Origin of the sequence: Aromatoleum sp. (genome assembly GCF_036675785.1) — a bacterium.
Taxonomy (GTDB): Bacteria; Pseudomonadota; Gammaproteobacteria; order Burkholderiales; family Rhodocyclaceae; genus Aromatoleum.
Map to the genome: position 1 here is coordinate 1 of NZ_JAKFEF010000043.1, position 44,099 is coordinate 44,099.

Genomic DNA, 44,099 nt, shown 5'->3' on the forward strand with positions numbered 1-44,099 from the left:
CGTCGCCACCCCCGCTTCCTTCAGCCGCACCGCCTCTTCCACGGCGATCTCGTCGAACGGGTTCATCGACATCTTCACATTGGCGATATCCACGCCGCTGCCGTCACTCCTGACGCGCACCTTTACGTTGTAATCGACCACGCGTTTCACGGGTACGAGGATCTTCAAAGTTCTTTCTCCCTGGAATGTGGTTGCACGATGAATGAAGGGATCGTTGCGCGCGGGCGCGAGATGACAAGGATTACGCGACGGACCGGCAGTCCGGATGCAATCTTCCGCCCATGCCGCAGATCGTTCATTTTCAGATTACGCCGTCGGCGCGAAGCAGCCCGAGTGCGCCGGCGTCGAGGCCGAGCGTCTGCGTCAGCACCTCTACGGTATGCTCGCCGAGCAGCGGAGGCGGCCGGCGATATTCGGTCGGCGTCGCCGACAGCCGCATCGGATTCGCGACCAGCGACACCGTCCCGGCGAGCGGATGCGCCATCTCCACTTTCAGGCCTCGCGCCTGCACCTGCGGGTCGGCGAAGACGTCGGCGATCGTGTTGATCGGCCCGCAGGGGACGGCCCGGGCTTCGAGGGCGGCGATCCAGTCGGCGGTCGTGCGGTCGACGGTGAGCTTCTTCAAGAGTGGGATCAGCACCGTCCGGTTCTCCACGCGGGCCGCGTTCGTGGCGAAGCGCGGATCGGCTGCAAGCGCCGGTTGCCCGGCTTCGGCGCAGAAACGCGTGAACTGTGCGTCGTTACCGATTGCCAGGATCATGTACCCGTCGGCGGTCGGAAAATCCTGATAGGGCACGATGTTCGGATGCGCGTTGCCGAGCCGGGAAGGGTTGCGGCCGGTCGCGAGATAGTTCATCGCCTGGTTGGCGAGACAGGCGACCTGCACGTCGAGCAAGGCGAGATCGATGAACTGCCCTTTGCCACTGCGTTCCCGCCACGCGAGCGCGGCGAGCACGGCATTGGTCGCGTAAAGACCGGTGAGAATGTCGGTCAGCGCAACCCCGGCCTTCATCGGCCCGCCGCCGTCCTCGCTGTCCGGACGTCCGGTGATGCTCATCAGCCCGCCGAGCCCCTGGATCAGGAAATCGTATCCGGCGCGCGGCGCATACGGTCCGTCCTGCCCGAAGCCGGTGATCGAGCAATAGACCAGCGCGGGATTGATCGTCTTGAGCGACTCGTAGTCGAGGCCGTACTGCGCCAAGCCACCGAGCTTGAAGTTCTCCAGCACGACGTCGGACTGCGCGGCCAGCTCGCGCACCAGCCGCTGCCCTTGCGGGCGCGTGATGTCGATCGTGACCGAGCGCTTGTTGCGGTTCGCGCAGAGGAAATAGGCCGCTACGGCCGTCTCCTCGCCGTGCTCGTCCTTCAGCCACGGCGGTCCCCAGCCGCGAGTGTCGTCACCGCTCCCCGGGCGTTCGACCTTGATCACATCCGCGCCGAGGTCGGCGAGCATCTGCCCGGCCCACGGTCCGGCGAGGATGCGCGATAGATCGAGGACCCGGATGTGCGACAAGGCTCCCGCCATGCCACGACCCCCAATGGTTATGTGTGCAGGAACCGCATCCTAAAGGCCCGCGCCGCTGGATTCAAACGAGATTTGCGAAGCCATCCATGCGAAATTCGCACTTCGTATGAAAATCGCGTCGAATCGAGCGCGCCCGCGGGTTCTCGTAGGGGGAACCCGCTCGCCCTAAGCCGAGGATCGCGGTCCTTCGCATCCCCCGCCACCATCCGTCCGCGGCCGAGCGAACAGTTTTCCCAGGTAGTGGGCACAGAGGACGAAGGACAGCGTCCACGCGAGGCTCGCGGCCGTCATCCACGCGAGGGCATGCCCGCCGCCCCAGCCTCCGACCGCCCGAAGCAGCGCGGCACCGACGAGAAGCGCGGCGGCGACCGGGATCCACGGACGCTCGTCCAGCGGATAGCCAGCGTGGTTGCGCCCGGCGATGCAGATCACGGTAAAGATACCGAGTCCGAGCGCGCCGACGGTGAGCAGGTGCCGGCCGGCGCTGAACGCCACGCCATCCGTGAGCAGCGCGAGACCCATCAGACCGTAGCCCGTCGCCATCAGGACATACACTGCATAGAGCATCAGCGGCCAGCGCCGGAAGAGCGGGCGGCCGACGTGCCAATCGTTGAGCAGGTTGAAGAGCGCGGCGGCGGCGGCAAGCGCGAGCCAGCCCCCGATCGGGGCGCCCGGCGCGAAGAACTCGACCCCGGTGTACAGCGCGATGCAGACGATGGCGAGATTGCGCCGCGGCGGGCGTGCGCGATATTCGACGCCTGCACCGCCCCCCTTCTCGCGAAATGCGTCGATTGCGGCATTGACGATGCGCATCGAGATCCGGCTCATCGCAATGACGATGAGGATCATGAACACCCCCAGCGTCGCGGACAGCCAGCGGCCGGGATGCCCTTCCGTCAGCGCGTCGCGGTAGAAGCCGGCGACCAGGATGGTCAGCACAATCAGCGCCCACAGAAACGACAGGTGGCGGCGCTCCGGATGGCGCCAGATGCGCGAGGCAAGCATGAAGATCAGCCCGCCGAGCAGCGCGAGATGCGCAACCGCCGACACGACCACCGCGGCCGCGCCGACGGCCCCTGAGAGCCAGAACGCGACGCGTCCGGCCAGCCAGCAGGACGCCAGCAGGCGCACCGCATGCGGCCGGATCCGAGGGCTCGACGTGAATTCGGGGATCGCGGTGAGGACGAAGCCCGCGACCGCGGCCAGCCCGAATCCGAACAGCAGTTCGTGGGCATGCCAGATGAACGGTCCCCCTGCCACATCAGGCAGCGGGATGCCCCAGTTGAGGAAGGCGGCCCAGAGGAGGACGATCAGCGGCGCCCACAGGATCGTAAACAGGAAAAAGGAGCGGAAGCCGCACATCCACAAGGGATGGCCGAGGGACCACGGGCGCGGACGGGTCAGCATGAAAATGCCTTTTTTGCCTTCCAAGGCTTCAGCGTTTTGCCTCCGGGAAGATCCGCCGCAGCCGAAATCAGACGCAACGGGGCGGCATCGGAGAGTCCGGCCGGCGCAGACGGCAGCGCTTCCATCCCGAAGCTCTCCCGCACGGCCGGCACTTTCAGAAGTTCGGCCGTCGTGTGATACGTGTGCGCTTCATCGCGGTCGCACGCCGGCGTGGGCAGGACGAAGCGGTGCACGATGCGGCCCGGCTCGGGCGCCATGACAAGGATCGTGTCGGCAAGCCGGACCGCCTCCATGAGATCGTGGGTAATCATCAGCACGGCGAGTCCGTGTTCGCGCTGGTGATCGAGAAGCAGGCGATGGAGTTGCCCCTTCAACCCGATGTCGAGCGCCGCGAAGGGTTCGTCCATGAGCAGCAGGTCGGGCGCGAGCACCAGCGCGCGGGCGAGCGCCGCTCGGCTCTGCATGCCGCCGGAAAGCGCGTGCGGAAACTGGTCGAGCGCGAGTTCGTCAAGTCCGACCGCCTGCGCGATGGCCTCGCTGCGACGGTTACGCTCGGCCAGGGCCATGCCGGCTGCCTTCAGGCCGAGCGCGATGTTGTCGCGAGCGGTTTTCCACGGCAGCAGGCGGGGTTGCTGGAACATCACCGCCGGACGCGCGAAGCCGTTGTCGAGCCGGCCGCGCTGCACAGGCAGCAGCCCCGCGCACAGATGCAGCAGCGTCGTCTTGCCGCACCCCGAGGGGCCGACCAGTGCCATCACCCTCCCCGCGTCGAGCGTGAGATCGATGTCGTCGAGGACCGTTTTCAGCGCGTACGCGTGGCCGAGTCCGGCCACTGCAAGGCGGGCAGTCATATGGAATTCTCCCGCCAGCGCTCGACTTCCCGCTTGACCGGTTCGAGCACGAGGTATTCGACCGCGAGCAGGCTCCCGACGACTGCGCAGATCCATGCGAGCGTCCCCGCGGTGTCGAGGTGCGAGCGGGTCACGGCGAGCGCGGCGCCGACGCCGTCGTTCGACGACAGCAGCTCGGCCATTACGACGACCTTCCACGCCGTACCGAGCGCGGTGATCCACGCCGGGAAAAGGTAGGAGACGACATGCGGCAGATAGAGGTCGAGAAATTTCATCCGCGCCGGCAGGCGGAACGCATGGGCCATGTCCTTCAGGTGATGGTCCAGCGTGCGCGTGCCCTGCAGTGCGCCGACGAAGATCACCGGAAAGCAGGCGACGACGACCGTGAACACCGGCGTGCCGTCCGAGGCGCCGAACCACAGCATCGCGAGCACCAGCCAGGCGATCGGCGGCGTGCCGAGCAAGACCGTGACGAGCGGACGCGACATCATCGAAGCCGTCACCGACACGCCGGCGGCGAGTCCGAGCGCGGTGCCGATCGCGACCGCGATCGCGAGCCCGATCAGCGCGCGTCGCGCAGTAACCGCAAGCTCCGGCCACGCGGCGCCGGTCGCAACGAGATCCGCCAACGTCGCGAACGTCGCCAGCGGATCGGGCAGGACCAGCGGGCCGTAAACCGCGCTGCCGCCCTCCCACGCGGCCAGCAGAAGCAGGAGGCTCGCAATCGCGCCCCAGCCGCTCCACAGGTAGGCCGGCAAGCCGCCGAGCCAGGCACGCAGCAGCATCATGACGAGACCATCACCGCTCGCACCCCGCGCACTTGCCGCCGTAGAAGGCGTCGCCGGGCAGCTTGCCCCCGATCAGGGCCGGGTTGCGCGCCTTGAGTTGCTCGAAGAAGAAGACCAGCGCGTCGCGCGCCTGCATCGCCGGCACGGCGTCGAGTTGGCTCACGGCGACCGCGTCGGACACGGCTTCCGCGCTCAGGATGTCGATGCGCCGGGCGACCATCCGCCCGCAGTCGAGCGCATGCGTCCGGCACCACGCGAGCGACTCGGCATAGGCCGACTCGATCCGCGCGAGGAGTTCGGGCCGCTCCCGCAATGCGCCGACCGCGGCAATGCCGGCCTGCGGAATGCGCGTGCTGCGGGCGTACAGGCGTCCCCATTCCTGCTGGAAATCGACGCTGCGGTGCAGCTCGGGCGCGACGATGCCGAGCGGGAAGGACTTCGTCTTGCGCAAGGCCATCGACACCGCCGGCTCGGACAGCAGCGCGTGGTCCACGCGCCGCATCACGAGCAACTGCATCGCATCGACCGGGGTCGCGACGTAGCGCAGGCGGAAATCCTTGCGCGCGTCGAGACCCTGACGCGCAACGAGGAGCTGGAACATGATGTCCGGCATGTCACCCCGAAACGGCATCGCGATTTCCTCGCCGCGGAAGTCGGCGAGGGTCTTCTTGTCCGGCGAGCGCGACACCATCCACAGCGCGCCCCACGTCGACACGTTGAGCAGCGTGACGGGGGCGCCGCGGTTGTGCAGGTTCGCCGCGACGTTGGTCGGCATCGCCAGGACGTCGGCCTGCCCGTCGAGCGCCATCGCGCGCAACTGGTCCGGGTCGCGCCACTGGACGAAACTCACGGACTCGGCGAGATCCGCGAGCGCCCCGCTCTCGACGATGTGAATCAGCGGCGCCGACACGACCGCGCCCGGGCCGCCGAGGACCAGGCGCGGCAACTTGTCCGCGTGAGCGCCGAGCGGCGACAGCACCGCCGCGAGCAGCCCGACGAAGCGCAGGAAGCGGGGGATCGCCATCAGAACTGCCCCTGCCATGACACCAGGAAGCTTCGGCCCGGCGCGTCGATCTCCATGCCGGACACGCCGTCGGCCAAGTGCTCGTGGTACGGCTTGTCGAACGCGTTCTTGAGCGCGAAGCGCACGCGCTGGCGCTGACCGTGCCAGGTTGCGCCGAAGTCCGCAGTCGCGAAGCCGGCGGTCTCGTCCTCGGAACCGGCGGCGAAGACGGTCGCGACGCGGTCCTGCTTGCGCACGAGGCGCAGCGTCGCGTCGGCACTCCACGCGCCGCCCACCCTGCCCTCCCAGCCCAGCGAAGCTTCGTCGGCCGGCATCTGGAACAGCGGCTCGTCGAGATCCTTGTTCTCACCGCGAATGCGCGAGTAGGAAGCCGTCAGCCATTGCCCCCGCGATGCCTGCCAGCGCCCCTCGGCTTCGACGCCGACGAGCGTTGCGCGGCCGAGATTGAAGGTTTCCTTGCAGGCACTGGCGTTGGCCGCCGGGCAGCGGTTGCTGCCCGGCGCGCCGGAGACGTCGCGCCCGGTGATGTAGTCGCTGATGCGGGTGCGATAAGCGGCCAACGTATAGCTCAAATCGTCGTCCGCGCCCTTCAGCCCGATCTCGAACTGGGTCGCGATTTCCGGCTCGATCTGCGGATTGCCGACGTAATAATAGCCGTCGCTGCGCGGCGAGGACTCGAAGCGCTCGCGCATCTCGCCCGCGCGGAACGCCCGCGATACGTTCGCATAGGGCCGCACGAGCTTCGACACCTCGTAGATCGCGCCGAGACTGCCCGACGTCGCGCTGTCGCTGCGTTCGAGATTCCGCGTGATCGCGCCATTGTTGACCGAGTCCGCATCACCCTCGACCCAGTCGCGGCGCAGGCCGGCGAGCACGTTGAGGCGCCCGAAGCGCATGTCGTCCTGCACGAAGACACCCACCGCTTCGATGCGCCCATCGTCGAAAGGATCGTTGCGGCCCATCACAAAAGTCGGCGGACTGGCGATGAAACGCTCCGGTGAGGCCTCCATCTGCCACGTATTCACGCCGAAGGACAGCAGGTGATCCGGATGGGCCAGCCAGTCGGCGCGCGCGTCGAGCCCGTCGGTCGCGAACGTCACGTTGGTGTCGGAAAAATCGCGCCCGAGCGGCCCCTTGGCGCGGGCGGCGATATTGCGCTCCATCTCCTGCCGATACACGCGCACGTCCACATTGACCGGCGCGTCGCCCGAGCCGCGCCGGCTGTACCCGACCTCGGCGAGTTCGCGGGTTTGCGACGGCGAGTGGATGATCGAGCTGCGGATCTGCGGATGGGGGTGCGGCTTCGTCGAACCCGGGTACCACACGTCGCGGTCCTTGTGCTGCTGCAAGGACAGCCTCAACTGCTGCGCAGCGTCAATGCGGAAACGGTATTGGCCGATGAAGCTGTCGGAGTCGTAACCCGTGCGGTCCACCTCGCCGTCCGGTGCCTCGTAGTCGCCGATGCGCGCAAGGGAAGCGCCGAGCATCAGCGCGTGATCTCCACCCGACGCGTTCATAACCGCAGTGCCGCGCACGCCTTCATTCACGGTTTCGAACTCGGCGCCAGCGCGCGTCTGCACCCCCGTCTCGAAGCGCGCCTGCGGGAGGAGAACGTTGATGGCGCCGCCGAGGGCGCCGGTTCCGTACAGGATCGACGCCGGCCCGCGGACGACCTCGATGCGGTCGGCCAGCCCGAGCGACATGAAGGACGCAATCGCGCCGGCGGGCTGGGCCGAATTGAGCCGCATCCCGTCGACGAGCAGGACGATGCTTTCCTTTTTCAGGCCGCGGATCACGGGATTCTGCCCCTGCGCGCCGTCGCTCGCGACCGCGAGGCCCGGACGACCGCGCAAGGCTTCGCCGACGTTATCCGCGCCGCGATCGAGCCACTCTTCGCGCTCGACCGCGGTGATCGCGGCCGGCGTTTCGGCGTTGGCCGACGCGTAGCCTTTTGCCGTCACCGTAACCTCGGCGAGGCCGGTTTCATTTGCGTGAGAAAGAGGGGCGACGGCGCAGGCGAGTGCGGCGCATAGCGCGTGAAGACGGACGGGCGGCATGGCGGATTCCAGTTTGAACGGTTCTGGCTCGCATACCGCTGGCTGACCGTGTGTTGCAAAAAGTTGCAACACACTTTACGCAAACACAAATCATTCTCATTTGATTTGTATCAAAAATCCGCCCGTGCTGCACACCGCGACTTAGCGCGGCCTCGCGGCCGACGTTTCAACCGCCGCGGCGCACCGCGATCGTTATCGCGCCCGCTTCCTCTTCCGCCGGAGGGCGTTGAGCAAAATCGCAATCGTGCTGCCGTTATGCAGCATCGCGGTCGTGATCGGCGAAAGCACGCCGAGTGCCGCTGCAGCGAGGATGGCGGTGTTGAGGCCGACGGTCAGGCGGTAATTCGTCCCGATCCGCGACATCGCGGAGTCGGCGAGTTCTTTCGCGTCCGCGACGCATTCGATGTCGTCCTCGAGCAGCGCGACGTCGGCGGTCAGCCGTGCGATATCCGCGCCCTTCTTCATCGCGATGCCGACGTGCGCTCCCGCAAGGGCCGGCGCGTCGTTGATGCCGTCTCCGACAAAGGCGATTCGGGCGCCCTTGCTGCTGAGTTCTTCGACGATACGGGCCTTGTCCTCGGGCAGGAGTTCCGCATGAAAACCGTCGAGGCCGAGTGCAGACGCCATCTCCTCGGCGCGGTCACGGTGATCGCCGGTCAGCAGCAGGATCCGGCGGGCGCCCAGCCCGCGAAGCCGACGAATCATCGCCGCACTGTTGGCCCGCACCTCGTCCTTCAAAGCGATGACCCCGAGCAGCGCGCCGCCATAGCCGATGTACAGCAAGGTCTTCCCTTCGCGGTAGAGCCGGTCCACGACCTCGGTATGCGCGCCGATATCGATGCCTTCGTCATCCTCGATGAAATGCCGCGAGCCGACGACGATGCGCTTGCCGTCGATGACGCTGGCGACGCCGTGAGCGACGATGAACTGCACTTCCTGGTGGTCGAAATGCTGTCCGTGGGTCGCTCTTGCGGCGGCGACGACCGCGAGCGCGAGAGGATGGAAGTAATGCTCCTCGACCGAGGCGGCGAGGCAGATCAGGTCTTCCGCCGAATACGCGTTGTCGAAGGCGATCGAGTCGGTGACTGCGAGCCTTCCGGCGGTGAGCGTCCCGGTCTTGTCGAAGATGAAGGTGTCGGCCTCGGCGAGCCGTTCGAGCGTGCTCGCGCCCTTGATCAGGATGCCGGACCGTCCCGCGCCATACATCGCAGACTTGAACGCCACCGGCGTGGCGAGTTTCAGCGCGCAGGAATAGTCCGCCTGCAGCACCGACGCGGCGCGCGCCCAGTCGCCCGATACGAGATAGGCGAGGCCGGCGAGCCCGAGCACCGTCGGCACGAGTCGGTCGGCCTGGCGACATGCGCTCAACTGAGCCTCGCTCTTTGCCGTCAGGGACTGCTCGACATAGTCGGCAATGCGTGCGGCGGCAGTATTGCGACCGACCTGCTCGGCATAAACCGACAGCCTGCCCTCCTCGACCACCGTGCCTGAAAGGACCGCGTCGCCGCGCGCCTTGTTCACCGCGACGCTCTCGCCCGTCATCGCCGCCTGATTGACGGTCGCTTCGCCTCCCAGCACGGTGCCATCGACCGGGACGACCGTCCCGCTGCCGACCACCACGGTATCCCCGACCACGACATCCTCGGCCGCGATCAATACCTCCTGTCCTTGCCGCACAACCCAGACTTCATCGCTCGCAGGCCGCAGCAGATGCTTGAGCAAGTCGTCCGAGCGCCGCGCGATCGAGTCTTCGAGATACTCGCCGAGCGCGAGCATGAAGGTCGTGGTGTTCGCGGCGGTGTAGTCGCGGCGCGCGAGGGAGATCGATACGGCCAGTGCTTCGAGCACGTGGGACGACACCCCGTTCTCGAGGTAGTCGTCGAACGCGTGCTTGAACACCGGCGCCGCCGCGCTCAAGGTCATCGGAAACTGCGCCGACGGCGGCAGGTATCGCGTTCCGAGAAGTGTCGCCAGGCTCGTCACCAGCGGCTTCGCGCCGCCGGCCGGAGGCGCTGCAGTGCGATCGGAAATGGCGGGGAGCGTCAGGCCGGCGATGCACTCGACGAGACGCTCGACGCCGGTCTCGTCATCGGCGAAGTCGAGCACGAGGGAGCGCGCCGCCTGATTGACCCGCGCGCCGGTGACGCCGGGCAGGTTTTCCAGGGCGCGTTCGATCGCCTTCGGCGCCGTCGGCGTGCCTGTACGGCAGCGATAGCGCAGCCGCAGGCGCCCGCGCGTCCGGTGAGCGATCTCGAGCGCGCTGAACCAGGGCCCGCCCGTCATTCCGCGCCCATGCGCTCCGCTTCGACCTCGGCCTTCAGATCGGCGACCTGTTCTTTCATTTCCTCGAAACCGCCGACCACGTTCGAGTAGAGCTTGATGCCGGTCTTCACGAGTTTGCCGCGCAATTCCTCGTCGCTCAGAACGTAAGCGGCCGCGGCGCCGACGAGCGCGCCGAGCAGGAACTGTTCGGACTGGCGCGACTTCATCAGCCGGGGGAAGTCTTCGAGAAGCCGCTCGGCGCCGCGGCCGCCGCGGGCGCGACGGTGCGCGCCGCCATCCTCCCCGTAACCGAAAAATGACCCGCCGCGCGGGCTCTCGGCCGCGTATTCCCTATTCTTGCGCGACGCCTTTTTGTGCTTTTTCTTTCCCATTTTCCTTGCCCCCTTTCGTGGTGCGCGCAGGTTTGCGCGTCAGATAATCGATGGCGATCACGCCCGCCGCACCGCCCGCGACAGCGAGCAGCGCGCCGTTGTAGTTCCGCCGTTGCAGCGCGTCGGCGGCCGAGCTGCCCGCCGCGAGCGCGACACCTCCCTGCAACGCGCTTCGCAGCGCCGCCCGCGCATCTCCCGTCCGGGCGGAGCCGCCATCCTGCAGCGCGGCGAGCAGTCCTGTCGCGACGAAACCGCGCACGAAGTTCCCGCCCATTTCGCCCCGTCGGCGCGCCCGATCGATCCTTGCGACCCGCTTCACTGCGCCTCCTCGTCGGGCTTTTCGGTCTGTTCGCCACGTTCGGCCGGCTGCGCGCGTTTCGTCCGCGCGCGGACTCGAGCGGTCTTCGGCTTCGGCGCCGCGGCGGAGGGTTCGGCGACGGTCTGCCCGGTGAAAGCCGCCGCGGCCGCGGCTGCACCCTCCTCCTGTGGCTGCCCGAAGGTTTCGGCTTGTGGCGGCGAGCCGTTTTCGGACTCCGGGAATTCCTCGGCTCCGCGGATCAACTTGGCACGCAGTTCGGCCGAGGTGTGCTCGATCGCCGCGAGGCTGGAAACCGTCGCCTCGCGCACGCGATCCTGCGCCTTGTTGAAACTCGTGCGCGCCTTGTCGACCTTGAGCAGGCGGGTAGCGACGGCGCCGGTCAGGAGGCCGGCCGCGAAGGGAAGCAGTGGGAACATGTCATCCGTCCTTTCCGTTTCGGTTGAGTTGGAGCGCGCTCATCGCGAGCAGAACGCCGGACCTTGCCGGCAACGAACCCCGCGAGAATCGCGGAGTGAATGGTCCGCGGCGCCCGGAGAAGACGCCGGCCCTCGGCCGGGATGCCCCGCGAAGTCCGGACATGTCCGCACCGGAGTCCCGTCCGGGCTACGCATCGGCGAGTTCCCGATATTTCTCGACGACGATCTCCAGCAAGGTTTCCGCGGCCGGCGACCGGACGCCGCCGAGGAAATCCGGCCATGCGTCCGCAGGAATCACCGTCGAGTCGTATTCGAGCGTGCAGGATCGCGCGAGCAGGTTGACCTTGACCGAACGGATGCCGGGGACGCGGTCGATCGCCTGCCCGAAGCGCTTCGCACCGGCGATCGCGTCGAGCTGGGCGGCGTCGAGATCGACCTCGAGCTTGAGGCGAATCCGCCCGGGAATGTGATGCGCGACGCGAAGGTAGCGGGTAAAGCGCTGAAAATATTCGAAGTCGTCCATGAGCTATCGAGTCGAAGGGGGCGAGGTGCCGACCGCACCGTCAGGCCATTTGAGCAATTGGCGGCGGTGGACCGCCATGTGAATGCCGAGGAGGGCGAGGTACACGCCGCCGGTCGCGATGTGCAGACGCTTGTTTCCAGCCGCAGCGAGCGCGAGCGACGCTCCGAGGCTCGCCATCATCCCGAACTTCGCGTATCCGTTCAGCCGTCGAAGGATCGCCCGCCTGGAAAAGGGCGGTCCGCGGCGATCGCCGGGAACGCTGGCCTGGCGCGTCGGAGAGGCCGGAGAAGCGCGCCTTGGGGAAACGCGGCTCGCACTCTTCGCGGCCTGGTCGGGCGCAGCCGCACGGGGCGCCCTGCGGGACGGGACGCCGCCCTGTGGCGCGAGCTCGGCCGCCGCGGCGGCTTCCACTCGCGCCTCCATCGACGAACGGTCGATCCTCGTTGCGTCATAGAGGAGCAGCACGCTGCCGCTTTTCGCGCGCCCCTCGACCGAGCGGACGCCGTCGAATGTCGCGATGAGGGTCTGCAAACGTTCGTTCATCCTCGGCGCTCGAAGAGCCGGGTCCCGTAAACGGATGCGACCGGGCAAAGCAGAGGCAATTCGGTTCATGCGGAGTCTCGTCGGCGTGCTGTTACGGGATTATGTCAGACACGACGAGCGGACACCCGGTTCGATGGGTGCTTTTTCCTCCAGGGGCGGACCGATTCCGCGATCGCGGCCAGCCGTTACGACGCCGATGGCGACGGGACGCGAGGAGTCACGCGCCGAATTCGTGCTTTCCAACGGTGACGCGGCGAGCGAGCAGCGTGTTCTTGCCCGGCTCGAGGAGGAATTGGACTTCGGCGCCGACCTCGATGTTCTCGAATGGCGGCTCGATCACGTTTTCGCGGCTGAAGTACACCTCCTCGCCCGTCGGCGTCTCGATGTAGCCGTGGCCGCCATCGACATCGAGCCGGGCGATGCGACCGTGCTGAGGAAGCTCGTGCGCTTTCACCGCGCCGCGCTGCTGCCGCACCTCGTCCTCGAGGAGCCGCCCGGCCGCATTGAAGGCGTCGCGCAGCGCGACGTAGACATCCGCATCGTGATTGCGGTTGACGGCCAGTTCATGGCCCGGAATGTGCAGGTCGACGCGCACGTTGAAGCGATGGTCATGGTTGCGATGGCCGCGCTGCTGCTCGACCGTGACGCGGCAGCTCATGATCCCGTGATGAAAGGTCTCGAGCTTTTCGACCTTCGCGCGGATCCTCGCTTCGATCGCTTCCGACGGGTCGAGTCCATGAAAGACGATTTGCAGTGGAAGTTGCATGTCGGTCACCTCATCGATTGAATTCGGGGTCCTTGTCCGATCCGGCGTTGCCGAGGCGGGCGTCGTGCAGCGGCAAGCGCCTCATCGACACTTCCGGAACCATCCGTTCTGCCGAGGCCCATCGGCACGCGAGCGCGACGGACGACGGGGTCGGCGTGCACGAGTTACACACGGATGTCGATCCGTTACCGCTCGACCCCTGCCGCACCGACGCCCTCCGCCCGACGGTTCGCTCCGTTTCGCATCGGCACACAGCCCCAACCGGCGCAGATCGCCGTACAGCGCGAACGCGGGCGAAGCGCGTATCGCGGGATGCTTCGCCGCGCCGCCGACCGGAACAGACGTTTAGCAATCCGCGTACCCTTTATTCGCCGCCCGACCGAGGTCGGCCATACAGTGCCCGCAACTCGTCCTTGGCGGCTTCCAGGCACCGCCTTCGCTCGGCGGGCAGTTTTCGCCCCGCGCGGTTGATGTAGAAATTCAGCATCGACATCGCGGAACGCAACGAGGTCGCCTTGCGCTGTTCACTCGCCTCAGCGGAGCGCTGCAGCGACCGCGCGATTTCACGCGGGTCGGAGAGGGAAAACACGCCCGGCTCGAGGTCGAGCGCGTGGCTGGTTTCGGTCACCTTCTGCGACCAGCGTCGCCGGCCTCTGTCGCCATCCCCTCCTGCTCCGTGCTTGCGCATGGTGGCCCGTCTCCACACGTTCCGCGTCGATCGGCGTTCGGCAAGCGACGTGCCGGGAACGAGTCGGCGACGGCGATGGCCAAACGCAACGGGAACGGTCCGTTCGACGGCGAAGCCGGGGCGGCCCCCGCACTTCCGCCCCCCACGTCCGGAGCAAATTCATGAGCGATCGCCGCCAAATCCTAACGGCCATCGGGTCCGGCCTGCTGCTCGCCGGGGTCACGAACGCCGCCGGCACGCAAGGCGCGTCAGTCCGCGCAGCCCTCGCAACCTGCGGCCCGACCGGCCGCGCGACCGCCGGGCCGTTCTACGTCAGCAACGCACCGGTCACGACGGACATCAACCTGCAGAACGCCGCCGGGACGCCGCTGCGGGTCTCGGCGCTCGTCCTCGGCGGCGCCGACGCGCGCACGCCGCTGGCCGGTGCGACGGTCGAACTGTGGCACGCCGACAGCGACGGCCAGTACCATCCGGACGACGACGGCGACATCTCGCGGTACCGGCGCAACGAAATCAATCTGCGCGGGCAGGCCATCTGCGGCCCCGACGGTCGCACGAGCTTTCGCAGCATCGTGCCCGCGCACTACGGCAACCGCCGCCGCCACCTCCACTGGCGCATCACCGCGCCCGGGCACCCGCCGCTCGTCACGCAGACGTACTGGCGGGACGAAAAAGGAACACCGTACGAGCGCAGCGACCCGATCGATCGCGACCCGGAAGAATGCCGCTGGGTCGAATTCCGCGACGAAGACGGCATCGCGGTCGGCGACATCGTTTTCGTCCTCGCCGCCGCGCGCTGATGCGGTGCTCCGCAGGACGTTACAACTGCGACTTCAGCGGCAACACGAACTTCTCGATCAGCTTCTCCTTCAGCGGCCGCTGTTGCCACGTTTCGTACGTGTAGCGCCGGGCCTGTTCCAGATCGGTTTCGAACACCCGGGTCATCGCCTCGGCGAATGCGCGATCGTAGAGATTGAGGCTCGCCTCGTCGTTGAGCCGGAAGGACCGGATGTCGAAATTCGTCGAACCGACGGAGACGAGTTCGCGATCGACGACGAGCAGCTTCGTATGCAGCATCGTCGGCTGGTATTCGTGGATTTCGATCCCGGCCTTCAGCAGCGGCCCCCAGCTCGCCTTCGACGCGAGCCGCACCGCGTCGGAGTCGATGTGCGGGCCGGGCAGCAGGACGCGGATGCGCACGCCGCGCTCGCGCGCTGCGATCAACTCCTCGACGATCAACGCGTCGGGCACGAAATACGACGCGGCGAGATCGATCGAATGCTTCGCGGCGCTCACGGCCATCATGTACATCAGATGCATGCTCTCGCTGCCGCTCGCGGGCGAGGCGATGAACAAGTGCGCATCGACGTCGCCGGCCGCGGACAATGGTGGGAAATACGCGTCCCCGTTGAGCACTTCCCCGGTGGTCTTGATCCAGTTGTCGTTGAACGCGGCCTGCATCTGGGCGACTGCCGGACCTTCGATCCGGAAATGCGACTCGCGCCAATGCTCGGGATCCTGCGCATGCCCTAGCCATTGATCAGCGATACCGATCCCGCCTGTGAAGCCGATGCGGCCGTCGACGACGAGCAGCTTGCGGTGCGTGCGGTTGTTGATGCGGTTGAGCGAGTACCAGCGCAACGGCCGGTAGCGATGGATCCGCACGCCGGCCTGCTCCATGCGCTGCAGCAGCTTTTCGTCCATCTTCACGCTGCCGGCCCAGTCGATGACGACGTTGACGGGAATGCCGGCCTGCGCGCGCTCCGACAGCGCCTCGGTGAATTTCTTGCCGATCTCGCCCGACCAGTAGATGTACGTTTCGAACGTGATCGACGTCTTCGCCTCGCGAATCGCGTCGAGCATCGCCGGGAAGATCGCGTCGCCGTTCTGCAGCGCGACGACACGATTGCCGCCGACGATCGCGGGCCCCAGCATCACCGACATTTCCCGTCGGAACTGCGGGTCGTCGATTGAATAGCGGTGCGGGAGCGTCTGCTCCAGCTTCTTCTCGGGCGCCGCCAGATTCATCAGCAGCAGCGCGACGACTCCGGTGACCAGCACTGCGACAACGACAGTCCAGATCATGCGTTTGCGCGTCCATTTATTCGACATGCAACGTTTTCCAAGTGGCGCAGCCGGGATCGCAGTCACGCGGCTGCAACGCGCCCTCCCCGTTTCGCACGGTTCCCGCCGCTGCACACCCGACCGGCATTCCGTCCCCGTCTTGTATCATGCGTGGCGTCGGGCGACGGAAAGACTCGGGCGGAACACCGTGGGAAATTGGACCACAGAAACGCAGCGCGGGTGCCATTCGCCGCGCGTTAGCTGCCGGTTGCCCGCTTGCGGCACGGCGATCGAGGCCGCAAGCGGGCCTTGCGCGGGAAGCTGCTGCGCGCGAGTTGCTGTGCATCCGGGACCTTCGATTGCAGTTTTCCGCCGCTCACCATCGGTTGCTCGCCATCGTCTCCCGGCGCGAGCCGCTCGACCTCCAACCCGCCGTGCCTGCTTGCGGACGGCCGCAGAAGGATAATTCGATGGCCGCGTCCAGCTTGCTCACCCTGATCGACGACATCGCATCGGTACTCGACGACGTCTCGGTGCTCACCAAACTCGCGACGAAGAAGACCGCCGGCGTGCTCGGCGACGACCTCGCGCTGAACGCGCAGCAAGTCACCGGCGTGACACCGGATCGCGAGTTGCCGGTCGTGTGGACGGTCGCGAAGGGATCGCTCCGGAACAAGGCGATCCTCGTGCCGGCCGCGCTCGCGATCAGCGCTTTCGCACCGTGGGCGGTGACGCCGCTGCTGATGGTCGGCGGCGCGTTCCTCTGTTTCGAAGGCTTCGAGAAGCTCGCGCACAAGTTCCTGCACAGCCGCGCGGAGGACCGCAACCGTCATGCCGAACTCGTCGAGGCGATCGCCGATCCGGCGGTCGACCTGGTCGCGTTCGAGCACGAAAAAATCCGCGGCGCGGTACGGACCGACTTCATCCTCTCGGCCGAGATCATCGCGATCACGCTCGGCACCGTCCAGGGCGCGCCGTTCGCGATCCAGGTCGCGGTGCTCGTCGGCATCGCTCTGCTGATGACGGTCGGCGTCTATGGCTTCGTCGCCGGGATCGTCAAACTCGACGACGCGGGGCTGTACCTCAGCCGGCAACCGGGCGGCGGCGCATTCGCAGGGGTGAAGCGCGCAACGGGCGCGGCGATCCTGAAAGCGGCGCCGTGGCTGATGAAGTCGCTGTCCGTCGCCGGCACCGCCGCGATGTTCCTGGTCGGCGGCGGCATCCTCGCGCACGGCGTTCCTGCGCTGCATCACGGCATCGAGGCGCTCGCCGATCGCGCCGCGGACCTCCCGGCGGTCGGCGGAGTGCTGCAGGCGTTGACGCCGAGCCTGCTCAACGCCGGGGTCGGGCTGCTGGCCGGCGCCGTTGTCGTCGCGGCGGTGACGGTGCTGCAGCGGATGCGACGCGACACCCAGGTTTCCAGCGGGCAGACCTGAAGATCCGGCGCGATCCCACACTGCATCGAATGCGATGGCAGCGGATGCCCGATCGCCTGCGCGTCGTCGGCGCTTTCCAGCAGCCGCGATGCCCCCGGCGGGAATCCCGCCGAGCCTGCAGGAGTGAGGAACATGCCGAACCGCCCGGAAGCCGTTCCGCTGGCGCCCCCGACAGGACCTCGCGCGACGCGAGGGGATTACATCCTGTCCAGATCCTCGATCGCGTCGATCACCATCCCCGTGCCGATGGCGATCAACAGGATGTCGCTCGCCACCCGGACGAAACGGTGACCCACCGGCGGGACGCCGAGTTCGACGACGATCGCCGGCGGCAAGTCGTAAAACACGACGTCGCGCGGCAGCGGGCGCCCGACATGCCATTTCTTCGCCTGCCCCGGCGGCATGCAACCGGTGCCCTTCTTCGCGAGTCCCGGCGGGCAATGGCCGGCGCGAAACTCCCGCGTGTAGTGCTCGCGGATCACCGTGCGGTGGTGATCGTCGAAACGCACCGTGCCGTGACGCACCCCGTCGCGCTCGCCCCCGTGGCGATCATCCGCCCGCGGCCCGTCGCGGTCGCCGCGGCGGTCGTCACGATCATTCCCGTACCGGTCATCGTGTCCGCGCGGCTCGTCCCTCCGGTCCTGGTTTGCGCGCCGATCCTTGTCGTGTTTTTCGGGTTTGCCACCGCCGCCCCCGGCCCATTCCGGCTTGTCGGCGGCCACCGGGCCCACCGCGAAGACCGTCACCCAGCCCGCGAAAAACGCCTGCGCAGCCGTCCTGCGCAAATAATCAACCTGCATCATCCCTCTCCAAGAAAAAGCCTCGCTACCGCAGCCCCGGAAGGCAGCGAACCGGGCGCATTACCGTACAACCCGGAAGCGAAGCATACCGATCATTTGTCCTGCTTCCGTCATCACCATTACCTGCCAGCGGCCAGCCGGATCCGGCGGAAAATTCCGCTTGTGCGTCCACGCGCGATAGCCCGCCTCGCGCCCGCCGTGGATGTCCAGCGCGATCCGCTCGACGATCGCCCCGTCATGCACCCAGACGTGGCGTATCCGCTCGTCGAGTCCTCGCGGCGCCCGGATCGCGGTGAAGGCGAAGAGGCCGTTCGCCTCGAGTTGCGCCGCCGTCACCGTCGCGAGGCTGTCGCCCGGCGAGCGCTCGCTCATCGTCTCGGTGACCGCGACGTCGGTCAGCCACAGTGTCGCGGGCGGCACCGATCCGCGCGCGAGCCAGCCAACCGTGCCGAGCCCGAGCGTGAGGCCGATCAGCGCCGGCCACCGCCACCGCACCGACGGCGGCACCGTCCGCAGCAGGCTCGGCACGGACAGCAGCACCGCCGCCGCGAGCGCGAGCTTGTAGCTCTCGGGCGTCGCCAGCTGAAAGATGATCGGCAGCGCGACGAGCAGCACCGCGAACAGCGTCAGCATGTGATACGCGAGATAGATCCAGCGGCGCGCCGCAAGCCAGCGGAAATAGACCGGGTCGAGAATCGCGACGAGCGCCGATGCGAGGAGCAGTCCGGAAAACACGAACTGCTCGCTGTTCCACGCGGTCGTCACGTAGAAGAACGGCAGCACGAAGAAGAGGCTTTCCTGGTGAATCAGCTGCGTCGCGTAGCGCAGCAGCGCCGGCGGCATTTCCAGGCCGAACCAGCGGACGAGCCCGCGGTTCAGGACATTCTCGAGCGTCAGCCATACCCAGCTCACGAGCATCAGCACCGGGATGACCCGGGCGAAGTCGTCCTGCCGGTCGACGAGCACGAAGCTCGCGACGCCCGACACGAACCCGAACAAGGCGACAAGTTTCGGATGGCGCTGCACGAACGCGAGGGCGCACAGCGCGATGCGTTGCAGCGGAGATACGAAGCGATTCGAACCGAGGGACTGGAGTCTTTCCAAAGGACGCATGGGGTTGCGAACGGGAATGCCGTTGCGGCCGCCTTCTTGCGGGTGTTTTCGGGCGGCTATTGTTTCACGCCGTCCCGCAGCGCGGGCTCGCGCCGCGGCCGAGTCTTCCACTTTTACTTTTCGCACCTAATCTGGAATGACATCGGCGGCGGGTTCGGGTACCGATCCGCGGAGGAGAAGAAGATGAACCGGAGGTTCTTCGCCGGGCGGCTCGCCCGCGCGCGCGCAGGACTGCTTGCCGTCGGCCTCATGCTGTCGCCGTTTGCGCTCGGGCTGGAAGACGCTGGAAGCAGCGTCGCGCAGCCGAACGGCGCGCCGATCGGATTCACCGAGGGCAAGCGCCCGCACGAGGCGGCGACCGGGTTTCGCGAAGGGGTCGTGGCGGTATCGCATCCGCTCGCCGCGGAGGTCGGCGCCCGCGCCCTCGCCGCCGGCGGCAACGCGATCGACGCCGCCGCGGCGATCCAGTTCGCCCTCAACGTCGTCGAGCCGCAATTGTCCGGCCTCGGCGGCGGCGGTTTCATGATGGTGCACCTCGCCGCCGAGGACCGCACCCTCATCATCGACTCGCGCGAAAAGGCGCCCGCGGCGGCGGCGCCCGACATGTTCCTCGGTCAGCCTTTCGCGAACGCCTCGACGAGCGGACACTCGGTCGGCGTGCCGGGCACGCTCGCAGGCGTCGACCTCGCGCTGCGACGGTGGGGGACGCTGACGCTCGCGGACGCGCTCGCGCCCGCGATCCGCCTCGCCGAAGAGGGGTTCGCGATCAACCGCTTCCTTGCGGAACGCACCGCCAGCGTCCGCGTCACGTTCCAGCCGGAAACCCGCGCCGTCTTCCGCCTGCCGAACGGCGAGCCGCTTCCCGCCGGGCATTGGCTCGTGCAGCCTGATCTCGCGAAGACGTTCCGGCTCATCGCCGAGCGGGGCACTCGAGTGTTCTACGAAGGGGACATCGCGCAGCGGATCGTCGAAGCGCAGCAGCGCACGCGACTCGGCGCCGCCGGCATCGGGCGCATGAGCCTCTCAGACCTCGCGTCGTACGACGTCGACGTGCGCCGACCCGTCGAAGGTCACTACCGCGGGTATACCGTCAAGTCGATGCCCCCGCCCTCTTCCGGCGGCCTGTCCCTGATCATGATGCTGAAGCTCCTCGAGCCTTTTCCGCTCGGTGGCGGCGGCGAGAACTGGGGCTTCGGCGGCGGGCACACGATGCACGCGATGATCGAGGCGATGCGCCTGACCTATGCCGATCGCGCGGTCTGGATGGGCGATGCGGACCACGTCCCGGTGCCGGTGCGCGGCCTGCTGTCCGAGTGCTTCCTCGCGACGCGGCGCGCGCTCATCGATCTGCATTCCCGTATGGCGACGCCGCAGGCGGCCGACCCGCGCCCGTGCGACGCGGATTCCGCCGACGCGGGAGCGAGCGTCGCGCTTGCACCGCTCGACGAGGAAAAGGGCGCGCATACGACCCATTTTTCCGTCGTCGACCGCTCGGGCAACGTCGTGAGCTACACGACGACGATCGAGAGCACGTGGGGCACCGGCATCATGGTTCCCGGCTACGGCTTCCTGCTCAACAACGAGCTGACCGACTTCAACTTCACGCCGCAGTACGACGCGGCGACCGGTAACCCGGGGGCGAACGACGTCGCGCCGTTCAAGCGGCCGCGCTCGTCGATGGCGCCGACGATCGTCTTCCGCGACGGCGAACCGCTCGTCGCGTATGGGTCGCCCGGCGGCGCGACGATCATCAACGTCGTCCTCAACACCACGCTCAACCTGATCGACCACGGAATGGACCTGCAGCAGGCGATCGACGCGCCCCGCCTGTCCGTGACCTCGCCGGCCGGTGCGGTGAGCTGCGAAGCCGGCCTGCCGCAGACTTCCCTCGAACACCTCGCCGCCCTCGGCCATCCCGTCCTGACGGAAGAAGGCGCTCCGGTGTGCAACGCATCGATCGGCGCGGTCCAGGCCATCCTGATCGACTTGCGAACCGGGCTCCAGTTCGGCGGTGCCGACAAGCGACGCGAAGGCACGGTCCTCGGCCTGCGGCGCCCGCCCCGGTAACGATGAAGGTGGGGCGATTGGACGCCTGAATAGGCCCAAGGTCCAATATGCGACGCTCGGTGTCGAGGATAGCGTTTTCCTTGCAGAACCGTCGGTGCACTATCGGGTCCGTGCCGAGGGACAACTTCTGGAAAGGAAGCACGATGAGCGAGCCGACAAAGGATCTGGGGCTGATGACGACGCTCGTGAAGCGGGCAGTCGAGCAGCGCTTGCCGCGGGCGGAGGCCCTGAAGGAGAAGGTGGACGGAGGCGGGCTGCTGGATGATCGCGATGTGGCCTTCCTCGAAGAGGTGTTCAGCGACGCGAGAACCATCGGCCCCCTGGTGGAGCAGCATCCGGAATATCGCGACATTGCGTCACGCATGCTGAGTCTATACCGGGAGATCACCGCGAAGGCGCTGGCCAACGAGCAGGCACGACAGGGCCGCTGAGGCGACCGCCCGCGGGCGGAGCACTGTCGCAGCAACCATCGCTGCACGCTCGTTCCCGAGAAGGTCTGATGACGGCGCCGCGCGATGTATCCGGCGGTGAATTCCTGCCAGTGGTGCTGCGCTTGCCTGTCCGGGAGGCGCATCATGCCGGAGGACGCGACAGCGCAGCTCGCGCTACCCGTTCGCCCCCCGGCTCTTTCTCTTTCGATAGTCGGAAAGCTGAGGATCATGATGGCTGACGCTGCTACCCGGCTCGCTCGAAGCCAGAAAATTTCGAGCAAGGTGCTGCACTTGTTCCAGAAGCGCGTCTCGATCGCCCAGGAAACCTTCCAGGAGCGCGTCCGAACGGCCTGGCAGGAGTACCTGACCGAGCTCCAGTCCCGGCCCGCGGCGCCATGGAACATCTGGAGCGACTGGTGGAGCTATTCGGTGGACTTCGCCCAACGCTCGGTGATCCTGATGGACACCCTGCGCCAGCGCGGCAACAACTATCTGGAGCACCTCGCGCAAGACCAGCCGCCGCTCCTGCACTTCGACTACGAGACAGTGCTGGACGCACGCAGCTTCGAACGGCCGGTCAATTACGCCCTGGTCCGCATCGTCCCGCCCGAAGGCGTGACGGTGGATCCCAAGCGCCGGCCCTACATGATCGTAGATCCCCGCGCCGGCCACGGGCCGGGCATCGGCGGATTCAAGGACGACTCCCAGGTGGGCGTGGCCCTGCGTGAGGGCCATCCGGTTTATTTCGTGATCTTCTTCCGCGAGCCGGAGCCGGGCCAGACCCTGCTCGATGTCTGTGCGGCCGAACAGCAGTTCGTGCGCAAGGTGCGCGAGCTCCATCCCGACAGCCCCAAGCCGGCGCTGGTAGGCAATTGCCAGGGCGGCTGGGCAGCGATGATGCTGGCCGCCTCGGACCCGGACGACACCGGCCCGGTGGTCATCAATGGCGCGCCCATGTCCTACTGGGGCGGCGCCTGGCAGGAGGGCGCGAGCGACAACCCGATGCGCTACGCGGGCGGCATGCTGGGCGGTGCCTGGCTGGCCTCCTTCGCCGCCGACCTGGGGAACGGCGTGTTCGACGGCGCCTACTTGGTGGAGAACTTCGAGAATCTCAACCCCGCCAATACTTTCTGGGACAAGTACTACCACGTCTTCGCCAATGCGGATACCGAACCCCCGCGTTTTCTTGAATTCGAGCGCTGGTGGGGTGGCTTCTACTTGATGAACCGCGAGGAGATCGAGTGGATCACCAACAACCTCTTCGTCGGCAACAAGATCTGGTCGGGCGAGACGCGCGCCGCCGACGGCGAGGCCTTCGACCTGCGGGAGATCAAGTCCCCGATCATCCTGTTCGCCTCGATGGGCGACAACATCACCCCGCCCCAGCAGGCGTTCAACTGGGTGTCGGACGTGTACGGCAGCACCGAGGAGATCAAGGCCCGCGGCCAGGTCATCGTCGGCCTGCTGCATCGGGACATCGGGCACCTGGGCATCTTCGTCTCCGGCAAGGTGGCCAGAAAGGAGCATGCCCAGATCGTCTCCGTACTGAAATCCATCGAGGTGCTGCCGCCGGGCCTCTATGGCATGGCCATTACCGAGAGCCAGGGCAGCGACGGGCAGGTGGAATATGAAGTGGAATTCCATGAGCATCGACTGGAGGAGATCTCCGCGCGCATCAACCGCCTGGGTCGCGTCGACGAAAAACCCTTCCAGGCGGTGGCCAAGGTGTCGGAGTTCAACCGCCGCGCCTATGAGATCCTCGCCCAGCCGCTGATCCAGGCCGCGTCCAGCGATTTCTCGGCGCGGCTGATGCGGGAATTCCACCCCCTGCGCATGCAGCGCTGGGCGGTTTCCGATCGCAATCCTTGGCTGTGGTGGCTCAAGCCAGCCTCGCAGGCCGTCAAGGCGCAGCGTCAGGCCAGCGACACGGACGACCTGCCCCATCGCACCGAGAAGCTAGTCTCCGAGTTCATCAGCGCTTCCCTGGACTATTACCGGGGCATGCGCGACGCGGCAAGCGAGGCGGCCTTCTTCCAGACCTACGGCAGCATGTTCTCCCTATCCCTGGCCGACAAGCGCGACACCGAGGAACAGACCGCTGCGAAGGCGGTCGATCCACGCCAGTTGCCCTTCGTACAGGAGGCCCTCGCATCCGTGGCCGAGGGAGGATACGCGGAAGCCTTCGCCCGAGTGGCGGCCCTGCTGGTGCGGCCGGGCGACATTCCGCTCTCCAGGGTGGCAATGCGGCAGGAAATCGCCAAGGACTATGCCGACCTGCTACCTCCCAAGCTGCCCATGGAGGAATGGCGACGCATCCGCGGCGAGCAGGAGATCATCGTGCGCTACGAAGGCGAGAAGGCGCTCGCCACGCTTGCTCACTTGCTCGCCGACGAAGGCGAGCGTGAGCGTCTGCTGACCCTCCTGGAGCGCCTGACAGCCGACGAGCGGGTACGCGGGAGCAGGCCTACCGCCGAGCAACTCGCCATGCTGGAACGGATACGCTCCGAGCTCGGAACGAAGCCCGCCCCGCGCCAGCGGATCGCGGCGCTCAAGAAAGCTTGAGAGGTGAAGACGAGGGAAAACCGATGACCGGCAATCATGACAAGTATCGACGCCTGATCGACCAGTGCAGGACGCTGCCGCCCACCCCCACGGCGGTGGCCCATCCCTGCGATCAGAGCTCCCTTCAGGGTGTGGTGGACGCGGCGAAGAATGGTCTCATCGCCCCCATCCTCGTGGGTCCGACGGAGCGCATCGAAGCGGTGGCGCGCGAGCACGATATCGACATCAAGGGGCTGGAGATCGTCGACACGCCCTTCAGCCAGGCTTCGGCCGCCAAGGCCGTGGAGCTCGTGCGGGAGGGCAAGGCCGAGGCGCTCATGAAGGGCAGCCTCCATACCGACGAGCTGATGGGCGCGGTGGTCAAGCGCGACACCGGGCTGCGCACGGCGCGGCGGGTGAGCCACTGCTTCGTGATGGACGTGCCGGGCCATGAGGATGCGCTCATCATCACCGATGCCGCCGTGAACATCGCCCCGACGTTGGTGGAGAAGGTGGACATCGTGCAGAACGCCATCGACCTGGCCCATGCCCTGAATCTCGCGGAGGTCCGCGTGGGCATCCTCTCGGCGATGGAAACCGTCAACCCCGCGGTGCCCTCCACCATCGAGGCTGCGGCCCTGTGCAAGATGGCCGACCGCCACCAGATCACCGGCGCCATCCTTGACGGCCCCCTCGCCCTGGACAACGCCATCAGCCTGGCAGCGGCGCAGATCAAGAAGATCGACTCCCCGGTGGCCGGCCGCGCCAACGTGCTGGTGGTACCGGACCTCGAATCCGGCAACATGCTCGCCAAGAGCCTGTCGTTCCTCGCCGGAGCCGACGCCGCCGGCATCGTGCTGGGGGCGCGGGTGCCCATCATCCTCACCAGCCGCTCCGACTCGGTAAGGACCCGCCTGGCTTCCTGCGCAGTCGCCGCGTTGGTGGCCAGGGCGCGCCGCGAGTCCGGCGGCAAGGTCCTGGGGTGATCATGCAAGATGCCATCCTGGTTCTGAACGCCGGCTCGTCCAGCATCAAGTTCTCCGTCTTCGTCGACCACCCCGACGAACCCGAGCTGCGCCTGCGCGGCCTGATCGAGGGCCTCTTCACCGCGCCCCACTTTGTCGCCAAGGATACCGACGGTGCGGTGCGGGGCGAAAAGCGCTGGGCCGATGGCACACAGCTGGGCCATCGCGGCGCAGTCACCCACCTCGTCGAGTTCCTGCTAGGCCTTCGCAACAGCTACACGCTGGTTGCCGTGGGCCACCGGGTGGTGCATGGCGGAGAGGCGTTCTCCCGTCCGGTGCGCACTGACGAAGAGGTGCTGACCCGGCTGGAGAAATTCATTCCCCTGGCGCCCCTGCACCAGCCCCACAACCTGGCCCCGATCCGCCTGGTGGCCGAGCGGGTACCACAACTACCCCAGGTCGCCTGCTTCGACACCGCGTTCCACCGCCCGCAGCCTGAACTGGCGCAAATGTTCGCCCTGCCGCCGGCCGTCACCGAGCGTGGCGTGCGCCGCTACGGCTTCCATGGTCTGTCCTACGAGTACATCGCCAGCGTGCTGCCCCGCTTCGACGACAAGGCGGCCGCCGGCCGTATCGTGGTGCTGCACCTGGGCAACGGCGCCAGCATGTGCGCCATCGCCGGCGGGTGCAGCGTGGCGAGCACCATGGGCTTCACGGCCGTGGATGGCCTACCCATGGGTACCCGCTGCGGCAGCCTCGATCCCGGGGTGATCCTCTACCTCATGGACGAGTTGAAGATGGACGCCCGCGCCATCGAAACCCTCATCTACAAGCAGTCCGGCCTGCTGGGCGTTTCCGGCGTCTCCAGCGACATGCGCGAGTTGCTCGCGAGCGACGTCCCCGCCGCGCGGCTGGCGGTGGATCTTTTCGTCTATCGCATCGGTCGCGAGCTGGGCTCGCTCGCCGCGGCGCTAAGCGGGATCGACGCCGTGGTGTTCACCGGCGGCATCGGCGAGCATGCCGCTGCGATACGCGGGCGGGTCTGTCTTGACGCGGCGTGGCTGGGGCTGGAACTCGACCCGGGCGCCAACGAGGCGGATGGACCGCGTATCAGCACCGCATCCAGCCGCGTCGCGGCCTGGGTCATTCCCACCAACGAAGAACTGATGATCGCCCGCCACACCAAGCGTGTGATCGCCACGCACTGAGGAGAGAGACATGGTCCTCGAGATTCCGCGCCCGCCCCTGAAGGGCGCCAGGGCCCTGGTGGTCGGTGTGGCCAACGACACCTCGATTGCATGGGGCTGCGCCAAGGCCTTTGCAGAGCTGGGTGCCGAGGTCGCCATCACCTACGCCGACGAGAAGACCCGCAACTACACCGAGTCCTTGGCCAGGGATATAGGCTCGCCCATCTACATGCCACTGAACGTGACGAAGGAGGGCGAACTGGAAGCGGTGTTCGGGGCCATCACCGAGCAATGGGGCATTCTCGACATTCTGGTGCACTCCATCGCCTGGGCGCCCAAGGAAGACCTCCAGCAGGGGCTGCTCAACTCCTCGGCCGAGGGCTTCGGCCTGGCCATGGACGTGTCCTGTCATTCCTTCCTCCGCATGGCCCGGCTGGCCGCACCCCTCATGACGAAAGGCGGCACCATGTTCGCCATGAGCTATTACGGTGCCAACAAGGTGGTGCCCAACTACAACCTGATGGGGCCGGTGAAAGCGGCGCTGGAAGCCGCCTGCCGCTACCTCGCCTATGAGCTGGGTCCGCGGGGCATCCGGGTGCATGCCATCTCCCCGGGGCCCCTCAAGACCCGCGCCGCCTCCGGGCTCAAGGACTTCGACGTGCTGCTCACCGAGGCGGCCCAGCGCGCGCCCCTCGGAGAGGTGGTGGACATCATGGACGTGGGCTTCGCTTGTGCCTACTTGGCCACCCCTTACGCCCGCCGGCTGTCCGGCGCGACCTTGTACGTCGATGGCGGCGTAAACATCATGGCGTAAGGCCGGCATGGGCCTTCTGGACTGGCTGCGAGGCGGCGCCGCCCCACCCAGCGGGCCGGATAGGGCGCGGATCGCCGAGGCGGTGGAGCGCATTGTGCAGACGGCCAATCCGCGTCTGCGCTACGCTCCGCGCTATGCTCGACGTCTCACCCCGGCCGTGGCCTCGGCCCTGACCTATGCGGCGGAACTGGTGGCCACCGTGCCCGCGGCCCGGGAGGCCACCGCGGCGGGCTGGGCGGCCGACCCTTGCATGCGTTCCCTTTTCGCCACCCCCGACGATGTCGTCCGCGCCTTCAGCCGCTCCATCGAGCTGCGTGCCTTCTTCGACGAGCACCCCCTGGCCGACGAGGTTTATGCCGTCATCGGGACACGCATGGAAGAGCGCCGCGTCCTGGGCACCGCGCTCGAAGGCAGCGTCATCCGCCACGACGTGGAGCAGACCACCGTAGGCTTCACCGACCATCGGGTGCGCATTCTGGGGCTCACCGAGGCTGAGCTGCGGACCGAGGTCGAGCGACGCATCGTCGATCAGCTCGTCATGGACGGCGTCGGCCGCGTGGCCGCCGAGCAGAGGCAGCGGGAAGCCTTCGAGCAGGAGCGTGCTCTCCTCAAGACGCGGCTGAGCCTGCTGGAGCAGGCCGGTCAGGGCATGAACGCCGCGCTGGCGGGCGAACGCACGGCGGATGCGGAAAAGCTGGCGCAGGTCCGCGCCCGGCTGGAAGAAAACTCCCGCACCCTGGCCGGTATGACTACCGGCGCCGAGCGCCTCGACGAGGAGCTGGAGCGCATCATCGAGGCCCTGTGCGACGCCGGACAGAGGTTTTATGTCACCACCGTCCGGCGGCGGCTCGATCGCATGAACGTGGTAGCGGATGACGACGATCCCGCATCGGGAGAGGAGATCGTGTTCCAGTCGGCCCTCATTCCAGCCGATCCGCCCGAGACGCGCGTCTTCGTCCTCGCGCGCTTTCCCAAAGCCGCCATGTTGCCGGCGGCCATGCTCTTTGCGGAAGCGGCACGCCAACTCCTCTAGGCGCCGAGTCACCCTGATCCAGCCGATGGGACCAAGGTCCAATTTCACCCGGGTCACGTCAGGCATACGGTCTGTGGCAAAGGCTGACGGGTTGCCCTGCTCGTGACAAAAGGCTTGGACAAATTGGTCGTCTATATCGTCGATGACGATGTCTCCGTGCGGAAGGGGCTTGCGCGGCTGATGCGTGCGGCAGGCTTTCAACCGAGCGTGTTCGAGACCGGTGAAGCGTTCCTCTCCAGCGTGCGTCCGGACGATGCCGGCTGCGTGGTGCTGGACATCTCCATGCCGCGGTTCACGGGCCTCCAGATCCAGGCGAGCATGAAGCGGACGGGGATCGATCTGCCGGTGATTGCAGTCTCGGCCCGCGACGATGAGGACACCCGCGTTCTGGCGCGCGCCCTCGGCGCCCAGTTCTTCCTGCGCAAGCCGGTGGACGATCAGGCACTACTCGATGCCATCGAATGGGTAACGGGCTCTGAGCGCGAGTCGCAGGGAAAAGGCGATGAGTAAGATGGACGCTATCCGCGACCTGTCGCAATCATCCACCGGCCGACGATTGCTCCTCGGCGCAGGCATCGCCACTGCGCTGCTGGCGGTCGCGGGCTGCAAGGGCCAGGACGGCCCGGCGAGGGCCCCACCGCCGCCTGAAGTGAAGGTCGCGCCGGTCCGCGTTGCGTCCATTCCCTACACGCGAAATTTCGTCGGCCACATCGCCGCCTATCGCTCGGTGGAGGTACGCGCGCGGGTCGAGGGCATTCTCGAAAAGCGCCACTATTCCGAAGGCAACGACGTCGCCCTGGGCCAACTGCTGTACTCCATCGATCCGGCACCCTACGAGGCGACGCTGCGGGACGCCGAGGCGGAGCTCGCGAGCGCCCGGGCCGATGTCGCCAACGCCCGGGTACGCGAAGCGCGTTATGGCCCGCTGGTCAAGGAAAACGCGATCAGCAAGCAGGACTACGACGACGCCCTTGCCCAGTTGCGGCAGGCCGAGGCGGCGGTGCAGTCGGCCAAGGCCAAGGTGGACCGGGCCAAGCTCAACCTCGGCTACACCAAGGTCTATGCGACCGAGGCCGGACGCATCGGCGCCACGCTGGTGCCCGAGGGGCGCCTGGTCGGCCGGGGCGAGCCGACCCATCTGGCGACGATCGAAAAGCTCGATCCGATCTACGTCAACTTCACGGTGTCCGACCGCGACCTTCTGGCCTTCCGCAGCGACCAGGAGTCCGGCCTCGTCAAGGGCGACCAGACCATGCTGCGCGCGCGCATTCTGCTGCCCGACGGCTCGGCCTACGAGCAGCCCGGCAAGATCGACTTCGCCGACATGCGGGTCAATGAGGACAGCGGCACCATCACCGCCCGCGCGGTGGTGCCCAATCCTGTCCGGCGGCTGCTGCCGGGGATGTTCGTGAATGTGGAACTGCTCGCCGGTGAGCGCCCCGATACGCTGCTGATACCCCAGGATGCGGTGATCAAGGTGCCGAACGGACACATGGCCTGGGTGGTCACACCGGACGGCAAGGCCGAGCGGCGCGACCTCGTGGTCGGCCAATGGTTCGGCAAGGAATGGATCATCGACAAGGGCCTGGGCCCCGACGACAAGGTGGTGGTCGAGGGCATGCAGCGTCTTGCCCCGGGCATGCCGGTCAACGCGACGGTGGCCGGAGAGGCGACGCCCTCCGCCGCAGCGGGGACTGCCCAGGCCACCGGCCGGTAGGAGGACGCGGCCGTGGGCTTCTTCGTCAATCGCCCGGTCTTCGCCATCGTCATTGCGCTGATCCTGTCCCTCGTCGGCGCCATCGCCGCAACCCAGCTCGCCATCGACCAGTATCCCAACGTGGCGCCCCCCCAGGTCAAGGTCAGCACCACCTATCCCGGGGCCAGTCCGGAAATCCTCGAGAACATGGTGGCCGCCCCCCTGGAACGCGAGTTCAATGGCATCCGCGGGCTTCTGTACATGCAATCCATCAGCACCGCCAGCGGCTATCTGGAGATCAACGTTTCATTCGAGCCGGGCACCGACGTGGATATGGCCACTGTCGAGGTGAATAACCGGGTCAAGCGCGTCGAGGCCCTGCTGCCGGAGGAGGTGCTGCGCCAGGGGCTGCGGGTGGACAAGGTCACGCCGCAGATCTTCCAGGTGGTCATCGTCAAATCCACCGATCCGCGCTTCGACAACGACTATGTCGCCAACCTGGTGAACAGCACGGTCCTCACCGAGTTGCGGCGGCTGCCGGGGGTCGGCGACGCGGTGCTGTTCGGCGACCCCTATTCGATGCGGCTGTGGGTGGATCCTGACCGGCTGACCAAGTACCGCCTGACCGTCAGCGATATCGTCGGCGCGGTCCGCGAGCAGAATGCCAACTATGCAGTGGGCGAGATCGGACAGGCGCCCCATTCGGCGGAGCAGATCCTGAGCTTCCCGATGCTCACCCAGGGCACCCTCGCCGACCCCGAGGACTTCCGCAACATCATCGTCAAGGCCCTCCCGGACGGCTCGGTAGTGCGCGTGCGCGATGTCGCCCGGGTCGAACTGGGGGCCGAGAACTACCAGATCCGCGCCCGCCTCAACGGCGAGCCGGCGGTGGCGGTCCCGGTCTATCTGCTGTTCGGGGCCAATGCCCTGGAACTGGCGCGGTCGGTTCGCGGCAAGATGGAGGAGCTCGCCACCACCTTCCCGCGTGGCATCGAATGGTCCATCCCTTACGATACGACCGTGTTCGTGGACGCCTCCATCGAACTGGTGGTGCACACGTTCGTCGAAGCGCTGGTGCTGGTACTGCTGGTGGTGTACCTCTTCCTCGGCAACCTGCGGGCGACGCTGATCCCGATGCTGGCGATCCCCGTGTCCATCGTCGGCACCTTCGCCGGCTTGCTGCTCATGGGCTTCTCCATCAACATGCTGACGCTGTTCGGCCTCGTGCTGGCGATCGGCATCGTGGTCGACGATGCCATCGTGGTGGTGGAGGCGGTCGAGCGGATCATGCACGACGAGAAACTTCCGCCCAGGGAGGCTGCGCGGAAGGCGATGCAGGGGATAGGAGGGGCCATCATCGGGGTGACCTCGGTAATCTGTGCGGTGTTCGTACCGGTGGCCTTTCTCCCCGGCGTGACCGGTACCCTGTACAAGCAGTTCGCCGTGACCGTCACCATCTCGACCCTGCTCTCGGCGCTCACGGCGCTGACCCTCACGCCGGCGCTGTGCGCCCTGATCCTTAAGCCCGGCGGTCACAAGCTCGCCCCGATCGCCGCCTTCGACCGCTGGTTCGAGCGCCTCACCGCCCGCTGCACCGGGGCAGTGGCCTACATGCTCGGCCGGGCCTGGCGCTTCATGCTGATTTACGCGGTGCTGCTTGGCGGCGTGGTGTTCCTGTTCAATCTGATTCCGGGCGGCTTCGTGCCGGAGGAGGACAAGGGGACCTGCTTCGTCATCATCGACATGCCCGCCGGCTCATCACAGGCGCGCACCGAGGAAACCCTGCAGCAGGTGGAGGCCATCGTCCTCGCCGATCCCGCGGTGCACGCCGCGGTCGGGCTCACCGGCTTCTCGATCTTCTACCGGTACACCAACCAGGGCTTCCTGTTCGTCACGCTGAAGCACTGGTCCGAGCGCCACGGCCCCGAGGAGCATGCCATCCAGGTGATACGGCGCCTCAACGGCCGCTTCGCCGCCATCCCCGGCGCGCGGGTATTTGCGCTCAACGAGCCGCCCATCGCCGGCATGGGCAATGTCGCCGGCTTCGACTACCGCCTGGTGGCCCTCGACGGCGACCGCGACAAACTCAACCGTACGACGGCCGAGGTGCTCGGCGCCGCCAGTCAGGATCCGCGCCTCTTCGGGGTGCGCAACGTCGCCGCGCCGCAGGTGCAGACCTTGTTCCTGCAGGTGGACCGCAATAAGGCAAAGTCCATGGGCGTGCCACTGAGCGACATCTACGAGACCGTCGGCACCCTGCTCGGGTCGAGCTTCATCAACCAGTTCACCGCCTTCGGCACCAACCTCAAGGTCAAGGTCCAGGCCGAACCGCAGTTTCGCTCCGACCCGGTTTATCTGCAGCGTTTCCATGTACGCAATGCGGCCGGGGACATGGTGCCGGTGAGCACCCTGGCCAGCACCGAATGGCGTTCCGCACCCATCGCGGTAAACCGCTACAACGGGTATCCGGCGGTGCAGCTCAACGGCCGTGCCGCACCGGGGCGCAGCTCGGGCGAGGCCCTGGCGGCGATGGAGGAGATCTCCGCTGCCAAACTGCCCCAGGGCATGAGCTTCCAGTGGTCGGGGGAATCGCTGCAGGAGAAGATCTCGGGCGGCCAGGCGGGCTTCATCTTTGCCCTGTCCTTCATCTTCGTCTTCCTCTTCCTCGCCGCCCTGTACGAAAGCTGGAAGCTCCCGGTGGCGGTGTTCCTGATCGTGCCCATCGGCATCTTTGGCGCGCTCCTCGCGCTGTTGCTGCGCATGACGCCCAACGACGTGTTCTTCCAGGTGAGCCTCATCACCTTGGTCGGACTCGCAGGCAAGAACGGGATCCTCATCGTCGAGTTCGCCAAGCAACGCCACGAGGAGGGCTCGTCGGTGAGGGACGCGGCGCTGGAGGCCGCAAGGCTGCGCCTGCGCCCCATCGTGATGACCTCGCTCGCGTTCATCCTCGGCGTGATCCCCCTGGTCATTGCCTCCGGCGCCGGCGCCGCGACCCAGCACTCGGTCGGCACCGGCATCCTCGGGGGCATGCTTGCGGCGACCCTGATCGGGGTCTTCTTCACGCCGCTGTTCTACTTCGTGGTGGTGAGTTACCTCGGCAAGCCGCGGGCGGCGCCCGCTGCCGGCAGCGGGATGCCGCTGACGGCGCCGCAGCAGAAGGTTCGGGAATGAGGCGCGGGCGCATGGCCCCCGTGGCAGCGGCGCTGGCCGCCTGTGCCGCAGGCCTTTGCAGTTGCGCCGCGGTGCCTGACTTCCAGCGCCCCCCCGTGGAAACGCCCACCGCCTGGCGCCACCCGGCCCGAGCCGAGTCAGACCTGGCGGAGCTAACGTGGGCCGAGGCGTTTGCCGACCCTGAACTCACGCGCCTCATCGACGAGGCCCTGGCTTACAACCACGACTTCGTCATCGCCGTCGAGCGCATCGAGCTCGCCCGGGCGCGCTACGGCTTCGAGCGCTCCTTTCTGTTCCCGACGCTCGCCGCCGACGGTGCCTACACCCGCGTGCGCCAGCCGGCGCTGACCGGCAGCGAGAACCAGATCGACACCACCGCCAGCCTCGGCCTGGCAGTGTCGAGCTGGGAAATCGACCTCTGGGGCCGGGTACGCGCCGCAACCGAGGCCGCCCGGCGCGACTTGCAGGCCGACGTGGAGCTGGCGCGGGCGGCGCAGGTGAGTCTGGTGGCGCAGGTCGCCCTCGGCTATCTGGATCTGGTGGGGCTCGACGCCGAGGCCGAGATCGCCAGCCGCACCGCGGCATCCCGCGCCGAGTCCCTGCGCCTGATCAATGCCCGCTTCATTGGTGAGATTGCCTCGGCGCTCGACGTGCGCCAGGCCGAATCCCTGCTCGCCGCGGCCGAGCAGTCCCTTGCCGACATCGAGCGGCGTCGTGCCCAGAGCGAGCATGCCCTGGCCATCCTGCTGGGGCGCAACCCCGGACCGGTGGATCGTAGTCGGCGCCTGGGCGAAGAGAGCCTGGCGCCCGAGCTGCCGGCCGGGCTCCCATCCACCCTGCTCGAACGGCGTCCGGACCTGCGCGAGGCCGAGCAGCGCCTTGCGGCGACCGAGGCCGACGTGGAGGCTGCGCGCAAGGCCTTCTTCCCGGTCATCTCCCTCACCGCCTTCTTGGGCTTCGCCAGCCCCGAGCTGTCCGAGCTCTTCGACGGCGAGCGGCGGGCCTGGGCAATCACGCAGGCGATCACCGTGCCGATCTTCACGGCCGGGCGCCTGCAGGCCAACCTGGACGCAGCCCGGGTGCAGCAGCGCATCGCTCTGGAACGCTACGTCGGCACCGTGCAGAACGCCTTCCGCGAGGTCGAGGATGCGCTCGTCGGCTACCAGCGCCTGGGCGAGCAGCGCGCCGCACTCACTCGTGCGGTGGTGGCCGACCGCGAGCGGCTGCGGCTCGCCACCCTGCGCTACACCGGGGGGGTGGCGAATTATTTCGAAGTGCTGGACTCGGAACGCCAGCTGTTCGACTCCGAACTCAGGCTGAGCCAGACGACGCGCGCCCACTATGCCTCGGTGGTGCAGCTCTATCGCGCACTGGGAGGGGGCGCGCAGCCCGCGGCGCGGACGTTGGCACAGCCGGTTACGGGTGACGCAGGCTAAGGAAGCCCGATTCGGGAGCAGTCATGCCTGTCGAAGAAGCTGCGGGGCTGCGCTTGGCGAGGCTCTTGCTCGTATCCGTCCGGAAACCCCCGTTCTTCCGCGACCACCATGCTTGCTGGATCGTTGGGACTCCTTGAACCATGGAAAGGCATCCACTGTCGTCGGGCGGCCAATGAGACCAAAGTCCTATTCCAGCCGCCTCCGTGCCACGGTAGCCTCGGCTGCGATATCTGAATGTTCTCAAGGTAGCGTGACAAGCGTATGAGCGGTTCTTTCGTCGAAGGTGAAAGGTGCCGCTCTCGATCTGGGCATCACTGCCGTTACGACAGAACCGGTTCAAAAAGGCCGGTAGGGCCAGGCGGCGCTGCCGCCCTGTCGGGCGCGTACCCTGGGCGCAGAGTTCTTTCGGCACAAGTCGGTGGATGAACAAGCCCTGCTCGATGCCGTCGATCCGGAGACGCATTCGGGTTCCGGCATGCGACGGGGATGAGCTGATGGGCAGGTTCCGGAGAACGAATTGCACAAATTCCGCTTCCTGGATTTCCGAGGGAACAGGTTCCGTCGGATTGCCGGTTCCCACCTGTTAGGAACTTTCTTGCCCTTCAGGAGACACCCGTGCCCCACAGAACCGCTGCAACGTTGCTTGCCCTTGCCACTTTCGCATTGCCTGCGGCAGCCGAACAACCCGCCCCGACCGGGAGTACGGTTACCCTCAGCAAGCCGGGCAAGGCCGCGATCGTCTCTTCAGCCCGGATCACAGCCGAGGTCCTCGCCGTCGACAAGGCCACCCGCACCGTGAGGCTCAAGGGACCGCAGGGACATGCGGTGGATGTGGTGTGCGGTGAGGAGGTACGGAACTTCGACCAGATCAAGGAGGGCGACGTGGTGGTCGCACAGTACAGTCAAGCCCTCGTCCTGGACCTGAAGAAAGGCGGCGGGATCCGCGAACGCTCCGAGCGCGGGACGCTGGAACGGTCCGCGCCGGGCGAGCAGCCGGCGGGCATGGCGGCGCGGCAGGTGACCATCGTCGCCGACGTGATCGCTGTCGACCCGGAAAAGAGGATCATCACCTTGAAGGGGCCTGACAGAATCGTCGATCTCGAGGTACAGAATCCGGAGCACTTTAACGTGGTAATGAAGGGGGATCGGGTGGAAGCCGTCTATACCGAGGCGCTTGCCCTGTCCATCGAGCCGGCATCGACGTCGGGTGACAAGAAGCAGTGAAGGAGGACTGGATATGCCCAGCAATCGGAAGTGGCATTCGGGCGCATTTGCCGCCCTTCTCGTGGTCGCCGCCACCCCCGCCGCCGCGCAAGTCGTCGGGGAGGGGATGGAAAACGAACGGGTGCGCGCCGTGATCGGTGCCGGCATCGGAGTGGTCCCTGACTACAAGGGTTCCGATGAACAAACGGGCGTGCTGGCGCCCTTCTTTCGCTACACCTGGGGCCAGGGCCGCTACGTGCAGGTCACCGGCAACGAGGCTTCAGTGAACCTGATCGCGAGTCCACACTTTCGCCTGGGCCCGATCGCGGCCTTCAATCCGGAGCGCGACGACGTGGACGACAAGGTCGTAGACGATATGGACGACCTGGACAGCTCGGTAGAGATCGGCGTGTTTGGCGATATGGTATGGCCGGACCCCGGCAACCCGCGCAACCGCTTCATCGCCGGCGTGGCGGCCTTCCGCGACGGCGAAAGTGACGGCAACCGCGTGCGGCTGAACGGCCGCTGGTGGCAGCAGATCAGCCCCACGGTGGATCTCCATCTGGGCGGCGGGGTCATCTGGACCGACGACGACTACACCGATCACTACTACGGGGTGAACCCGGGCAACGTCGGCACTTCCGGCCTTCCCAACTTCAAGGCGGAAGGCGGCACCAACGAGATTTTCCTCACCGCCGGCGGAATCATGCAGATCAACCGCGACTGGAAGGGCCTCGCGATGCTCCGGGCGGGCAAGCTGCAGGGCGACGCTAAGGACAGTCCGTTGGTGGATGACCGCGGCGATTCGACCCAGGTCTCGTTCGTCATCGGCGCGATCTATTCCTGGCGTTGAGCGGAACCATGCGGACAAGCCGGATTCCAGCTACCCATTAGCCGGATCCGGCAGTCCGAAGATGGGCGCGATGGCGGTTGCCGGGCCTGCTCGCGGGTGGCAAACCGCCGGTGATGCACGAGTTCCGCCTTCAGCGTTCCCCAGCTTATCGATCGGCCGAGCTTACGCGCGCAGCGCGACGCGGTTCATCCTCAGTCCCTCCGTGACGGTTTCGGCATACCCCGCCGCCTCGGTTGCAACGTGCGTCATGTAGAACTGCGCGAGGGCGATCTGCTCGCGATTGAACTCGGGGTCGCCTTCGCCGCGGTCGAGCAGCCCCTTCGCCGCAAGCGCCGCCTTGCCCCACATCCACGCGCCGCAGGCGGTGCCCATCAGCATCAGGAACGGCACCGCGACCCACAGCGCGTTGCCCGCGTCGCGCTTGCCGGCGTCGAGGAGGTGCCACGCCGCGGCCTCGAACTGCTCGAGGCAGGTTTCGAGCCGCGGCACGAACGCGGCGATCGTCTCGTCGTCGACGGTCTTCAGGCTCGCGACCACCGCGCGCATCTGCCCGCCCAGCAGCGTCAGCCCCTCGCTGCCGCCGCGCAGCAGCTTGCGGCAGAGCAAGTCGTTCGCCTGGATGCCGGTCGTACCCTCGTAGATCGTCAGGATACGGGCGTCCCGCATGTGCTGGGCGGCGCCCGTCTCCTCGATGAAGCCCATGCCGCCGTGCACCTGCACGCCGAGGTAGGCCGAGTCGTTGCCGATCTCGGTGCTCCAGCCCTTCACGACCGGAATCAGGAAGTCGACCATCAGCCGCGCCGTCTCGCGCACCGGCGCGTCCGGGTGGGCGTGCGCGAGGTCGAACTGGCCGGCGACCCAGTACGCGAGCATGCGCGCGGCCTGCGTGCGGGATTTCATCCGCAGCAGCATGCGGCGCACGTCGGGGTGCGCGACGATCGGCACGTTGTTCACGCCGGTGATCGCGTCGCGGCCCTGCACGCGCTCGTTCGCGTACGCGAGCGCCTGCTGGTACGCGCGCTCGGCGATCGAGACGCCCTGCAGGCCGACGCCGAAGCGCGCCTCGTTCATCATGATGAACATGTATTCGAGACCGCGGTTCGGCTCGCCGACGAGGTAGCCGGTCGCTCCGCCCGCGTCGCCGAACGCCATTACGCAGGTCGGGCTGCCATGGATGCCGAGCTTGTGCTCGAGCGAGACGCAGCGCACGTCATTGCGTGCGCCGAGCGAACCGTCGTCGTTGACGAGGAACTTCGGCACGACGAAGAGCGAGATCCCTTTCACGCCCGCAGGCGCATCCGGCAGCCGCCCGAGCACGAGGTGGATGATGTTCTCGGTGAGCTCGTGCTCGCCGTAGGTGATAAAGATCTTCTGACCGGCGATGCGGTAGCTGCCGTCACCGGCAGGCTCGGCGCGCGTGCGGATCGCGGCGAGATCGGAGCCCGCCTGCGGCTCGGTGAGGTTCATCGTGCCGCCCCACTCGCCCGCGACCATCTTCGGCAGGTACTTCTGCTTGAGCTCGTGCGACCCCGCGGTCAGCAGCGCGGCGGCCGCGCCGTCGGTCAGCATCGGCATCAGCGAGAAGCCGAGGTTCGCCGTCTGCAGCATCTCCGTCACCGCGGTCGCAACGAGCTTCGGCATGTTCTGGCCGCCGAACGCGGACGGCGCGCCAATCGTGCTCCAGCCGCCGTCGCGGAACGCGTCGTAGGCCTCGCGCCAGCCGTCCGGCGTCGTCACGACGCCGTCCTCGACGCGGCAGCCCTGCCGGTCGCCGACGCGGTTGAGCGGCGCGAGCACCTCGCCGGTGAATTTGCCCGCCTCGTCGAGGATCGCGGCAGCGACGTCGGGCGTCGCGTCTTCGAAGCCGGGCAGCGTGGCGATCTCGTCGAGGCCGACGAGGTTTTCGATGATGAACCGCATCGCCGGGATCGGCGCGTCGTACTGGCTCATGGGAGTTCTCCTTGAATGTCTGGTGGGGGTTGTGTCGTTATGCCGGGCCCCGACGGCCGCGCCGTGCGGGCCTCGTCGGTTCTCTACAGCGCCTCGAAGATGCCCGCCGCGCCCATGCCGGTGCCGATGCACATCGTGACCATGCCGTAGCGCCCGCCGGTGCGGCGCAGGCCGTGGGCGAGCGTCGCGGTGCGGATCGCGCCGGTCGCGCCGAGCGGATGGCCGAGCGCGATCGCGCCGCCTTGGCGGTTGACCTTCGCGGGGTCGATGTCGAGCGTGCGCATCACCGCGAGCGCCTGCGCGGCGAAGGCTTCGTTGAGCTCGAACCAGTCGATGTCGGCGAGCCGCAGTCCGGCGGCCTTCAGCGCACGGGGGATCGCCTCGACCGGTCCGATGCCCATCACCTCGGGCGCGACGCCCGCGACCGCGAAGCTCACGAAGCGCGCGAGCGGCTCGACGGCGTAGCGCTTCATCGCGGCCTCGCTCATCAGCACGACCGAGGCCGCGCCGTCCGACATCTGCGACGCGTTGCCGGCGGTCACCGAGCCGCCGCGCGCGAACACCGGCTTCAGCTTGCCGAGGCTCTCGGCAGTCGTCCCCGCGCGCGGGCCCTCGTCGCTCTCGCACCGCCGCTCGACCCGCCGCACCGCGCCGTCGGCGCCGGGCAGCTGCTCGGCGACCGCGAAGGGCGTGATCTCGGCGTCGAAGTGACCGGCGGCGATCGCCGCGAGCGCCTTGTCGTGGCTCATTGCGGCGAGCGCATCCTGGTCGTCGCGCGACACCTCCCAGCGCTCGGCGACCCGCTCCGCGGTGAGGCCCATGCCATACGCGAGCGCGATGTGATCGTCGTTCATCCATTTCGGGTTGGCGTGGATGCCCTTGCCGAAGATGTTCGGCATCACGCTCATCGACTCGACGCCGGCGCCGATCGCGACGTCGGCTTCGCCGAGGCGGATGCGGTCGGCGGCCATCGCGACCGCATTGAGGCCGGACGAGCAAAAGCGGTTGATCGTGACCGCCGGCACGCTGTCGGGCAGGCCCGCCATCAGCACGCCGAGGCGCGCGACGTTCATGCCCTGCTCGCCTTCGGGGATCGCGCAGCCGACATAGACGTCGGTGATCTCGCGCCGGTCGAACGGCGGCACCTGATCGACGCCCGCGCGCAGCACGTGCGCGAGCAGGTCGTCGGGGCGAACGTGGCGGAACATGCCGTTGCGGCGCGCGACCGGAGTGCGGGTCGCGGCGACGAGGTAGGCGTCCTGGATTTGCTTGTTCATTCGATTCGGTCTCGGTTCAGTTACGCAGGGGCTTGCCGTTGTCCAGCATTTGCCGGATGCGGGCACGGGTTTCGGGGGTGCGGGCGAGCGCGACGAACTCGCGCCGCTCGACGTCGAGGAGCCACTGCTCGTCGACGAGCGACCCGCCCTCGACTTCGCCGCCGCACAGGGCGACCGCGGCCGCGCGCGCGACGCGAAAGTCGTGCGCCGAGATGAAGCCGCCGTCGCGCAGGTTCACGAGCTGGTGCTCGAGCGTCGCGATGCCGCCGCGGCCCGCGACCTTCACCGCGCGCGGCGGGAGCGGCGGGGTGTGGCCGGCGTCCGCGAGCGCGCGCGCCGAGCGGATCGCCACATACAGCAACTCGTGCGGATTGAAGAGGATCGTGTCGGACGGCTGCAACAGGCCCATCTCGCGCGCTTCGAACGCGCTCTTCGACACCTTCGCCGACGAGATCGGCTGGAACGCCGCGTAGATCGCCGGGTTCGGCTCGCCGTACTGCTGCTGCGCGGCGATGCGTGCGGCACGCAGCGCGAACTCCTTGCAGCCGCCGCCGGCCGGGATCAGCCCGACGCCGGCCTCGACGAGCCCGAGCTGCGACTCGGCCGCGACGACGCGGTGCGTGCAGTGCAGCGCGAGCTCGCAGCCGCCGCCGAGCGCCATTCCCTGCACCGCGGCGACGGTCGGCACTGCGGCGTAGCGCAGCGACCGCATCGCCGACTGGAACGCGCGCACGTGACGGTCGAGCGCGTCGGCATCACTCGACTCGACAAGCGCGAGCACTTCGGCGAGGTTCGCGCCGGCCGCGAACGGCGGCTCGTTCCAGACGACGAGGCCGGCATGGTCGCGGGCGGCGCGCGCGAGTGCCTCGGCGATACCGTCGAGCACCGGCTGCGCGAGCACGTGGAGCTTCGTCTTGAAGCTTGCGACGAGGATTCCGGCATCGACGGCGGGAAGCGTGAAGAGGCGCACGCCGTCGTTCTCCCAGATCGTCTCGCCACGGTCCTGCGCCTCGCCGAGCACGCGCTCGGGGAAAATCTGGCGGCGATAGACCGGCAGCGAGGCGCGCGGCTTCAGCTGCGCTTCGGCGGGCGACCACGAGCCCTCGGCCGCATGCACGCCGTCACGCCCGTCGACCCACGCCGGCAGCGGCACGTCGGCCATCGCCTCGCCCGCCGCGATGTCGTCGCGGATCATCACGGCGACCTCGCGCCAGCCAGCCTCCTGCCACATCTCGAACGGCCCGCGCCGCCAGCCGTAGCCCCAGCGCATCGCCAGATCGACGTCGCGCGCGTTGTCGGCGATCTCGGCGAGCGTGGCCGCGCAGTAATGGAAAAGGTCGCGCAGGCACGACCACACGAGGCGCGCCTGCGGATGCGGGCAGTCGCGCAGCGCCTGCAGGCGGCGGCCCGCGTCGCGAATCCGGAGGATCTCGCCGACCTCGGGCGCGACCGCGCCGGCGGCCGGGCGGTATTCGCCCGACACCGGATTGACCACCGTCACGTCGCGGCCCTGGCGGCGATACACGCCGCCGCCCGCCTTCTGGCCGAGCGCACCGCGGTCGATCAGCGCCGAGATCCAGCCCGGCACCGCGTAGTGGCGCGCCCACGGATCGTCCGGCAGCGCGACGCGCATGCCGTCGATGACGTGCGCGAGCGTGTCGAGGCCAACGACGTCGAAGAGGCGGAAGGTCGCGGTCTTCGGCAGGCCGATCGCCGGGCCGGTCAGCGCGTCGACGTCGTCGAGCGCGAGGTCGAGCCGCGCGGTATGGTGCGCGACCGTCAGGAGCCACATCGCACCAATGCGGTTCGCGACGAAGTTCGGCGTGTCCTTCGCGCGCACGACACCCTTGCCGAGCCGCGACACGAGCCACGGCTCGAGCCGGTCGAGCACGTCGGGGCGCGTCGCCGGCCCCGGGATCAGCTCGACGAGCGGCATGTAGCGCGGCGGGTTGAAGAAATGCACACCGCAGAAGTCGGCGCGCAGGCGCGCCGGCAACATCGCCGCGAGCGTCGCGAGCGAGAGCCCCGAGGTGTTCGTCGCGACGACCGCGCCCGGCGCCAGATGCGGCGCGATCTTCGCGTACAGGCGCTCCTTCCATTCGAGCTTCTCGGCGATCGCCTCGATGACGAGGTCGCAGTCGCCGAGCCGGTCGAGGTGCTCGTCGTAGTTCGCGGCGTCGATGTAATGAATGCGGTCGCGCGTCACGAACGGCGCGGGCTCCTGCTTCTGCAGCCCTTTGAGCGCCTTCGCGACGATGCCGTTGGCGTCGCCCGAGGGCGCCGCGAGGTCGAACAGCACGACCGTCACGTCGGCGTTCGCGAGGTGGGCCGCGATCTGCGCCCCCATCACGCCGGCGCCGAGCACAGCGACTTTGCGGAAAGTGGGTTCGTTCAAAACGTGTCTCCCGTTCGAAGGTCTGGCGGCGGCCCGCGAGGGCCGCTCGGAATAAAAAAGGGGGTGTCCGGTCCCGGAGGAGGAGGTCAGGTTGCTGGAGGACACCCCGCGAAAACAGTTCTGCTTGTTACCTGCTTGCGGCATAAACCGGAGGTCGGCGTGAGCCGCAGGCGAAGGCCGACGCGGCGGAAGACGAGCTCGGGCTGTCGGACATCGCTGCACTCAGTCCGACCTACGGTTCGGGGTCGCCGACGGTCGGATCCGGCGCAGGTCGGCGGGAGCGGCAGGCGAAGGCCGACGCGCGACTTCGGAAGCCGCGGATGTCGGACATCGCTGCGCTCAGTCCGACCTACGATCCAACAATCGGCGCAATCTTTCGCACCTCAGCCCAAGTCCGTCGGCTTCAGTTCGTCCGAAACCGCGAAGCGCGCTTTCGTGCACGCCCGGATGTCGTCGACTGCGACGTTCGGCGCGTGCTCGACGAGCACGAACTCGCCGAGCGCGATGCGGAACACCGCGAGCTCGGTGACTACCATCGCGACGCGCCCTTTCGCGGTCAGCGGCAGCGTGCAGCGGTCGAGGATCCGCGGCTCGCCGTCCTTCGTGCAGTGCTCCATCGCGACGATGACCTTGCGCGCGCCGGTGACGAGGTCCATCGCGCCGCCCATGCCTGGCACCATCTTCCCGGGCACCATCCAGTTCGCGAGGTTGCCTTCCTCATCGACCTGCAGGCCGCCGAGTACCGTGACATCGACGTGGCCGCCGCGGATCAGCGCGAACGACATCGCGCTGTCGAACATCGACGCGCCCGGCAGCAGGCCGCACGGAACCCCGCCGGCATTGACGACGCCCGGGATCGGCTCGCCTTCGAGCGGCGCGAGGCCGAGGAAGCCGTTCTCCGACTGCAGCGTGATGTGCATCCCCTCCGGCAGGTAGCGCGGCACCTGGGTCGGCAGGCCGATGCCGAGATTGACGACGTAGCCGTCGCGGAACTCGCGAGCGACGCGGCGGGCGATGATTTCCTTTGCGTCCATGTTCACGGCCTCCGCGCGAGCACGATCTTGTCGACGAGCGCCCCCGGCGTCATCACGTGATCCGGATCGATGTCTCCCACCTCGACGATCTCGTCGACCTCGGCGATCACGAGGTCCGCGGCGAGCGCCATCAGCGGGTTGAAGTTGCGCGCGGCGCGCTCATAGACGAGGTTGCCCGCGCGGTCGGCGCGCTTCGCCTTCAGGATCGCGACCTCAGCACGCAGTGGCAGCTCGATGAGGAAGCTCTTGCCGTCGACGACCATCTTCGTCTTGCCTTCCTCGACGACGGTGCCAACGCCGGTCGGCGTCAGCACGCCCCCGAGGCCCGCGCCGCCACAGCGGATGCGCTCGGCGAGCGTGCCCTGCGGTACGAGCTCGACGTCCAGCTCGCCGGCGATCATCTTCTTGCCGGTCACCGGGTTCGTGCCGATGTGCGACACCACGGCGCGGCTCACCTGCCCGGCCGAAATCAGCGGCCCGACGCCGGTCCCGGGCGCCGCGGTGTCGTTGCCGATCAGCGTCAGGTCCTTCGTTCCCTGCTCTTGCAGCAGCGCGACGATGCCTTCGGGCGTGCCGACGCCCATGAAGCCGCCGAACATGATCCGCTGGCCGTCGCGGAAGAGCGGCCCGACGTCGGACCACTCGACTTCCTTGTTGATACCTATCACTGTCGTCTCTCCTCGGTGCGGACGGACCTTCCCCGCGCGACCCGCGATGCGGGCCGGTGGGATGCGCCGTCGTTGGTATTTCGTTTGTCGTTGGCTCGGGTGCCGCGGGGGATTTCGCAGGGCGGAAAAGCGCCGCGCCTTCCGCCACGCGACGGCGCAGCCCCGACCATACGGCGGAAGGCGCTTTCGGCTTTTCCGCCCTACGGGTGCCTTCGTTTTCGCCGGCGAGTCCTCACCGTATCCACACTAGTCCGCCGAGGATCAACGCCGCAAGGAAGACGGTATTGACCGCGAGCATCGCGACCGGGCGCCAGCCGACCGCGGCGAGCTGCTGGAACGAGGTCTTCACGCCGAGCGCCGAGATCGCGACGACGAGGCACCAGCGCGACAGGCTCGAGGCG

36 protein-coding genes and 2 pseudogenes are annotated in these 44,099 nt (G+C 67.6%); 15 read left to right on the forward strand and 23 right to left on the reverse strand.

Going from position 1 to position 44,099, the window contains the following annotated elements:
* The 15 genes and pseudogenes from V6M37_RS10230 to V6M37_RS10300 all read right to left on the reverse strand — a co-directional run.
* Window positions 1-168: pseudogene (locus V6M37_RS10230) on the reverse strand (electron transfer flavoprotein subunit beta/FixA family protein); the annotation flags it as partial.
* 133 nt (window positions 169-301) lie between these two features.
* Window positions 302-1,525 carry a CaiB/BaiF CoA transferase family protein gene (locus tag V6M37_RS10235; RefSeq protein WP_332672906.1) on the reverse strand — a complete coding sequence of 408 codons (1,224 nt, stop codon included), beginning with the start codon at window positions 1,523-1,525 and terminating at the stop codon, window positions 302-304.
* Between the two features lie 165 nt (window positions 1,526-1,690).
* Window positions 1,691-2,932, reverse strand: a complete 1,242-nt coding sequence (locus tag V6M37_RS10240) for an NnrS family protein (RefSeq protein WP_332672909.1) — start codon at window positions 2,930-2,932, stop codon at window positions 1,691-1,693.
* Window positions 2,926-3,783 carry an ATP-binding cassette domain-containing protein gene (locus V6M37_RS10245; protein WP_332672912.1) on the reverse strand — a complete coding sequence of 286 codons (858 nt, stop codon included), beginning with the start codon at window positions 3,781-3,783 and terminating at the stop codon, window positions 2,926-2,928. The genes V6M37_RS10240 and V6M37_RS10245 overlap by 7 nt, the downstream gene beginning before the upstream one ends.
* Window positions 3,780-4,571, reverse strand: a complete 792-nt coding sequence (locus tag V6M37_RS10250) for an ABC transporter permease (protein WP_332672915.1) — start codon at window positions 4,569-4,571, stop codon at window positions 3,780-3,782. Before V6M37_RS10250 ends, V6M37_RS10245 begins: the two co-directional genes overlap by 4 nt.
* Before the next feature lie 10 nt (window positions 4,572-4,581).
* Complete coding sequence (locus V6M37_RS10255; RefSeq protein ID WP_332672918.1) at window positions 4,582-5,595, reverse strand: ABC transporter substrate-binding protein; 1,014 nt, start codon at window positions 5,593-5,595, stop codon at window positions 4,582-4,584.
* Window positions 5,595-7,556, reverse strand: coding sequence for a TonB-dependent receptor (locus tag V6M37_RS10260; protein ID WP_332672921.1), 1,962 nt, complete (start codon window positions 7,554-7,556; stop codon window positions 5,595-5,597). The genes V6M37_RS10255 and V6M37_RS10260 overlap by 1 nt, the downstream gene beginning before the upstream one ends.
* Before the next feature lie 288 nt (window positions 7,557-7,844).
* Complete coding sequence (locus tag V6M37_RS10265; RefSeq protein WP_332672922.1) at window positions 7,845-9,935, reverse strand: heavy metal translocating P-type ATPase; 2,091 nt, start codon at window positions 9,933-9,935, stop codon at window positions 7,845-7,847.
* Window positions 9,932-10,306: a hypothetical protein gene (locus tag V6M37_RS10270; RefSeq protein WP_332672924.1), complete on the reverse strand. Its 375-nt coding sequence runs from the start codon at window positions 10,304-10,306 to the stop codon at window positions 9,932-9,934. The genes V6M37_RS10265 and V6M37_RS10270 overlap by 4 nt, the downstream gene beginning before the upstream one ends.
* Entirely contained in the window at window positions 10,266-10,625 is a 360-nt protein-coding gene (locus tag V6M37_RS10275; protein ID WP_332672926.1) for a hypothetical protein, read from the reverse strand. Before V6M37_RS10275 ends, V6M37_RS10270 begins: the two co-directional genes overlap by 41 nt.
* Window positions 10,622-11,041 carry a hypothetical protein gene (locus tag V6M37_RS10280; RefSeq protein ID WP_332672928.1) on the reverse strand — a complete coding sequence of 140 codons (420 nt, stop codon included), beginning with the start codon at window positions 11,039-11,041 and terminating at the stop codon, window positions 10,622-10,624. The genes V6M37_RS10275 and V6M37_RS10280 overlap by 4 nt, the downstream gene beginning before the upstream one ends.
* Before the next feature lie 187 nt (window positions 11,042-11,228).
* Window positions 11,229-11,564 carry an HMA2 domain-containing protein gene (locus tag V6M37_RS10285; RefSeq protein ID WP_332672930.1) on the reverse strand — a complete coding sequence of 112 codons (336 nt, stop codon included), beginning with the start codon at window positions 11,562-11,564 and terminating at the stop codon, window positions 11,229-11,231.
* A 3-nt stretch (window positions 11,565-11,567) separates the two neighbouring features.
* Complete coding sequence (locus tag V6M37_RS10290) at window positions 11,568-12,176, reverse strand: HMA2 domain-containing protein (RefSeq protein WP_332672932.1); 609 nt, start codon at window positions 12,174-12,176, stop codon at window positions 11,568-11,570.
* 148 nt (window positions 12,177-12,324) lie between these two features.
* Complete coding sequence (locus V6M37_RS10295) at window positions 12,325-12,873, reverse strand: HPF/RaiA family ribosome-associated protein (RefSeq protein ID WP_332672934.1); 549 nt, start codon at window positions 12,871-12,873, stop codon at window positions 12,325-12,327.
* Between the two features lie 364 nt (window positions 12,874-13,237).
* Window positions 13,238-13,561 (reverse strand): DUF3175 domain-containing protein, encoded by a 324-nt coding sequence (locus V6M37_RS10300; RefSeq protein ID WP_332672937.1) that lies wholly within the window; start codon window positions 13,559-13,561, stop codon window positions 13,238-13,240.
* Between the two features lie 161 nt (window positions 13,562-13,722).
* Between V6M37_RS10300 and V6M37_RS10305 the strand changes: the two genes are divergently transcribed.
* Window positions 13,723-14,361: a dioxygenase family protein gene (locus tag V6M37_RS10305; RefSeq protein ID WP_332672938.1), complete on the forward strand. Its 639-nt coding sequence runs from the start codon at window positions 13,723-13,725 to the stop codon at window positions 14,359-14,361.
* A 19-nt stretch (window positions 14,362-14,380) separates the two neighbouring features.
* Here V6M37_RS10305 and V6M37_RS10310 read toward each other — a convergent pair whose 3' ends face one another.
* Window positions 14,381-15,673: a phospholipase D-like domain-containing protein gene (locus tag V6M37_RS10310; RefSeq protein ID WP_332672940.1), complete on the reverse strand. Its 1,293-nt coding sequence runs from the start codon at window positions 15,671-15,673 to the stop codon at window positions 14,381-14,383.
* A 422-nt stretch (window positions 15,674-16,095) separates the two neighbouring features.
* Between V6M37_RS10310 and V6M37_RS10315 the strand changes: the two genes are divergently transcribed.
* Window positions 16,096-17,061 (forward strand): DUF808 domain-containing protein, encoded by a 966-nt coding sequence (locus V6M37_RS10315; protein WP_332672942.1) that lies wholly within the window; start codon window positions 16,096-16,098, stop codon window positions 17,059-17,061.
* A gap of 197 nt (window positions 17,062-17,258) precedes the next feature.
* Here V6M37_RS10315 and V6M37_RS10320 read toward each other — a convergent pair whose 3' ends face one another.
* Complete coding sequence (locus V6M37_RS10320; RefSeq protein WP_332672944.1) at window positions 17,259-17,864, reverse strand: hypothetical protein; 606 nt, start codon at window positions 17,862-17,864, stop codon at window positions 17,259-17,261.
* A 57-nt stretch (window positions 17,865-17,921) separates the two neighbouring features.
* On the reverse strand, window positions 17,922-18,965 hold the full coding sequence (locus tag V6M37_RS10325) for a DUF5924 family protein (protein WP_332672946.1): 1,044 nt from the start codon (window positions 18,963-18,965) through the stop codon (window positions 17,922-17,924).
* Between the two features lie 192 nt (window positions 18,966-19,157).
* Between V6M37_RS10325 and ggt the strand changes: the two genes are divergently transcribed.
* The 13 genes and pseudogenes from ggt (at window position 19,158) to V6M37_RS10390 (ending at window position 36,374) form a co-directional block, all read left to right on the forward strand.
* Window positions 19,158-21,041, forward strand: coding sequence for a gamma-glutamyltransferase (gene ggt, locus V6M37_RS10330; RefSeq protein WP_332672949.1), 1,884 nt, complete (start codon window positions 19,158-19,160; stop codon window positions 21,039-21,041).
* Window positions 21,042-21,184: 143 nt separating this feature from the next.
* Window positions 21,185-21,472: a hypothetical protein gene (locus V6M37_RS10335; RefSeq protein ID WP_332672951.1), complete on the forward strand. Its 288-nt coding sequence runs from the start codon at window positions 21,185-21,187 to the stop codon at window positions 21,470-21,472.
* Between the two features lie 228 nt (window positions 21,473-21,700).
* Window positions 21,701-24,034: a DUF3141 domain-containing protein gene (locus tag V6M37_RS10340; protein WP_332672952.1), complete on the forward strand. Its 2,334-nt coding sequence runs from the start codon at window positions 21,701-21,703 to the stop codon at window positions 24,032-24,034.
* A 35-nt stretch (window positions 24,035-24,069) separates the two neighbouring features.
* Window positions 24,070-24,999 (forward strand): annotated as a pseudogene (locus V6M37_RS10345) (phosphate acetyltransferase); the annotation flags it as partial.
* 2 nt (window positions 25,000-25,001) lie between these two features.
* Window positions 25,002-26,186, forward strand: a complete 1,185-nt coding sequence (locus tag V6M37_RS10350) for an acetate/propionate family kinase (protein ID WP_332672954.1) — start codon at window positions 25,002-25,004, stop codon at window positions 26,184-26,186.
* 10 nt (window positions 26,187-26,196) lie between these two features.
* On the forward strand, window positions 26,197-26,979 hold the full coding sequence (fabI, locus tag V6M37_RS10355) for an enoyl-ACP reductase FabI (protein WP_332672955.1): 783 nt from the start codon (window positions 26,197-26,199) through the stop codon (window positions 26,977-26,979).
* A gap of 7 nt (window positions 26,980-26,986) precedes the next feature.
* On the forward strand, window positions 26,987-28,012 hold the full coding sequence (locus tag V6M37_RS10360) for a hypothetical protein (protein WP_332672957.1): 1,026 nt from the start codon (window positions 26,987-26,989) through the stop codon (window positions 28,010-28,012).
* Between the two features lie 123 nt (window positions 28,013-28,135).
* Window positions 28,136-28,522, forward strand: a complete 387-nt coding sequence (locus V6M37_RS10365; RefSeq protein WP_332672959.1) for a response regulator transcription factor — start codon at window positions 28,136-28,138, stop codon at window positions 28,520-28,522.
* Complete coding sequence (locus tag V6M37_RS10370) at window positions 28,515-29,729, forward strand: efflux RND transporter periplasmic adaptor subunit (RefSeq protein WP_332672960.1); 1,215 nt, start codon at window positions 28,515-28,517, stop codon at window positions 29,727-29,729. The genes V6M37_RS10365 and V6M37_RS10370 overlap by 8 nt, the downstream gene beginning before the upstream one ends.
* Before the next feature lie 12 nt (window positions 29,730-29,741).
* The gene (locus tag V6M37_RS10375) at window positions 29,742-32,882 is read left to right on the forward strand and encodes a multidrug efflux RND transporter permease subunit (RefSeq protein WP_332672962.1); all 3,141 of its coding nucleotides are present in this window, start codon (window positions 29,742-29,744) and stop codon (window positions 32,880-32,882) included.
* An 11-nt stretch (window positions 32,883-32,893) separates the two neighbouring features.
* Window positions 32,894-34,318, forward strand: coding sequence for an efflux transporter outer membrane subunit (locus V6M37_RS10380; protein ID WP_332672964.1), 1,425 nt, complete (start codon window positions 32,894-32,896; stop codon window positions 34,316-34,318).
* 615 nt (window positions 34,319-34,933) lie between these two features.
* On the forward strand, window positions 34,934-35,542 hold the full coding sequence (locus tag V6M37_RS10385; RefSeq protein WP_332672967.1) for a hypothetical protein: 609 nt from the start codon (window positions 34,934-34,936) through the stop codon (window positions 35,540-35,542).
* Window positions 35,543-35,555: 13 nt separating this feature from the next.
* Window positions 35,556-36,374 carry a MipA/OmpV family protein gene (locus V6M37_RS10390; RefSeq protein WP_332672969.1) on the forward strand — a complete coding sequence of 273 codons (819 nt, stop codon included), beginning with the start codon at window positions 35,556-35,558 and terminating at the stop codon, window positions 36,372-36,374.
* A gap of 162 nt (window positions 36,375-36,536) precedes the next feature.
* On the opposite strand, the gene V6M37_RS10395 is transcribed toward V6M37_RS10390, so the two are convergent.
* The 5 genes from V6M37_RS10395 to atoD form a co-directional block, all read right to left on the reverse strand.
* Window positions 36,537-38,324, reverse strand: coding sequence for an acyl-CoA dehydrogenase (locus V6M37_RS10395; RefSeq protein ID WP_332672971.1), 1,788 nt, complete (start codon window positions 38,322-38,324; stop codon window positions 36,537-36,539).
* Window positions 38,325-38,407: 83 nt separating this feature from the next.
* Window positions 38,408-39,601, reverse strand: a complete 1,194-nt coding sequence (locus V6M37_RS10400) for an acetyl-CoA C-acyltransferase (protein WP_332672973.1) — start codon at window positions 39,599-39,601, stop codon at window positions 38,408-38,410.
* A gap of 16 nt (window positions 39,602-39,617) precedes the next feature.
* Complete coding sequence (locus V6M37_RS10405; protein WP_332672975.1) at window positions 39,618-41,996, reverse strand: 3-hydroxyacyl-CoA dehydrogenase/enoyl-CoA hydratase family protein; 2,379 nt, start codon at window positions 41,994-41,996, stop codon at window positions 39,618-39,620.
* Between the two features lie 383 nt (window positions 41,997-42,379).
* A complete protein-coding gene (locus V6M37_RS10410; RefSeq protein WP_332672976.1) occupies window positions 42,380-43,030 on the reverse strand; it encodes a 3-oxoacid CoA-transferase subunit B in 651 nt (216 codons plus the stop codon).
* Between the two features lie 2 nt (window positions 43,031-43,032).
* The gene (atoD, locus tag V6M37_RS10415) at window positions 43,033-43,698 is read right to left on the reverse strand and encodes an acetate CoA-transferase subunit alpha (RefSeq protein WP_332672977.1); all 666 of its coding nucleotides are present in this window, start codon (window positions 43,696-43,698) and stop codon (window positions 43,033-43,035) included.
* Window positions 43,699-44,099: the final 401 nt, after the last annotated feature.

Excerpts from the sequence above, each read along its gene's own strand:
- V6M37_RS10235 (WP_332672906.1), bottom strand. The coding sequence starts at position 1,525 with ATGGCGGGAGCCTTGTCGCACATCCGGGTCCTCGATCTATCGCGCATC.
- V6M37_RS10240 (WP_332672909.1), bottom strand. The coding sequence starts at position 2,932 with ATGCTGACCCGTCCGCGCCCGTGGTCCCTCGGCCATCCCTTGTGGATG.
- V6M37_RS10245 (WP_332672912.1), bottom strand. The coding sequence starts at position 3,783 with ATGACTGCCCGCCTTGCAGTGGCCGGACTCGGCCACGCGTACGCGCTG.
- V6M37_RS10250 (WP_332672915.1), bottom strand. The coding sequence starts at position 4,571 with ATGATGCTGCTGCGTGCCTGGCTCGGCGGCTTGCCGGCCTACCTGTGG.
- V6M37_RS10255 (WP_332672918.1), bottom strand. The coding sequence starts at position 5,595 with ATGGCGATCCCCCGCTTCCTGCGCTTCGTCGGGCTGCTCGCGGCGGTG.
- V6M37_RS10265 (WP_332672922.1), bottom strand. The coding sequence starts at position 9,935 with ATGACGGGCGGGCCCTGGTTCAGCGCGCTCGAGATCGCTCACCGGACG.
- V6M37_RS10270 (WP_332672924.1), bottom strand. The coding sequence starts at position 10,306 with ATGGGAAAGAAAAAGCACAAAAAGGCGTCGCGCAAGAATAGGGAATAC.
- V6M37_RS10280 (WP_332672928.1), bottom strand. The coding sequence starts at position 11,041 with ATGTTCCCACTGCTTCCCTTCGCGGCCGGCCTCCTGACCGGCGCCGTC.
- V6M37_RS10285 (WP_332672930.1), bottom strand. The coding sequence starts at position 11,564 with ATGGACGACTTCGAATATTTTCAGCGCTTTACCCGCTACCTTCGCGTC.
- V6M37_RS10290 (WP_332672932.1), bottom strand. The coding sequence starts at position 12,176 with ATGAACCGAATTGCCTCTGCTTTGCCCGGTCGCATCCGTTTACGGGAC.
- V6M37_RS10295 (WP_332672934.1), bottom strand. The coding sequence starts at position 12,873 with ATGCAACTTCCACTGCAAATCGTCTTTCATGGACTCGACCCGTCGGAA.
- V6M37_RS10300 (WP_332672937.1), bottom strand. The coding sequence starts at position 13,561 with ATGCGCAAGCACGGAGCAGGAGGGGATGGCGACAGAGGCCGGCGACGC.
- V6M37_RS10305 (WP_332672938.1), top strand. The coding sequence starts at position 13,723 with ATGAGCGATCGCCGCCAAATCCTAACGGCCATCGGGTCCGGCCTGCTG.
- V6M37_RS10310 (WP_332672940.1), bottom strand. The coding sequence starts at position 15,673 with ATGTCGAATAAATGGACGCGCAAACGCATGATCTGGACTGTCGTTGTC.
- V6M37_RS10315 (WP_332672942.1), top strand. The coding sequence starts at position 16,096 with ATGGCCGCGTCCAGCTTGCTCACCCTGATCGACGACATCGCATCGGTA.
- V6M37_RS10320 (WP_332672944.1), bottom strand. The coding sequence starts at position 17,864 with ATGATGCAGGTTGATTATTTGCGCAGGACGGCTGCGCAGGCGTTTTTC.
- ggt (WP_332672949.1), top strand. The coding sequence starts at position 19,158 with ATGAACCGGAGGTTCTTCGCCGGGCGGCTCGCCCGCGCGCGCGCAGGA.
- V6M37_RS10335 (WP_332672951.1), top strand. The coding sequence starts at position 21,185 with ATGAGCGAGCCGACAAAGGATCTGGGGCTGATGACGACGCTCGTGAAG.
- V6M37_RS10340 (WP_332672952.1), top strand. The coding sequence starts at position 21,701 with ATGATGGCTGACGCTGCTACCCGGCTCGCTCGAAGCCAGAAAATTTCG.
- V6M37_RS10350 (WP_332672954.1), top strand. The coding sequence starts at position 25,002 with ATGCAAGATGCCATCCTGGTTCTGAACGCCGGCTCGTCCAGCATCAAG.
- fabI (WP_332672955.1), top strand. The coding sequence starts at position 26,197 with ATGGTCCTCGAGATTCCGCGCCCGCCCCTGAAGGGCGCCAGGGCCCTG.
- V6M37_RS10360 (WP_332672957.1), top strand. The coding sequence starts at position 26,987 with ATGGGCCTTCTGGACTGGCTGCGAGGCGGCGCCGCCCCACCCAGCGGG.
- V6M37_RS10370 (WP_332672960.1), top strand. The coding sequence starts at position 28,515 with ATGAGTAAGATGGACGCTATCCGCGACCTGTCGCAATCATCCACCGGC.
- V6M37_RS10380 (WP_332672964.1), top strand. The coding sequence starts at position 32,894 with ATGGCCCCCGTGGCAGCGGCGCTGGCCGCCTGTGCCGCAGGCCTTTGC.
- V6M37_RS10390 (WP_332672969.1), top strand. The coding sequence starts at position 35,556 with ATGCCCAGCAATCGGAAGTGGCATTCGGGCGCATTTGCCGCCCTTCTC.
- V6M37_RS10395 (WP_332672971.1), bottom strand. The coding sequence starts at position 38,324 with ATGAGCCAGTACGACGCGCCGATCCCGGCGATGCGGTTCATCATCGAA.
- V6M37_RS10400 (WP_332672973.1), bottom strand. The coding sequence starts at position 39,601 with ATGAACAAGCAAATCCAGGACGCCTACCTCGTCGCCGCGACCCGCACT.
- V6M37_RS10410 (WP_332672976.1), bottom strand. The coding sequence starts at position 43,030 with ATGGACGCAAAGGAAATCATCGCCCGCCGCGTCGCTCGCGAGTTCCGC.